General features: G+C 66.3%; 54 protein-coding genes and 1 tRNA gene (1 of these 55 cut by a window edge). 23 read left to right on the forward strand and 32 right to left on the reverse strand.

Features of this window, described 5'->3' with window-relative positions:
- Positions 1 to 212 precede the first annotated feature (212 nt).
- The 5 genes from BLR21_RS37495 to BLR21_RS37515 form a co-directional block, all read right to left on the reverse strand.
- Complete coding sequence (locus BLR21_RS37495) at positions 213 to 659, reverse strand: DUF6319 family protein (protein WP_256335189.1); 447 nt, start codon at positions 657 to 659, stop codon at positions 213 to 215.
- 93 nt (positions 660 to 752) lie between these two features.
- Positions 753 to 974 (reverse strand): hypothetical protein, encoded by a 222-nt coding sequence (locus BLR21_RS37500; RefSeq protein WP_245983648.1) that lies wholly within the window; start codon positions 972 to 974, stop codon positions 753 to 755.
- On the reverse strand, positions 971 to 2,128 hold the full coding sequence (locus tag BLR21_RS37505; RefSeq protein ID WP_090014222.1) for a S8 family peptidase: 1,158 nt from the start codon (positions 2,126 to 2,128) through the stop codon (positions 971 to 973). Before BLR21_RS37505 ends, BLR21_RS37500 begins: the two co-directional genes overlap by 4 nt.
- 63 nt (positions 2,129 to 2,191) lie before the next feature.
- A complete protein-coding gene (locus BLR21_RS37510) occupies positions 2,192 to 3,343 on the reverse strand; it encodes a cation:proton antiporter (RefSeq protein WP_030480027.1) in 1,152 nt (383 codons plus the stop codon).
- 27 nt (positions 3,344 to 3,370) lie between these two features.
- Positions 3,371 to 3,844: a cation:proton antiporter regulatory subunit gene (locus BLR21_RS37515; protein WP_176929968.1), complete on the reverse strand. Its 474-nt coding sequence runs from the start codon at positions 3,842 to 3,844 to the stop codon at positions 3,371 to 3,373.
- A gap of 18 nt (positions 3,845 to 3,862) precedes the next feature.
- On the opposite strand from BLR21_RS37515, the gene BLR21_RS37520 reads away from it, so the two are divergent.
- The 3 genes from BLR21_RS37520 (at position 3,863) to aroH (ending at position 5,773) form a co-directional block, all read left to right on the forward strand.
- A complete protein-coding gene (locus BLR21_RS37520; RefSeq protein WP_090014227.1) occupies positions 3,863 to 4,963 on the forward strand; it encodes a DUF1015 family protein in 1,101 nt (366 codons plus the stop codon).
- A gap of 126 nt (positions 4,964 to 5,089) precedes the next feature.
- Positions 5,090 to 5,377, forward strand: coding sequence for an STAS domain-containing protein (locus tag BLR21_RS37525; protein WP_176929969.1), 288 nt, complete (start codon positions 5,090 to 5,092; stop codon positions 5,375 to 5,377).
- A gap of 33 nt (positions 5,378 to 5,410) precedes the next feature.
- A complete protein-coding gene (aroH, locus tag BLR21_RS37530) occupies positions 5,411 to 5,773 on the forward strand; it encodes a chorismate mutase (protein WP_090014231.1) in 363 nt (120 codons plus the stop codon).
- Here the strand turns inward: aroH and BLR21_RS37535 are convergent.
- Complete coding sequence (locus BLR21_RS37535; RefSeq protein WP_090014233.1) at positions 5,763 to 6,683, reverse strand: homocysteine S-methyltransferase family protein; 921 nt, start codon at positions 6,681 to 6,683, stop codon at positions 5,763 to 5,765. The two genes, aroH and BLR21_RS37535, sit on opposite strands and share 11 nt — an antisense overlap.
- An 86-nt stretch (positions 6,684 to 6,769) precedes the next feature.
- On the opposite strand from BLR21_RS37535, the gene BLR21_RS37540 reads away from it, so the two are divergent.
- Positions 6,770 to 7,918: a hypothetical protein gene (locus tag BLR21_RS37540; RefSeq protein WP_090014235.1), complete on the forward strand. Its 1,149-nt coding sequence runs from the start codon at positions 6,770 to 6,772 to the stop codon at positions 7,916 to 7,918.
- On the opposite strand, the gene BLR21_RS44240 is transcribed toward BLR21_RS37540, so the two are convergent.
- Complete coding sequence (locus BLR21_RS44240; protein WP_090014237.1) at positions 7,908 to 8,162, reverse strand: hypothetical protein; 255 nt, start codon at positions 8,160 to 8,162, stop codon at positions 7,908 to 7,910. The two genes, BLR21_RS37540 and BLR21_RS44240, sit on opposite strands and share 11 nt — an antisense overlap.
- 218 nt (positions 8,163 to 8,380) lie before the next feature.
- Between BLR21_RS44240 and cmk the strand changes: the two genes are divergently transcribed.
- From cmk to BLR21_RS37575, 6 genes are all read left to right on the forward strand, one after another.
- The gene (gene cmk / locus BLR21_RS37550; protein WP_090014357.1) at positions 8,381 to 9,067 is read left to right on the forward strand and encodes a (d)CMP kinase; all 687 of its coding nucleotides are present in this window, start codon (positions 8,381 to 8,383) and stop codon (positions 9,065 to 9,067) included.
- The gene (locus BLR21_RS37555) at positions 9,064 to 9,696 is read left to right on the forward strand and encodes a lysophospholipid acyltransferase family protein (RefSeq protein ID WP_090014239.1); all 633 of its coding nucleotides are present in this window, start codon (positions 9,064 to 9,066) and stop codon (positions 9,694 to 9,696) included. The genes cmk and BLR21_RS37555 overlap by 4 nt, the downstream gene beginning before the upstream one ends.
- Complete coding sequence (gene der / locus BLR21_RS37560) at positions 9,693 to 11,114, forward strand: ribosome biogenesis GTPase Der (RefSeq protein WP_090014242.1); 1,422 nt, start codon at positions 9,693 to 9,695, stop codon at positions 11,112 to 11,114. Before BLR21_RS37555 ends, der begins: the two co-directional genes overlap by 4 nt.
- A 64-nt stretch (positions 11,115 to 11,178) precedes the next feature.
- Entirely contained in the window at positions 11,179 to 11,811 is a 633-nt protein-coding gene (locus BLR21_RS37565; RefSeq protein ID WP_036016238.1) for a response regulator, read from the forward strand.
- Positions 11,808 to 12,920: a sensor histidine kinase gene (locus BLR21_RS37570; protein WP_090014365.1), complete on the forward strand. Its 1,113-nt coding sequence runs from the start codon at positions 11,808 to 11,810 to the stop codon at positions 12,918 to 12,920. Before BLR21_RS37565 ends, BLR21_RS37570 begins: the two co-directional genes overlap by 4 nt.
- A 172-nt stretch (positions 12,921 to 13,092) precedes the next feature.
- Positions 13,093 to 13,166: transfer RNA gene (locus BLR21_RS37575), tRNA-Pro, on the forward strand.
- Positions 13,167 to 13,298: 132 nt separating this feature from the next.
- Here the strand turns inward: BLR21_RS37575 and BLR21_RS37580 are convergent.
- The 12 genes from BLR21_RS37580 to BLR21_RS37635 form a co-directional block, all read right to left on the reverse strand.
- Positions 13,299 to 14,483 (reverse strand): site-specific integrase, encoded by a 1,185-nt coding sequence (locus tag BLR21_RS37580; protein ID WP_090014244.1) that lies wholly within the window; start codon positions 14,481 to 14,483, stop codon positions 13,299 to 13,301.
- Positions 14,467 to 14,694, reverse strand: a complete 228-nt coding sequence (locus BLR21_RS37585) for a helix-turn-helix domain-containing protein (protein ID WP_090014246.1) — start codon at positions 14,692 to 14,694, stop codon at positions 14,467 to 14,469. The genes BLR21_RS37580 and BLR21_RS37585 overlap by 17 nt, the downstream gene beginning before the upstream one ends.
- On the reverse strand, positions 14,691 to 15,788 hold the full coding sequence (locus tag BLR21_RS37590; protein WP_256335190.1) for a DUF3631 domain-containing protein: 1,098 nt from the start codon (positions 15,786 to 15,788) through the stop codon (positions 14,691 to 14,693). Before BLR21_RS37590 ends, BLR21_RS37585 begins: the two co-directional genes overlap by 4 nt.
- A 74-nt stretch (positions 15,789 to 15,862) precedes the next feature.
- Complete coding sequence (locus BLR21_RS37595; protein ID WP_256335194.1) at positions 15,863 to 16,537, reverse strand: DNA cytosine methyltransferase; 675 nt, start codon at positions 16,535 to 16,537, stop codon at positions 15,863 to 15,865.
- Positions 16,538 to 16,596: 59 nt separating this feature from the next.
- Entirely contained in the window at positions 16,597 to 17,148 is a 552-nt protein-coding gene (locus tag BLR21_RS37600; protein ID WP_090014253.1) for a DUF2742 domain-containing protein, read from the reverse strand.
- A 285-nt stretch (positions 17,149 to 17,433) separates the two neighbouring features.
- Positions 17,434 to 19,632 carry an FtsK/SpoIIIE domain-containing protein gene (locus BLR21_RS37605; RefSeq protein ID WP_090014256.1) on the reverse strand — a complete coding sequence of 733 codons (2,199 nt, stop codon included), beginning with the start codon at positions 19,630 to 19,632 and terminating at the stop codon, positions 17,434 to 17,436.
- Positions 19,629 to 20,471, reverse strand: coding sequence for a DUF2637 domain-containing protein (locus BLR21_RS37610; protein WP_090014258.1), 843 nt, complete (start codon positions 20,469 to 20,471; stop codon positions 19,629 to 19,631). Before BLR21_RS37610 ends, BLR21_RS37605 begins: the two co-directional genes overlap by 4 nt.
- Positions 20,468 to 20,791, reverse strand: a complete 324-nt coding sequence (locus BLR21_RS37615) for a hypothetical protein (RefSeq protein ID WP_090014260.1) — start codon at positions 20,789 to 20,791, stop codon at positions 20,468 to 20,470. The genes BLR21_RS37610 and BLR21_RS37615 overlap by 4 nt, the downstream gene beginning before the upstream one ends.
- Positions 20,788 to 21,012, reverse strand: a complete 225-nt coding sequence (locus tag BLR21_RS37620) for a hypothetical protein (RefSeq protein ID WP_090014261.1) — start codon at positions 21,010 to 21,012, stop codon at positions 20,788 to 20,790. Before BLR21_RS37620 ends, BLR21_RS37615 begins: the two co-directional genes overlap by 4 nt.
- Complete coding sequence (locus BLR21_RS37625) at positions 21,009 to 21,461, reverse strand: RapZ C-terminal domain-containing protein (RefSeq protein WP_218131084.1); 453 nt, start codon at positions 21,459 to 21,461, stop codon at positions 21,009 to 21,011. The genes BLR21_RS37620 and BLR21_RS37625 overlap by 4 nt, the downstream gene beginning before the upstream one ends.
- A gap of 88 nt (positions 21,462 to 21,549) precedes the next feature.
- On the reverse strand, positions 21,550 to 21,864 hold the full coding sequence (locus tag BLR21_RS37630) for a hypothetical protein (RefSeq protein ID WP_143028051.1): 315 nt from the start codon (positions 21,862 to 21,864) through the stop codon (positions 21,550 to 21,552).
- Positions 21,864 to 22,109, reverse strand: coding sequence for a hypothetical protein (locus tag BLR21_RS37635; protein ID WP_090014265.1), 246 nt, complete (start codon positions 22,107 to 22,109; stop codon positions 21,864 to 21,866). Before BLR21_RS37635 ends, BLR21_RS37630 begins: the two co-directional genes overlap by 1 nt.
- A gap of 137 nt (positions 22,110 to 22,246) precedes the next feature.
- On the opposite strand from BLR21_RS37635, the gene BLR21_RS37640 reads away from it, so the two are divergent.
- The 3 genes from BLR21_RS37640 to BLR21_RS37650 all read left to right on the forward strand — a co-directional run bounded on the left by BLR21_RS37640 (position 22,247) and on the right by BLR21_RS37650 (position 24,317).
- Complete coding sequence (locus tag BLR21_RS37640; RefSeq protein WP_090014372.1) at positions 22,247 to 23,119, forward strand: GntR family transcriptional regulator; 873 nt, start codon at positions 22,247 to 22,249, stop codon at positions 23,117 to 23,119.
- Positions 23,112 to 23,783 (forward strand): HAD-IA family hydrolase, encoded by a 672-nt coding sequence (locus tag BLR21_RS37645; protein WP_176929970.1) that lies wholly within the window; start codon positions 23,112 to 23,114, stop codon positions 23,781 to 23,783. Before BLR21_RS37640 ends, BLR21_RS37645 begins: the two co-directional genes overlap by 8 nt.
- A gap of 300 nt (positions 23,784 to 24,083) precedes the next feature.
- Entirely contained in the window at positions 24,084 to 24,317 is a 234-nt protein-coding gene (locus BLR21_RS37650; RefSeq protein ID WP_256335191.1) for a hypothetical protein, read from the forward strand.
- A gap of 386 nt (positions 24,318 to 24,703) precedes the next feature.
- On the opposite strand, the gene BLR21_RS37655 is transcribed toward BLR21_RS37650, so the two are convergent.
- From BLR21_RS37655 to BLR21_RS37670, 4 genes are all read right to left on the reverse strand, one after another.
- Positions 24,704 to 25,876 (reverse strand): site-specific integrase, encoded by a 1,173-nt coding sequence (locus BLR21_RS37655; RefSeq protein WP_090014271.1) that lies wholly within the window; start codon positions 25,874 to 25,876, stop codon positions 24,704 to 24,706.
- A gap of 133 nt (positions 25,877 to 26,009) precedes the next feature.
- A complete protein-coding gene (locus tag BLR21_RS37660) occupies positions 26,010 to 28,235 on the reverse strand; it encodes a UvrD-helicase domain-containing protein (RefSeq protein ID WP_090014273.1) in 2,226 nt (741 codons plus the stop codon).
- Complete coding sequence (locus tag BLR21_RS37665; RefSeq protein ID WP_090014275.1) at positions 28,232 to 28,822, reverse strand: hypothetical protein; 591 nt, start codon at positions 28,820 to 28,822, stop codon at positions 28,232 to 28,234. The genes BLR21_RS37660 and BLR21_RS37665 overlap by 4 nt, the downstream gene beginning before the upstream one ends.
- Positions 28,819 to 29,058, reverse strand: coding sequence for a hypothetical protein (locus BLR21_RS37670; RefSeq protein WP_090014278.1), 240 nt, complete (start codon positions 29,056 to 29,058; stop codon positions 28,819 to 28,821). The genes BLR21_RS37665 and BLR21_RS37670 overlap by 4 nt, the downstream gene beginning before the upstream one ends.
- Before the next feature lie 1,193 nt (positions 29,059 to 30,251).
- Here BLR21_RS37670 and BLR21_RS37675 point away from each other — a divergent pair.
- The 4 genes from BLR21_RS37675 (at position 30,252) to BLR21_RS37690 (ending at position 36,191) form a co-directional block, all read left to right on the forward strand.
- Positions 30,252 to 31,958, forward strand: a complete 1,707-nt coding sequence (locus BLR21_RS37675) for an ATP-dependent nuclease (RefSeq protein ID WP_218131085.1) — start codon at positions 30,252 to 30,254, stop codon at positions 31,956 to 31,958.
- Positions 31,958 to 33,724, forward strand: a complete 1,767-nt coding sequence (locus BLR21_RS37680) for an ATP-dependent helicase (protein ID WP_176929971.1) — start codon at positions 31,958 to 31,960, stop codon at positions 33,722 to 33,724. The genes BLR21_RS37675 and BLR21_RS37680 overlap by 1 nt, the downstream gene beginning before the upstream one ends.
- A gap of 207 nt (positions 33,725 to 33,931) precedes the next feature.
- Complete coding sequence (locus BLR21_RS37685) at positions 33,932 to 35,011, forward strand: XRE family transcriptional regulator (RefSeq protein WP_176929972.1); 1,080 nt, start codon at positions 33,932 to 33,934, stop codon at positions 35,009 to 35,011.
- Positions 35,004 to 36,191 (forward strand): hypothetical protein, encoded by a 1,188-nt coding sequence (locus BLR21_RS37690; RefSeq protein WP_090014284.1) that lies wholly within the window; start codon positions 35,004 to 35,006, stop codon positions 36,189 to 36,191. The genes BLR21_RS37685 and BLR21_RS37690 overlap by 8 nt, the downstream gene beginning before the upstream one ends.
- Here the strand turns inward: BLR21_RS37690 and BLR21_RS37695 are convergent.
- On the reverse strand, positions 36,182 to 36,796 hold the full coding sequence (locus BLR21_RS37695; protein ID WP_090014286.1) for a hypothetical protein: 615 nt from the start codon (positions 36,794 to 36,796) through the stop codon (positions 36,182 to 36,184). The genes BLR21_RS37690 and BLR21_RS37695 overlap by 10 nt on opposite strands.
- A 281-nt stretch (positions 36,797 to 37,077) precedes the next feature.
- Positions 37,078 to 37,287 carry a hypothetical protein gene (locus BLR21_RS42040; protein ID WP_143028052.1) on the reverse strand — a complete coding sequence of 70 codons (210 nt, stop codon included), beginning with the start codon at positions 37,285 to 37,287 and terminating at the stop codon, positions 37,078 to 37,080.
- 545 nt (positions 37,288 to 37,832) lie between these two features.
- Between BLR21_RS42040 and BLR21_RS37700 the strand changes: the two genes are divergently transcribed.
- Both BLR21_RS37700 and BLR21_RS37705 read left to right on the forward strand, forming a co-directional pair.
- On the forward strand, positions 37,833 to 39,002 hold the full coding sequence (locus tag BLR21_RS37700) for a hypothetical protein (protein ID WP_143028053.1): 1,170 nt from the start codon (positions 37,833 to 37,835) through the stop codon (positions 39,000 to 39,002).
- The gene (locus tag BLR21_RS37705; RefSeq protein ID WP_090014290.1) at positions 38,999 to 41,599 is read left to right on the forward strand and encodes a phospholipase D-like domain-containing protein; all 2,601 of its coding nucleotides are present in this window, start codon (positions 38,999 to 39,001) and stop codon (positions 41,597 to 41,599) included. Before BLR21_RS37700 ends, BLR21_RS37705 begins: the two co-directional genes overlap by 4 nt.
- 107 nt (positions 41,600 to 41,706) lie before the next feature.
- On the opposite strand, the gene BLR21_RS37710 is transcribed toward BLR21_RS37705, so the two are convergent.
- The gene (locus BLR21_RS37710; protein WP_143028054.1) at positions 41,707 to 43,770 is read right to left on the reverse strand and encodes a hypothetical protein; all 2,064 of its coding nucleotides are present in this window, start codon (positions 43,768 to 43,770) and stop codon (positions 41,707 to 41,709) included.
- Positions 43,767 to 45,323 carry an AAA family ATPase gene (locus tag BLR21_RS37715; RefSeq protein ID WP_176929973.1) on the reverse strand — a complete coding sequence of 519 codons (1,557 nt, stop codon included), beginning with the start codon at positions 45,321 to 45,323 and terminating at the stop codon, positions 43,767 to 43,769. Before BLR21_RS37715 ends, BLR21_RS37710 begins: the two co-directional genes overlap by 4 nt.
- Between BLR21_RS37715 and BLR21_RS42920 the strand changes: the two genes are divergently transcribed.
- Positions 45,285 to 46,046: a hypothetical protein gene (locus tag BLR21_RS42920; RefSeq protein WP_176929974.1), complete on the forward strand. Its 762-nt coding sequence runs from the start codon at positions 45,285 to 45,287 to the stop codon at positions 46,044 to 46,046. The genes BLR21_RS37715 and BLR21_RS42920 overlap by 39 nt on opposite strands.
- Here the strand turns inward: BLR21_RS42920 and BLR21_RS42045 are convergent.
- The 5 genes from BLR21_RS42045 to BLR21_RS37740 are packed head-to-tail and all read right to left on the reverse strand — an operon-like array spanning position 46,023 to position 53,440.
- The gene (locus BLR21_RS42045) at positions 46,023 to 47,237 is read right to left on the reverse strand and encodes a hypothetical protein (protein ID WP_143028055.1); all 1,215 of its coding nucleotides are present in this window, start codon (positions 47,235 to 47,237) and stop codon (positions 46,023 to 46,025) included. The two genes, BLR21_RS42920 and BLR21_RS42045, sit on opposite strands and share 24 nt — an antisense overlap.
- On the reverse strand, positions 47,215 to 50,409 hold the full coding sequence (locus tag BLR21_RS37725; protein ID WP_176929975.1) for a DEAD/DEAH box helicase: 3,195 nt from the start codon (positions 50,407 to 50,409) through the stop codon (positions 47,215 to 47,217). Before BLR21_RS37725 ends, BLR21_RS42045 begins: the two co-directional genes overlap by 23 nt.
- Positions 50,406 to 51,728: a protein kinase domain-containing protein gene (locus tag BLR21_RS37730; protein ID WP_090014304.1), complete on the reverse strand. Its 1,323-nt coding sequence runs from the start codon at positions 51,726 to 51,728 to the stop codon at positions 50,406 to 50,408. Before BLR21_RS37730 ends, BLR21_RS37725 begins: the two co-directional genes overlap by 4 nt.
- Positions 51,712 to 52,386, reverse strand: a complete 675-nt coding sequence (locus BLR21_RS37735) for a vWA domain-containing protein (RefSeq protein ID WP_090014306.1) — start codon at positions 52,384 to 52,386, stop codon at positions 51,712 to 51,714. Before BLR21_RS37735 ends, BLR21_RS37730 begins: the two co-directional genes overlap by 17 nt.
- Positions 52,387 to 52,408: 22 nt before the next feature.
- Complete coding sequence (locus tag BLR21_RS37740) at positions 52,409 to 53,440, reverse strand: FHA domain-containing protein (RefSeq protein WP_143028056.1); 1,032 nt, start codon at positions 53,438 to 53,440, stop codon at positions 52,409 to 52,411.
- 1,639 nt (positions 53,441 to 55,079) lie between these two features.
- Between BLR21_RS37740 and BLR21_RS37745 the strand changes: the two genes are divergently transcribed.
- The 3 genes in view from BLR21_RS37745 to BLR21_RS37755 are tightly spaced (each overlapping or abutting the next) and all read left to right on the forward strand, a layout consistent with a single transcriptional unit that may run on beyond the window.
- Positions 55,080 to 55,604, forward strand: coding sequence for a YbaB/EbfC family nucleoid-associated protein (locus BLR21_RS37745; RefSeq protein WP_090014310.1), 525 nt, complete (start codon positions 55,080 to 55,082; stop codon positions 55,602 to 55,604).
- A complete protein-coding gene (locus BLR21_RS37750) occupies positions 55,601 to 55,900 on the forward strand; it encodes a hypothetical protein (protein ID WP_090014312.1) in 300 nt (99 codons plus the stop codon). The genes BLR21_RS37745 and BLR21_RS37750 overlap by 4 nt, the downstream gene beginning before the upstream one ends.
- Positions 55,897 to 56,020, forward strand: partial view of a hypothetical protein gene (locus tag BLR21_RS37755; protein WP_143028057.1) — the start only. 935 nt of this gene lie beyond the right edge of the window; 124 of the gene's 1,059 nt are visible here — the first part of the coding sequence; its start codon is at positions 55,897 to 55,899; the stop codon falls past the right edge of the window. Before BLR21_RS37750 ends, BLR21_RS37755 begins: the two co-directional genes overlap by 4 nt.

Genomic DNA, 56,020 nt, shown 5'->3' on the forward strand with positions numbered 1-56,020 from the left:
GCGTGTCGAGTTGACACCCCTACCTGCATGCAGCAAGAGCTATGGCGCGACTCGTGATGGGACCCCACCGCCTGGCCCGCGCGGTAAGGACGGCTTGCCTGCGGCGTCGCGTTTGATCTGGCTGAACCAGTAAACCTGCGATTAACAGTCGTGTCTGTATGCGAAAGGGCGGCTCGCGCTTGTGTGCGGGCCGCCCTTTCGCGCTTGCTGACTTACTCGGAGAGCTCTGCCAGCTGGGCCTTCACCCTGGCCAGCTCGGCTTCCAACTCCTCCATGCGGGTGCGGTGCTGGTCGCGCGCCGCCTCTAGCACCGACTCGATGCCCTCGGCGATGTCCTCGTGCAGCTCCTTGGCCGCCTTCGCGACGGCGATGGCCGGGATGACCAGGCCCGACACGACGCGCTGCGTGCCGTGGACCAGGTCGGCCTGCCATTCGCCTTCGGCGGTGCCGGTCACCGTGAGCGTGAGCTCTACGGTGCGCGTCTTCTTCGCCGTGCTCTTGGGACGGCCGGCCTTCGGCTTCTCGGGCTTGGGGGCCTCGGCCTTCGGAGCCTCGGCGGGCTTGGCAGCCTCGGCGGGCTTCGGGGCCTCGGCCTCGGGGGCCGCCGTTTCCACGACGGTCTCCTCGACTGCCTGCACCTCGGTGAGCGTGTCCGACACGATCAGGTTTCCTCTCTCCGCAACGACGTGACCCCGCGCACAGCATAGAACACGTGTTCGATCAGCCGCCGATGGGGTCAGCGCGAAGCCTAGTCAGTACGGAGGGAGCTGCACGCGCCACTGCCGTTCGACATCTATGACGCCGGGTACCGCCTGCAGGGCCGGGATGGCCCTGACCTCGGCGGTGCCGGTGACCACGCCCAGGGCTTCCAGGACCGTGTCGACCACCAGGCCCGCCTCCCGCAGGTCGTCGAGGACCTGCGGGAGGCTGCCCTCCGTCACGGAGACCATCACCTGGTCCACCGAAGCGGTCATGGCGCCTGGACGAGTCCGCTGCCGATGTCGGTGGACGGCAGGGGCAGGCGCAGTGCGGTGCCGACTAGGCGAGCCCACAGCTCGTAGCCGCGGGCGCCGGTCTTCTCCGCGATCAGGACTGCCACGCCGGCCACGTGCGGGGTCGCCATCGAGGTGCCGCGCAGGCGGCGGTGCTTCTCCGGGAGCTTGAACGACGAGTAGACGTCGACTCCCGGCGCGCACACGTCGATCTGGCCGATCTTGTCCGCCGAGCCCGAGGAGAACGACGCGATCGCGCGGTTCACGTCGATCGCCGCCACCGCGATGATGCTGGGGCAGCGGGCGGGGTGGCCCACCGGCGCGATGCGGGCCGGGCGTGAGGACGCGTTGCCCGACGCCGCGATGATCAGCGTGCCCTTGGCCATCGCGCGCTGGGCGACGGTCTCGTAGATCTGCGAGTACGGCGTGTTCACCGGGACGTCGGCGCCCAGCGACATCGAGATGATCGCGCAGCCGTTCGCGACCGCCCAGTCGATGCCCGCGAGGATGCCGCCGTCGGAGCCGGAGCCCGCGTTCGACAGGACCTTGCCCGCGAAGATCTCGGCCTCGTGCGCGACGCCGTAACCGGGCAGCGTGGCGGGCTTGCGCGGGCCCGCCGACGTGCCGATGCAGTGCGTGCCGTGGCCGTGGCCGTCCTGCACGTCCTCGCCGGTGATGAACGACTTCGTGGTGATGGCGCGGCCCGCGAAGTCCGGGTGGTTCTTCTCCCAGCCGGTGTCCAGGACCGCGATCTTGATGCCCTTGCCGGTGGCCGTGCTGACGTCCGCGCCGACCGCCTGCAGCCCCCAGGTCAGCACGGATTCGTCGGCCGCGGCCTCCGGCGCCTCTTCCTCGACCGGTGCCGCGAACACGTGCACGACGCGTTCCGGCTCGACGATCTGCACCGGGCCCGGGCGCTCGGCGGCGCCGTTCAGCTCGGCCAGCAGGTTCGGGTCGGCGGTCACGACCGCGACACCGAGCTCGGGGAAGACCTGCACGGCCTCCGTGTCCAGATCGCCGCTGTTCGGGTCGAACCCGGCGATGCCGCCGAGCTCGGCCAGTCCCTCTTCGATGGCGTCTTCCTGCAGCAGCACCAGGAACCGGCCGGTGGTCTCCACTTCCGCGGGTTCGGTCATGACTGTTCGCCCCTACTCTCCGTCTAGCCCTCACTAGAGAGTCGTCACATCGGGGCAGTTGTTTCAGGCCATTTGCCGTCTGCGCTGAAAGAATTCACCGATTGGCTCAACGTACTTGGCCGCGATGGGCCCCAGGATGGCCATCAGCAGCACGTACGCGGTGGCCAGCGCCGCCAGGTCGTTGTGCACCTGGCCGGACGCCACGGCCAGTCCGGCGATGACGATCGAGAACTCGCCGCGCGCCACCAGCGCCACGCCCGCACGCATGCGGCCCATCTTGCCGATGCCCTGACGTTTCGCCGCCCACCAGCCCGTGAAGACCTTCGTCGCGGTCGTGACGGCGGCCAGCGCCACCGCGATGCCGAGCACCGGCGGGATCGAACGGGGGTCGGTGTTGAGTCCGAACACGACGAAGAACATCGCCGCGAACAGGTCCCGGAGCGGCTCGAGCAGGCGCGTCGCGTTCTCGGCCGTCGATCCGGAGATCGCGATGCCGAGCAGGAACGCGCCGACCGCGGCGGACACCTGTAGCTGCGAGGCGATGCCCGCGACGAGCAACGCGGAGCCGAGCAGCTTGAGCAGGAACACCTCGTGGTCGGGACTGTCCACAATGGCCGAGATGAACCGGCCGTACTTCAACGCCACCACCAGGACCACGGTGATCGCGAGCAACGAGATGCCGACCGACGTGAGCCCGCCGAGGAAGCTCACGCCCGCGAGAACGGCCGTCAGCACCGGCAGGTACACGGCCATCGCGAGGTCCTCGAACACGAGCACGGACAGCACGACCGGCGTCTCGCGGTTGCCCAGCCGGCCCAGGTCGCCGAGCACCTTCGCGACGATGCCCGACGACGAGATGTACGTGACGCCGGCCATCGCCAGCGCCCCGACCGTGCCCCAGCCGAGCAGGTACGCCGCGATCGCGCCCGGTGCCGCGTTCAGCACCAGGTCGAGGACACCGGCCATCCAGGACTTCTTCAGCCCAGTGGTGAGCTCGGACGCCGAGTACTCGAGGCCGAGCAGCAAAAGCAGCAGCACGACGCCGATCTCGCTGGCGAGGTGGGTGAACTCCTCGATGCCATGTAACGGGATCAACCCGCCCTCGCCGAACGCGAGCCCGCCGATCAGGTAGAGCGGGATCGGGGAGATCCCGGCACGGCGAGCCACACGACCCAGCAGGCCGAGGCCGAAGAACACCGCGCCGAGCTGGATCATGGCAACAGTTGTCTCATGCACTGTGTCTTAACCGCCGTGGAAGATCTGAGCGGCGGCGTCGAGGCCCTCCGCGGTGCCGACGACGACCGCGAGGTCACCGTTTTCGAAGATGAAGTCGGGGCCGGGCGACGGATGGGCGTTGCCCGAGCGCACCACGGCCACGATGGACGCACCGGTCCTCGTGCGCAGAGCGGTCTCGCCGAGAGTGTGGTTCGCGAACGCGGTCACGGGCAGCTGACGGGTCGTGATGCCCGTGATGTCGCGGTGCTCCTCGCGCAGGTGGGCGACGAGCTGCGGCGCGCCGAGCAGGCCCGCGAGCGTGTTCGCCTCTTCCGGCGAGAGGGGTATCGAGGCGGCGCAGGAGTCGGGATCCGTCGCTTTCGACAGGATCAGCTCGAACCGGCCGTCCCGGTAGGTGATCACGCCTACGCGACGTCCGGCGCGGATCGTGAAGTCCTGACGCGTCCCGATGCCCGGAAGGGGCGTGATCTCTACGTTCACACAGATCATGATACGTGCATGTCACTGCGTGTACGTCCCGTGCGTCGCGGCTGGGTGGTGCGTGAAAGCGTGCCCGGTCCCGACGTCGACGAGTTCGCCGAACCCGGCCAGGTGATCGGGGCGCTCGCGAGAGCCCCGCACGGCACGTTGCTGGCCGTCCAGCACCCCCACCGCACGCCTGCCGCGCTGGCGGCGGGCACCGGGCTGCTCGCCGCGCTGCCCCACGCCAGAGCAGAGCTCGCGGTGCTGATCCGGCGGGCGTACACCGAGGTCACCGACGTCGTGGCGCCGTACCGGGTGGACGGGCCGGACGGGACGGCGTGCGGTCTGCTGTGCCTGGTCGACCCGGACGGGATCGAGCACACCGAGGACGTCTACCCGGACGTGGTCGCCGAACGCGGGCAGGTGCTGGCGTCGCTGGGCATCGCGACGAGCGCGGCCATGCTCATCCCGATCACCCCGCACGACGGCCTGACGGACCTGGTGCTCGGCATGACCGAGGAGCCGGCCGTGTCGCTGGTGGACTCGGGTGGACGGCGGCACTGGGTGTGGCTGGTCGGGCCGGGGGAGTCGCAGGAGCGGTTCCTCGAAGCGGCGGGCGCGCATCCGCTGCTCGTCGCGGACGGCAACCACCGGGTCGCGGCGGCGCGGGAGGCGGGCCTCGAAGGCCTGCTCGCGCTCGTCACGTCCGGACCTGGCCTGCGGGTCGGGCCGATCCACCGCGCGATCAGCGGCAGCGGGCTGACCACGTCCGATCTGGTGACCGCGTGGGAACGGGCCGGGCTGGTGGTGTCGTCGTTGCCGTACGTCGTCGATCCGGAACCGGGGGTGGTCGTGGTGCGCTGCCCGGACGCGGTGCTGCGGGTCGAACTGCCGGTGGGACAAGGGATCGACCACGCCGTCGTGGAGTCGTTGCTGCTGGACCAGGCGCTCGGGCTCGATCCGGAGAGCCCGTGCGTGCGGGCGGTCGTGGACCCGTCCGTGGAGGCCGAGGCGGTGTTGCTGATCGCGCCGGTGCCGTTGCGGGAGGTGCTGGCCGGTACCAAGATGCCGCGCAAGAGCACCTACTTCACCCCGAAGCCGCGTAGCGGACTTCTGCTGGCCGACCTGTCACCGTAGGGCCCTGTCCGGCGGGTTCGTTCGGCACTGTTCGTGTGCCGGGCACGCGTTGAAAATCTTCCCATCGCCTGCTGTCTCCCGACTCGTGAGGCACCCACGATGGAACCCCGGCCAGACTTGTTGGAGGTGCGTCGCCACGGCGCGTTGGTGACGCTCACTGGCGAGGTCGACCTGAGCACCAGCGACCTGCTGCGCGCCGAACTCGCGCTGGCCTGCTCGTCCGGGGACGGTGACGTGGTGGTCGACTTCACCGCCCTGACGTTCATCGGGTCGAGCGGCCTGCACGTGCTGATCGAGACGGCGTCGGCACTGGGCCAGCGGCGGCTGGTGCTGCTCGGCGGCGGCTGGGGCGCCTACGTCGTGAACCTGCTCGACCTCACCCTCAAGTTCCCCAACATCGTCGTCGACCGCTGAAGTCCACTGAGGACCGCTGCTAGGGTCGATCGCATGGCGGTACGAGCGATCAGGGGAGCCACGCAGATCGCCGCGGACTCGCGGGACCTGCTGCTGGAGGCCACGGCCGAGCTGGTGCGAGAGGTGTTGGCGTGCAACGCGTTGACGTCCGACGACCTGATCAGCGTCGTGCTCACCGCGACACCCGATCTCGTGTCCGAGTTCCCCGCCTACGCCGCGCGCCTGGCCGGTCTCTCGGACGTGCCGCTGCTGTCCGCGACCGAGATCGCGGTGCCGGGCTCGATGCCGCGCGTGGTCAGGTTGCTGGCGCACGTCGAGACCGATCTGCCGCGGTCGTCGGTGAAGCACGTCTACCTGCGCGGTGCGGCGGCGTTGCGGACCGACCTCAACCACTGAAGGCGGCGCTGACCGCGTCGACGTGCCGATGGTCGGTGCCGCAACAGCCACCCAGCACGGTCAGCTGCGGGAAGCGCGCCTTGAGCTTCCGGTAGTCGTCCGCGAACTCCGCGGGATCACCCCGGTCCAGCACCTCGGCCTCGTCGAGCTCGGCGTGGCTGAGCTTCGACGCGTTGGCCCTGATGCCGCGCAAACGTTTGGTCCACGCGGCTTCGGGGTCGAGCGCCGGTGCGATGTGCGTGGGATGCGCGCAGTTGACCATGTAGTAGGCCGGGTGGCCGTCCGTGTCGCGGTCGACGGCCTGGATCGCGTCGCCCAGCGCGTCCCCGCTCGGCAGCCTGCCGTCCGTCTCGACCGTGAACGAGATGACGACCGGGACCTCCGCTTCTCTGGCGGCGTCGATGATGCCGGTCGCCTCGGGGATGTTCGTCAGCGTCATGGCGGTGACGAGGTCGGCCTGGGTGTCGGCGAACGTCCGGATCTGCGTCGAGTGGTAGTCGCGTGCCTCGTCGCGGCTCATGATCGTCTTGGGCCGGTAGGCGTCGCCGCGCGGTCCGACGCAGCCGCTGATGACGACCGGGATCGCGAACCGCTGCCGCACGTCGAGAAGCAGGTCGACAGCCTTGCGGTTGGCTGCTTCGAGACGTTTCCCGTCGTAACCCCTGCGCGTGGCCCAGTCGGGGTTGGCGCGCCAGGTCGCCGTCTCCAGCACGATGCCGGCGCCGTCGCGTTCGGCGATGCTCGCGTAGCGCTCGAAGTAGCGGGTGAGCGCCGCGTGGCCGTCGGCATCGTCGAGCAACGGAAACGCGGCGAAGTCGGGCAGGTCGATGCCGTCGTCGAACACGAGGGTGGTCTCGGCGCCGCCGTCGGTGAGGAAGAGCGGGGCATCTAGCTGGGGCAGCTGCATCATCGGGTGCCTTCAGGCCGGAGGGCTCAGTGTGCGACCGGGACGACGGTTCTGCCCGCTAAGATGAACCGATCACTGGGGGTGATCGCATGGTTCAGCCATATCTGGCCGAGTACCGCTACTACGCGTTGTTCGAAGACGGGCACGGCATGTCCGATGTCGGCAACGCCCAGGGTCTCTACCGCAGCCTCGGCGTCTACGACGAGCAGAAGTACGACGGCCACGGTGTGTGGAGAGACAGCGACGGCCTGTCGAGAGCCGGCGACCGGGACTCCTATGACGACTACCGCGAGGTGAGCGTCGCAGAGTCGGAGAGGCTCCGGCAGCTGGCCGACGACCGGGGGCCCGCGCGGGCGGAGCGGCGGGACGGCTTCCAAGGTGGTGGCTTCGCGGTGTTCCGGCGCGAGGCCGACCTGGCCGACCTGCGCTCCGCGTACGCCGTGGTCGACGAGTTGCTGCCGGAGCACCGTTTCTCGTTGCCGCTGCTGCCATCCGAGCGTGCCAAGCTGGCGGCGATCATCGTCCTCCTCGCGGCCAGGCGGCAAGCCGAAGTGGTGGACGGCCACCACTACTTCGCGGTGTTCGACCGCCTCAACGACTTCGTGGCCCTCGACCGAGCGCACTCGCTGATCCGTTGTCCCGCCAACGGTGACGGGCAGTGGGAGACGTTCCTGCACGAGAACCAGTGGGTGCGAGGGGAAGAGCCGCGGCGCGAGCACGTCCTGCCGGTCAGCCGCGAGGAGGCCCGGCGGATCAGTCGGCTCAGGGAGACCGCGGGGATCAGGTACTTCGATGTCCAGCTCGACTCCAGGAGGCAACGGGAGATCGTCCGTCGCACCGGAACGAGCGACGAGGCCGTGGCCGATCTCGGCTGGCGGCCCACCGACGTGCTCGGGCGGTTGCAGCCGCACTGGGTGGTCGAAGAGCTCGGTGAGCGCGGCTTCGGCAGCGCGCGCTACGTCTGTGTTCTTTCGGCGAGGTCGGAAAGGTTTCGCGGCCGGCCCCACGACTACCAGGCGATCTTCGGCGGGGACGATGTCTACGACTTCGGCAAGGTCCACTACCTGGCCAGGAAACTGCCGACGTACGAGCTCGAGTACGAGCTGTGGACGCCGGACGGCTGGGAGTGGACCGCCGGTGGGCCCGGCGGGAGGTCGCTGCCGATCTCCGAGGAGGAGTTCCAGCGGCTCGCGGCGCCCCGCCCGGACGAGCGGGGCCCCGGCGACGTCAGGCGCTGAACTCCTTGCCGGGCAGCCACCCGTTGGGGATGTCCGTGACGCGCCACGTCGGCACGGACACGTTCACCGTGCGGATCGGCGTGGCGAGGAACGGCCCCACCTCGGGCACCTTCGCGACGAGCCGCTGCCGCACAGCCTCGTCCTCGGCCCCGTCGACCACCACGGCCGTACCGCGGGCCTTGTGCGCGGCGAGCGTGCGATGCAGCAACGCCTCGACATCGGCGTGCTGTTCAGCGGTGGTCACTCAGTCCTCCAAGAATTCGGTGGTGCGCACACCAGATCGGCCGGGAGGGTTGGCGCCTGTTGCCGATTCCACCGATCGGTACCGCCGTGCCGTGCCGATCAAGCGGGGCTGGAACCGTCGTGGACTGTCCCGCCTGCGGTGTGAGCGTCCGCACCAGGCACAATGTGGCCGTGGGTGTCTCGGAGGGAGCTGCTGTGGGCCAGGGTCAGTTGCGCGGTGTGGTCGCTCTCGACGGACCGGCCGGCACCGGCAAGTCCACCGTGGCCAAGCGCCTCGCGACGGCGCTGGACGCGCGCTACCTCGACACCGGCTCGATGTACCGGGCGATCGCGCTGGCGGTGCTGCGCGCGGGCGTCGATCCGACGGACGAGGTCAAGGTCGCCGCGGTCGTGGACAACGCGGTGCTCGTGGTCGGCACCGACCCGCGCAGGCCGGGCATCACGCTCGACGGCGACGACGTGTCGGCCGAGATCCGCGGGCCCGAGGTGTCGCTGGCGGTGTCACCCGTCTCCGCGACCGGGCACGTGCGCGAGCTGCTGGTCGCCCAGCAGCGGGCGATCATCGCGGACGCCGTCGACCACGTCGGCGGGATCGTCGTCGAGGGCCGTGACATCGGCACCGTCGTGTCGCCCGACGCCCCGTTGAAGGTCTACCTGACGGCGTCGGCGGACGCGCGAGCCGCACGCAGGACCAAGCAGGACAACGCCGCCGGGCGTCAGTCCACTGTGGACGCCGCGCTGGCCGACGTGCAGCGCCGCGACAAGTACGACTCGTCGCGCGCGGTGTCGCCGTTGAAGGCGGCCGACGACGCGGTGGAGCTCGACAACACCGACCTCGACCTCGTGGGCACCGTGCACGCGTTGCTGGAACTCGTGGACCGGCGCGGACTGCGGGTGACCGGGTGAGCGTTCCCCAGGGGACGGTGCCCTGGCTGTTCGACCTCGGCCGCTGGATCGGGCGGGTCCCTTATGCCTGGCAGTTCCGGATTCGGGTGCACGGGCGCGACCGCGTACCCTTGAGCGGCGGCGTGGTCGTCGTCGCGAACCACAGCTCGATGGCCGACGGGCCGATCCTGTTCGGGGTGCTGCCCCGGCGCGTGACGTTCCTGATCAAGCAGGAGATGTTCAAGGGCGCCGCCGGCTACCTCCTGGCCAAGATCGGGCAGATCCCCGTCAAGCGCGGAGAAGCCGACCGCACTGCGCTGACCAGCGCGTTGTCCGTGCTCAAGGCCGGTGGCGTGATCGGGATCTTTCCCGAGGGAACGCGCGGCGAGGGCGACGTGGCGAGCGCGCAGAACGGCGCCGCGTGGCTCGCCAAGACCTCCGCCGCGATGGTGCTGCCGATCGCCTGCCGCGGGACGTACCAGGCCAAGGGCTGGCGGCCCGAGGTCGACGTGCTGATCGGTGAGCCGTTCCACCTCCCCGAGGGGAAGGGTCGAGCGGCTCTGGGCGTTGCCACCGAGCAGGTGCGCGATCGCCTGGCGACACTGGTCGCCGAACTAGATGGACATCGCAAGAGTGAGGGAAGACGATGACGGACCTGGACGGCACCTGGGAGGACGAGGCCGACTGGTCAGCCTTCGACGACCTCGACGGCTCTGGCGGCGAGGAAGCCGCGCCGCCGCAGCCGGTGCTCGCGGTGGTGGGACGGCCGAACGTCGGCAAGTCCACACTGGTCAACCGCATCATCGGCCGGCGAGAGGCCGTGGTGCAGGACGTGCCGGGCGTGACGCGTGACCGCGTCGCGTACGACGCGCTGTGGAACGGTCGCAAGTTCACCGTGGTCGACACGGGTGGCTGGGAGCCGGACGCGGTCGGGCTGCAGGCCTCCGTGGCCGCGCAGGCCGAGCTCGCGATGGCGACCGCCGACGTGATCCTGCTGGTCGTGGACGGGTCGGTGGGCGCGACGTCCACCGAGGAGGCCGTCGCGAAGGTCCTGCGCCGGTCGAAGAAGCCCGTGATCCTCTGCGCGTCCAAGGTGGACGACGACCGGCTGATGGCCGACATCGCATCGCTGTGGTCGCTGGGCCTCGGCGAGCCGTTCCCGGTGTCCGGACTGCACGGCCGCGGCTCCGGTGACCTGCTCGACGTGATCCTCGAGAGGCTGCCCGAGAGCCCGCGCGACGACTTCGGCGGCGGCCACGGCGGTCCCCGCCGCGTGGCGCTGGTCGGCAAGCCGAACGTCGGCAAGTCGTCGCTGCTGAACCGGCTGACGGGCGAGGACCGCTCGGTGGTCGACTCCGTCGCGGGCACCACCGTCGACCCGGTCGACTCGCTGGTGGAGCTCGACGGCGAGATCTGGCGTTTCGTGGACACCGCCGGCCTGCGCAAGCGGGTGAAGTTCTCCGGCGGCGCCGAGTACTACGCGTCGCTGCGCACCAAGTCCGCGATCGAGACCGCCGAGGTCGCGGTCGTGCTGCTGGACGCGCACGAGCCGTTGGCGGAGCAGGACCTCCGGGTGCTGACGATGGTGGTCGAGTCGGGCCGCGCGTGCGTGCTGGCGTTCAACAAGTGGGACCTGGTCGACGAGGACCGCCGCAACGAGATGGTGCGCGAACTCGAGCGCGGCCTCGTGCGCGTGCCGTGGGCGGACAAGGTCAACATCTCGGCCCTGACCGGCCGCGCCGTGCACAAGCTCGCCCCGGCCCTGCGCATCGCGCTGAACTCGTGGGACACCCGCGTGCCGACCGGCCGCCTCAACCAGTGGCTGACCGAACTGATCTCCGCGACCCCGCCGCCCGTGCGCAGCGGCAAGCAGCCCAAGGTCCTGTTCGCGACCCAGGCCTCGACCCGCCCGCCGACGTTCGTGCTGTTCACGACCGGGTTCCTCGAGGCGGGCTACCGCCGGTTCATCGAGCGCAGGCTGCGTGAGGAGTTCGGCTTCCAGGGCAGCCCGGTCCGCATCTCCGTGCGCGTGCGCGAGAAGAAGAAGGCCGGTTCCTCCAAGAAGTAGTTCTCCGGGGGCCGACCCGGCCGATCTGGTTGCCCTTTGCCATGGGGTGCGGTTGGTTGGGTTGGTGGCCGTACGCGTGGTGCTAGCCGACGACGAGGCCCTGCTGCGGCGGGGCCTCAAAGTTCTCCTCGAAGCAGACGGACGAGTGGAGGTCGTCGGCGAAGCAGCCGACGGCGCCGAACTGGTAGAGCAAGTCCTCGCCCACCTGCCGGACGTGGCGCTGGTCGACGTCCAGATGCCGGGAGTGGACGGCCTGGAGGCGGTCCGCCGCCTGCGAACCTGGGCCACCCCGCCCGCGATCGCGGTGCTGACCACGTTCGACCTGGACGACTACGTGGCAACAGCCCTGGACCTGGGCGCCCAGGGCTTCCTGCTGAAGGACGCCGAACCGGAAGCCCTGGTCCGAGCCGTGGTAGACCTCGCAGCCGGCGGAGCCGTCCTGGACCCGAGAATCACCGCCCGCTTGCTGCCTCGCCTACGGGGCTTCCGCGCGAACCGGCAGCTGGATTCGTTGTCCGCCCGCGAACGCCAGGTCCTGGAACTGGTCGCGGCCGGCCGCTCGAACCACTCGATCGCCGAGGAACTCTGCCTCTCCGAAGCGACGGTGAAGAGCTACGTCTCCACCGTCCTCACCAAGCTGGGCGTGGAAAACCGGGTGCAGGCGGCTCTGGTCGCCCACCAGGTCGGTGTGTGGTGAAACCCGCCCTGCGCGAAACGCTCACCGTAGGCATCACCACAGGCGTCGTCCTCCTGACCGAGGACCGCCCGTTCACCTGGTCCCTCTGGACCGCGGTAGGCGCCTCCCTGCTCCTCTCCCTCCGCCTGCGCTGGCCGTGGCTGGCGTCCCTCCTGTGCGTCCCCGCGGTAGCCGGCGGCCTCGGCTGGGCCCCCGCCCTCGTCGCCCAATACCGCCTGGGCAGCAAGGAGAAGTCGATCCCGGTCCAGGCCTTCTGGGTCCTGCTGATGACAGTCGCCTCGATCGCCCCGGTCCTGCTGACCGAGACCATCCCGATCGGCCCGTTACTCCTGGCCACCGCCTTCGCCTTCGGCCTGGCAGCAGCCCCCACAGCGCTGGGCGCCCTCCTGACCACCCGCAAGGAACTGACCCAGTCGCTCTACGAAACCCGCAGAGCAAGAGCAGCAGAACTAGAAGCCCAGGAAACCTCGGCCCGAGCCGCGGAACGAGCCCGAATAGCCCGCGAAATCCACGACGCGGTAGGCCACCACGCCACCCTCATCGCCGTGGAATCCGCAGCCCTGGCCGCCACCGCACCAGACCCGGCAGTCCGCGAGACAGCACTACGCCTACGAGCGCTGGCAAAGGAATCGCTGTCCGAGATGCGAGCAGCCCTAGGGCTCCTGAACTCCGACACGACCTACCCGTCCCTGCAAGAACTCGTGGACCGAGCCCGAGTCGCAGGCGTCTCCGTAACGCTGTCGGAAACAGGCGACACCCCCCTCTCCCCAGCGGTCTCCAGAGCCCTCTTCCGAGTAGTCCAAGAATCCCTGACCAACGTGACAAAACACTCCCCGGGCGCCACGGTGACAGTGACGGTGGACCGATCCTCCCCGGTCCGAGTAACAGTCGTGAACGGCCCAGGCGACCTACCGTCCCCCGCAGACGGAGGAGGCGCCGGCCTGCACGGCCTCTCCGAACGGGTACGCCTGGCAGGCGGCACCCTGACCACCTCGTACCGAGCAGACGGCGGCTTCAGCGTCAGCGCCGTCCTACCACCCGGTAAGTCGAAGGTTGACGGACAAGACTCGACTTTCGGAGGTGGCGCCCGAGACGCCGCCACCGCATAGTTCTGGTGTCGGTCGAGGATCGGGGGATCGGTCGGACCGAGGGACGCGGGGACCCGAACTTCGGGTCCCCGCCGTATTTCCGCAGCTCGTGGCCTGTTGCGGGGGCCGTTTTTGATCTCTGTCCGCGGTGTTGTAGGATTTCCCATGCACGCCGGGGAACCGGAAGTGTGGCCGGGACGTGGCGCAGTTTGGTAGCGCACTTGACTGGGGGTCAAGGGGTCGCAGGTTCAAATCCTGTCGTCCCGACGGTCGAAAAGACCCGCTGACTTAGGCATAAAGCCTGGTCAGCGGGTCTTTTTCATTGTCGCCGTCGATCATGCGATTGATCTTCTGTCGTCTCACAGAGGCGTGTGAGTGACTAACTGAGTGACAACAGTTCTAGCTAGCCCTCGGGAACAGCCGGTCCATCGTCGTTGCACCCTCCTGCATCACGGGCACGATCTGGTGTCGATAGACCGTTTCCGTCACTGTGGTGCTGCTGTGGCCGACCAGCCTCGCGATGTCTTCGAGCTTCACACCCGAGGCGGACAGCACCGACACGAAGCTGTGCCGCATCTCCCGAGGCGTCCAGTCCTTCGCGGCGAGGCCAGCAGCCTTGACCACCCGGCGGAACGCACGGCGGACGTTGTGCGAGTCGAGTTCGGTACCGACTTCCGACGCGAACACCAGGCCGTGTTCCTTCCACCGCTTGCCTGCGAGCTTGCGCCTGGCGTCCTGGTGGACGCGGTGCGCCTCCAGCGCCTCGACACACCGCGTTGGCATGGCGAGCGTTCGCCGCGACTTCTTGGTTTTCGTGTCGCCACCCTCACGGACTGACCGCCACACCGAGATCGACGGCAGTACGACCGGGACGGCGTCCGGCTTGCCGAGCAGGTCGACATGGTCCCACGTCAAGGCGCGCAGTTCCTCAGTGCGAGCGCCGATCAACAGCGACAGCACGACGTACGCGTACAGCGGGGAGTCCTCCGCTGCCTTGAGCACCGCTTCGAACTGGCCGAACGTGAGCGACTTCGACGGGCGTCCGTCCTGACCATTCGGCACTTCGCACAACTGGACCACGTTGCGCTTGACCTTGTCGCGCTTCTGCGCCATGCGCACCGAGCGGTTCAGAATGGAGTGCACCAACCGCAGGGTGCGCGTGGAGAGCGTGAGCGAGAGTTCTTCCAACCAGTCGTCCACCTCGTCAGCGGACAACTCGCGAAGGTTGCGCTCACCCAAGCTGGGGATGATGTGGCCGGCCGCGAGGTAGGTGTAGTTCTTCACCGTTTCCTTGCTGCACCTACGCAATCCGTACTTCAGGAATGCCGTGACCGCTTCCTTGACCTTGTACATGTGAGGCGTGGCGGGCAGGCCGTCGTCCAACTCGCGTTGGATCTCCTTGAGCTTCTCCTTGGCCCCGGTGAAGGTCTCGGCGCTCCGCCTGATGGTGTCGCGCTTTCCGTTGGCTTTGAAGCCAATGTGCACCGTGGCAATCCACCTCTGGCGCGACTCGTCCCAGTGAATGCCGCCGTCCCCCCGGCTACGCCGCTTCTTCTTGTCCTCGTCGTCACGCGGTTTCGCCATAGTGCACCCCCGCTTCCCGCTCCAACAGCGCCACGTAGTCCCGAATGGCCGACGCCGGAACGAGCGTCGCCCTGCCCTGCTTCACGAACCGGAGTCGCCCGGCGCGAATCTGCTCGTAGATGACCGACCGGCTCAGGGAAAGCAGCAACATCGCTTCCGGGATCTTGTAAAGGAACTTCGTCAGTTCGATGACGTCGTCGGTGGTGCTCATTTCTCCCCCTCAGCGTCCACATCAGACGGCGTGGTCGGCGCGGGCAGGTAACGCGCCCACGCGTCGGCGAGACCGCTTTGCTCCACCTGGCGAACGGTGGGATAGGTGACGTAGCCCTTCGCGTTGCTGCCGTTGTTGTGCTTCACGGTCAGCGGTGCCACCTGGTAGAGGCTGAGTTCCTTTGCGAGTCGTCGTGAGTCGAGCGGCTTTCCCCATGCGTCCTGCCATGGAGCGTCTTCCAAGGACAGCAGGCGCGTCAGGATCTCCGTCGTGTGCATGCGATCCGTGCCCGTTTCCATGAAGAGCGTTCGCAGGTCGGCCAGCAGCCGCACACCGAGTGACGAGGCACCTTTCTTGCTCGCGTTCACGAAGTGCGTGCACGCGGCTCGCGCGGTGGCGGGCCAATGACCACCCGCCAGGTCGGCGATTGCAAGCAGCGGTTCCCAGACCTCGGCCGGCCGGTCGTCGACACCGTGCGGCATCTCGGGTTCAGCTTCTACCAGCCTTTCCCCGATGCTGGTTGCCCACGTGCTCAGCGCATCCCGGACCGGCTCAGCTTGCCGAACGACCTTCGATTCCCTGTAGGGCTCCACACGCTCGTCGTGACGGCGCTTGCGAAGGTGGATGGTGATGGCGCGGGTCGTGATGGTGTCGGGCATCCTGCCGACGAGTCCAGCCAGCGCGGCGGGCGCGAAGATGGGCAGGCGGTCCACAGTGAACCCGGTCGCCGGGTCGCCCTTGGCCTTCGGGATCTTGGCGCTGCGCTTGTAGCCAAGGTTCAGCATCTGGCGGACGTCCTCATTGCCCGTTCCGCCAACACCGAACACGGCGTCAACCTCGTCCATCAGGATGGTGATCGGTCCGGCCGCGACCATGCGGACGAGCGCGGCGGCGGAACCGCCCGCCGTCATCTCCGCTTCCCTGGTGAGGTGCTGAGCGATCTCCAGTACCCGCGTCTTGCCCGATCCCGGTTCCGGGGACGACAGGATCAGGCGCGGCGTGGTGTAGAAGGCATCGGCGACCCACGTGTGGGCATACCAGAGCGCGAGCATCGGCGCGCAGTGCTCGTGAGGGAACACGGAGAACCGCGCCACGAAGTCACGGACCTGGTCCAGCACTTCGTGTCCGGGCAGGGCGGTCGGGGTCGGGAGGACCCTCAGTGCGGCGGTCATGCTGCGTTCCTCTCGGCGATGGCTCCGGCGGTGATCAGTCGGCCGATGTGCTCTGCGACGGCGGGGACGACGGCGTTTCCGAGTGCGCGACGTCGGTCCACCCCGTCGGGAACCCCATGAGCCACTCGATCCACGTCGGGTTCGGCGGGCCACCCACCGCGTCCCCCAGGTCCACCGCTGTGCGGCTGGTGGCCATGCTGCGGTAGATCGCTTCCTCGGTCATGCCGCCACGGACAGCGTCCTTCGCTTTCGGCGTGGGCCAGAACGAACATGCGCTCACGTGCGTGTGGCGCACCCACCGCACAAGCTGAGACCAGTCCGGCACGGGCTCGGTACCCGGCTCGTCGGAGGTCACGGAGAACATCGGCAAGGCCTCGCCGGTGCAGACCGGGCACGTTCTCGGCGACGACCCAGGTCGGTCGGAGCGCGGCGATGACGTCGAACATGGCCGGCCAGAGCCAGCGTTCGTCTTGCTGCGCCAGTTTGAGACCCGAGTCCGATACGGGCTGACAGGGGAAACCTCCAGCGACAACATCAACGGCTGGTCGTCGCTGGGAGCGCCACCACTGGACTGCGGTGCGGACGTCGTCATGACGGGGAACCTCCGGCCAGTGCTTGGCCAACACCTGTTGGCAGAACGGGTTGATCTCCACCTGGCCGACGACGGCCATTCCGGCGCGTTCCAAACCGAGCGACAAGCCGCCGATGCCCTCGAACAGTCCGAGCACGTTCACGCCGCCACCCCCAACCGCGTCACCGCAGGCGTGGAACCGTGCAGCGCCAACGGCTTTGGCACGGCGGGGTGCAGGTGCTCGGGGCAGCGCACCGACGAGAGGTCCGGCAGACGCGCGGCCAACTCGTCGGGCAACGGGTGGACGAACTCCACCAGCACCCGGCAACCGGTGTGTCCACACGGGATCGAGCTTCGGAGCAGCCGGCGACGCGCCAACTCCCGATAGGTGGGGCCGATCGCGCTGCCCCAGGCCTGCGCGGCGGACATGTCGTGCGAGGCGCTGCGAGTGCGTTCCCGGCAGACGCGTTCGGTCTCGTCGTGTTGTGCGGCCAGGCGGGCGCTGATCGCGTTCGGGGTGTTCTCCTGCAACCTGGTGAGCGCGGCGAGCACCACGGCGGCGGCCTTGCGCGGGTCGGTGTCGGGCAGCGCGCACCACGTCCGGCTTCCGGCGGGCGGGATGATCCCGGTGGCGTTGGCGCGGGTGAGCAGCGGAGCGGCCCAGAGTCGGACGGCGTTCGGGTCGCAGAGCGGGCGACGGTCGGTGGTCATGACCTGTCTCCTGTCACGTTCTGTAGTCGAACACGGGCGTGCGGAGGGAAGGCGACCAGCGGGAGGCCGGTCGGCCGGTGGCAAGCGGAGGGGTGATCGAGCCGGGTTAGGTCCGTCAAACCGGGTTAGCTTCCTAACCGGGCGGTGAGGTCCGGCCGATCATGATGTTGAGCTGCGAAGAGTTAGCAGGTGAGGTGAGTTAGGCGGTGTCGCGTGACCTCGTCAGAGCGTCGTTTCGCGTGGCCGGCCGGGTAGCGCATCGGCCTAACTCACCCCGTCGTGAGGCTAGTTCTCGTCGTCCAGGTCGGCCGTGGCGCGCTTGGCCAAAGCCTCACGGATCGTGACCGGGTCGACGGGGTAGCGGTTGCCCGTGGACGGCACCTTGACCCCCAGGCCGGCCAGCTCAGCGCGCAGTTGCTTGCCGGTGAGCTTGCGGTACGGCGCCCAGTCGGGTGCGTGCTTGGCCAGCAGCGCGGGCACGTCGGCGACGTTGACCGTGTCGTAGCCGAGCACCTCGGCCAAGTCCTCCAACAGGTCCCGCATCACGGGCTCGCTCACCTCGCGCTTCGGGCTGCCGACCGGCACCGCCGGGTGCACCTTCTGCATGGCACGCGCGATGACCTCGGCCGCCGCGTCGTAGCCGCTGTCGTCAGCCTCGATGTAGAACCACTTCAGCAACTCGAACGTCTCGTCCGTGGTGCCTGTCGTGACCGCCGTGCCCCGGTCCACCTTGTACCGAAGCTCCGTGGCGCGGACGCCGGACGCGAACGAGCCGTCACCGAGGAACCCGTCGTTGTTGCGCCAGGTCTTGACGTAGAAGCACACGTTGACCGCCACGTTCTCCACCAGCGCGGGCGGGATCGCCGCAGCACGCGAGGACTGCGTGTCGAACGCCAGGATCACGCCGGTCTTGCGGCCACGCTTGACCACGTTGACCGCCACCTCACCGGCCTCCTTGCCGAACTCCGGGTGGCCGAACAGCTCGTGGCACTCACTGAACCCGGCGACGACCGGCCGCAGGTCGGGGTACTTCTCGGCCAGCGCCCGCGTGACCTTCTTGACGCCCAGCTCCGCGAGCCGCGCCTCACGACGGTCCACCTCGGCGTACAGCTCCCGCAGCGCGTCCAACGCCGCTTCGGCCACCTCGGGGCCGGTGCCGCGCTCGTACTGCGCCAGGCGCGGCTGGTAGGCGTCGAAGTCGCCGTTGTTGGCGAACACGAACACCCGCAACTCGGCCAGCGGATCGAGCGCGGCACCGAGCATGACCACGCGCACCGCGTTGGACTTGCCTTGACCGGGCAGGCCACCGAACACCATGTTGGCCTCGACCAGCGGCGGCGCGATCACGTCGCCGCGCTGCGAGACACCGAACGGCACGGCCTCGAACACGTCCACCACACCGGAGTCCAGCAGCGGGTAGGCGGGCGCGGGCTTGCGACCCGAACCGGGGTCCGACACCCACAGGTCCACGTAGCCGGCGCGCTCGGCACCGGTCGGCCACACCTCGATCGTGTCGCGGTGCAGGTTGCGCGCCAACACTTCCCGCTTGTCGGCGAGCATCTCCGTGGTGACACCGAGCGGCAGGGAGAACACCGCCTGGTAGCCGCGATTGTTGACCCGCACCGGCGGGGTGGCGAACTCCACCGTCCACCCGTCCTTGATGGCCCGGTTCAGCGCGGGGATGCCGAGGTGTGCCAGTGCCGCGCCGATCCCTGCCGGGGTGACGACCACGTTGGTCTCCTGCCGCTGTGCCGCCGTCATCGCCCACCCCGGCATGGTCGCGGCGTTGGAACCGGCACGGTATGCCGCGACCAGCCACGCCACCGGCACCGCGAACACCGACACCTGCAACGCCACCATGAACGCGATGCCGAGCACGTTGCCGGTACCGGCAACGAAGCTCCACCACTCGTCCCACGTCCAGCCGCCGTCCCACAGCCACACCGTCACGCCGATGAGGAACAGCAGTGCCGCCAGGATCACCACGACCAGCAGAGCGGCAACGACACCGGCAACGATGGTGCGCGGCGCCTCCATGATGCGCTGCCGCCGTGTGGCCTTGGCGTCCTTGAGCCGGTCCTGCCACTCCGCCAGTGCCGCGACGTCGCCCTGAGCGCGGGCGGCATTGATGCGCTCCTTGTAGTGGGCGAACGTTGCCGCCTGCAACAGGCGAGCGAACCAGGTGCCGTGTCCACGCCACACCTTGTATGCGGCGCGTGCCGCCGTCATCCCTGCCGTTGCCGCGACTGCCGTCACCTGGCGTCCGTGCGGCATCAGCTCTCCGGCGCGCTGCCGCAGTGCCGGAAGGTTGCCGGTGCCGTCCTCGTCGACGAGTTCGCCGTCGATGACCGTGCCGACCGGTTCCACTGCCGTGCCGGGCGTGTCGGTCGCTGTCGTGTTGGCGGCACTGGGGAAGGGAAGGACGGTGGCGTGCCGCTCGTCGCCGTTGTCCGGCGTGGGGCCGGTTGCCGTGGTGGTGCTCATGCCGCCGCTCCCTTCGTGCGCATGCTCATGGCGAGCAGAGCGAAACCGGAGATGACCATCAGGCCGTCCAGGACGAGCGGGCCGACGTGTGCCGCCAGAACCCCGTAGCCCCACGCGGCAAGCAGGTCCCGCAGGTGCCCATAGGAGATGACGGCAGACCCGAGCGCGACCGTTCCGGCACCGCCGTAGCGCGCCAGGTTCCACCAGAAACCGGACTGCCACGCGACACGGGACAGCACCTCGACCGACAACAGCAACCCGATCGGCCACACCGCCGCACCGATCTGAGAAGCGATGCCAGGCGTCCAGCCCTCCGGCATCGTCGCGGCCGGAAGCCACGTGTGGAGCACGTTCGCAGCGACGGACATGATGCTGCCGAACACGAACCCCACCCACGACACCAGCCGACCACCGGACGGCGTGACCACGGGCGCGGGAGCCGCCACGTCCGGCGTGCGGGGAGCGGGCTTGCGCTCCGCGACGGGCGCCGCGGCTTCCGTCTTCACGCTCGGGACGGCGGTCGCCTTCACGGTCGGTGCCTTGGGCTTGCGGGCCGTGGCCGGCCGCGCCGTGACGGTGTTACCCGTGCCCTTCTTGGCCTCCGCGATGCGGTCGCGTCCCCACCGCTCGCCACGCTCGAACATCTCCCCGAGCGCTTTGCCGCTCAGCGGCTGGTCGGCGGCCACGCTGTCCCGGTAGGCCTGCCGGGCCTGCTCCTGGACGTCCGCCGGTTCGGTCACCTCGGCGGCCTGCACGCCCATGTCGGCGGCCGGCTGGTCGAACTCGTCCAACGTGATGGTGGGCAGCGTGGTCACGGTGCCGTTCGTGCTCGTGGTCATCGCCGACCGCCCTTCGACTTCGAGTGGACGTGGTGGGTGCTGGTGAACATCTGCACGAACTGCGCGGCGGAGAACAGCGCGGGCACACCGAGGACGGCGGCCCACATGCGCGGGTCGCTGTTGTGGGTCAACAGGAACCACTGGAGTCCGCCGATGACGAGCGTGGCCACCAGTGCCCGACCGGCGTTACCGCCCATGCGGGTCACCACCTTCGTGGCCTTGGCAGCGCGGCGACGAGCGCCACGGACGACCATCCAGAGGACGAGCAGGGCGACGAGGCCGCCCGCGACGAGCCACGGCGTCAGCTGATCGACGTTCATGCCGCACCTCCGGCGCGGCCGGCCGTGGTGACGAGCACCGGGCCACGGGCAACGGCGCACGCGGTGGACCCGGCGTCGGCCAGGCGCTCCGCGACCTCGGCGACCAGCGCGGCGACCAGGCAGACCACACGGGCCAGCAGGGTCAACACGGTCAGCAGCACGTAGGCGATCGCGGCCGGGACGGTCATCTCCCGCAACGTCCGGCGGGTCTGGTGGCTCATCGCACACCGCCCGTCGACTCGTCGCCGATCACGCGGGGGAGGTGGACGTGCAGGTGCCGCACGGTCACGCGGTACTCCATCGTCCGCAGGTCAGCAGCGGCGATCTCGGCCAGCGCGACGGAGCGGTGACGACCACCCGCGCAACCGAACGCGATGACGCACCGGTGCTCGGCAGGGAAGGCGAGAACGAAGTCGAGCGCGGTGTCGATCGTCTCCGGCGCTCCCCAGGTGTCGAGCACGACACGGCGAACCTCGTCGTCGCGGCCGTCGCAGTCGAGCAACCCGGTGTCCCGCACGGCGGCGGGGTCACTGAGGTAGCGGCGCACGTCGAACGTGGCGTCTGCCTCTGGGGTGGGGCCACCGTCCAGGTGCAGGTAGCCGAACGTGATGATCTCGACGTCGCCCACGGCCGACAGGCCGGTTTGAGGGGGCGTGGTCTTGTCGGACATGCTGATGGTCTCCTGACTCATCTGATGGGTGCTGGAGACCCGGACCTGCGGTGTCTTCTTGCCGGAATCGGCCGCAGGTTCGGGGCAATCAGAAACGCGAGTGGATCGGACCCTTCGGGCACGGCGTGCCCTGGTCGTAGTCGTAGGCGTGCTCGGCAGGGATCAAGATCTCGATGTGCTCACCGCGCTCGCTGTCGTGGCGAGCGAGATCGCTCGCCGCGACGCACACGACGGCGTGCTGCCCCTTGCCACCGGGCTGGTTCTCGCCGCGCGGACCGGAGTAGGTCACCGAGAGCACCACCCACGGCTCAGCCGACTCGGTCGGCGCGGTCTGCACGGGCTTGCACGCTGAGAGCGCGGCGGTGACTGCGATCACGCACGCGGTCAGAGTTCGAGTGAGCATCACGCGGCCTCCGTCCTGGCGGTCGCGGACATGTGGCCGTAGACGTGCAGCACGCGCACCGTGCTGCCCAACGTCCGCTCGATCACGCGGCGGTTGCGGCGCTTCCGCGCGGTGCCGTCGAGCAGCGCGGACGTGGCCGGCGGCAACTCCGCCAACTCGTCCGCAACTTCGCTGATCAGGGCGTCAATCGACGCTTCGTCCAGCCCGTCCGGGCTGAACTCCCTGAGGTCATGGGGGTTGAGCATTGAGACTCCTCCAGCTTGGCTCACCTGGCTAGTCAGGCGGTGCGATGTGGATGAGCTTGGCCTACCTGGCTAGTCATGTCAAGCGGTTGGCTGGAGAAAGACTGTCTTGGCTAGTCAGGGGCTGTATGCTGGGCCGCATGACCGACGCGTTGCAGCATCTGACGGACCTAGACCCGGACGATCCGCGCACAGAGTCGCAGCAGATTGCGAACAAGCTGCGCGCCGCGATCCTTACGCGGAAGCTCCAGCCGGGGGAGAAGCTCCCCTCTCAGCCGGAGCTTGCGAGCCGGTACGGAGTAGCGCGAGAGACGGTAAAGGCGGCGCTACGCGTGCTGACGAACGAGCGCCTAATTATCAGCAGGCAGGGGAGCGGGACGTTTGTTCGTGCTCAGACGGAGCGGCCTGTTGGTCTTCGGCCACATGTAGAGGCGGCGTTCGAGAGCGCTCACGTCGCGATTGATTTCGCGGGCTTCGGCGCCGAGACGCTACGGAATACTCTGTCCGAAGTGCTCGACAAGGTTCGGGCGGGGCGACTGACTCCCGAATCGATTGCCGTGCGGATCATGGTTTCCGACATGGCCGTACCAATGGCTTTGCCGTGCCGAGCTGATACGGCATCTGATGACCCTGCCATCCGGAAGCGTCAAGGTAGAATCACGAGGCGCGCAATTGAAAGCATCGTGGATGACGTAGAGGAACTTGCTGATCTGGGATTGGTTAAGTCGGCCACTGCTCAGGTCCGTATTCACGGAGCGGCTCCGCTGTTCAAGCTGTATATCTTGAACAATGAGGAAGCGTTCTTTGGGTTCTATCCGGTAGTGCAGCACGATGTGACTATTGATGGTGAGGCTGTTTCCATCTTTGACCCGATGGGGAAAGATGCGACCCTGTTTCAATACTCGATCAGCGCGGAGGATGACACATCTACTGCGGCTGAGTATGTGATGCAGGCTCGTACCTGGTTTGATTCTCTCTGGAACACCATCTCTCGGGAGTATGCACGTGACTAGTCTCGATGGCTTGCTACGCGCCGTCGAGGCAGTCTTCTTTGACTTCGATGGTCCGATTTGCAGTGTCTTCTCTGGCTATCCAGCTCCGAATGTGGCAGCGGACATGCTCAAGGTGCTCAGTGCTGAGGTGGGCGTCCTGCCATCGGAGATTGCGGAAGAAACGGATCCGATGGAGGTGCTTCGGTGGACCGATTGGAACTGTCCTCACCTGGTGTCGCCCATCGATGATGTGCTGTGTGCAGCGGAAAATGTCGCGGTTGAGAGCGCCGCACCAGCACCATTCGCACATGCCGCGATTGAGGCGGCGCAGCGGCGTGGTCAATGCACGGCGATCGTGAGCAACAACTCTGCTCCGGCGATCGAGAAGTATCTCAGAACCCACCGTCTGACTTCGTTCGTCGACTTCGTCGCGGGGCGGCCCTACGCTGACCCAAAGCGCATGAAGCCAAACCCGGACTCCCTGATTCGGGCCGCTAATGCCCTGGGTATCAAGCCTGAGGCGGCTTTGCTTGTCGGCGACACGGTCACAGACATAGAGGCGTGTCTTGTCGCGGACGTGCGGCCGATCGGATATGCCACGACGGCTAGGCGACGTACCGACCTAGAAAACGCGGGTGCCGCAGTAGTGATTGGCAGCATGGACGCTCTGCTGGTCACACGCTGAGATTGGTCTGGGAGTGCGTGCGGTCGGCGCTCTTGGAGAGGGTTCCTCTTAAGTCCGTAACGTCCGTAACTGCCGTAACCGCGCTGGTCAGGCGGTTACGGCTGACTCATGGGTTACGGATAGCTTGCGTAGACCCGTGGATGCGGTTGCGGCAGACGTCCGTAACCGGCGACCTAGCCGTAACCGTCTGACCTGCATGGTTACGGCAGTTACGGAAGTTACGGACTTCTGGAAACAGGGAGCGGCGGGGGAGTCCGGCGCTGCTCAGTCGAGCGCTGGTTGCCGGCTAGCGTGCTGCCCTTGCTGACCGTCGAACCGGTAGGCTCTGCCCTCATGGCGAGTCCGGTGGAGATCGAGCGCAAGGTTCGGCAGCTCGACAACGACGTCCAGTCGATCTATGAGCTGCTGGCGACGATCGACGCCACGCAGAAGCGGCAGGGCAACCGGCTGAACGAGATCGCGGCGACCCAGGCGGAGCATGGAGACAAGCTGGACGCCATCTTGGAACTGTTGCGCGGCAACCAGCCCGGATAGGTCTGAGCTCGGGAGATTGGCGCACAACACGCCCTGAGACGGCCGTAGGCGCGCTGTCGCGCAACGGCCCGTGTGGTTGGTACCCACGAAGTCCGCTCAGTGCCGCTCAGGGGCTGTCCATAGTGGACAATGCGGGTGAGTGACTGAGTGACTATCTGAGTGACAATCGCCCCGTATTGCGGTGGACGTCTACGGACGTTGGCGCACAAGCGATGCAGGTCAGCGGATCTGTCCATGCTGGACGATCAACGCTGCAAAGTGCCTGGGGGTCAAGGGGTCGCAGGTTCAAATCCTGTCGTCCCGACGGCCAATGACCAGCGGGTTTACCTTTTGAGGTAAGCCCGCTGGTGTCGTTTTTGCCCGATTGTGATCGCAAAGTGGTCGCGCTACGCCGCTTCAGCCTCTTTCAGGGCCGTCTCAATCGCCTTCACCGCATCGAGAGCGACATGCCGAAGCAGGTGACCGTAGATCTCTGTCGTCGTCGACAAGGTCGAATGGCGCAGCGTCTTGGACGCCATGGCCAGCGGAACCTGCGAGCTGAGCATCGTGGTCGCGGCGAAGTGACGCAGGTCGTGGACGCGGATCCTGGGCAGTCCTGCCTGCTCAGTGAGCCGATGGAACCGATGTAGGACGTATTCCGGGCGTAGTGGTTGTCCTCCGCGTCGGGTGAACACCAGCGCGCGGTCGGGTTGGCGCTCCGCTTGGTTCTGAAGCGCGGCGGCCACCCTGTCGGAGAGCCCGACCCAAGCGAGGCTGCTCTTGGTCTTAGGGGTCGTGAAAACCGGCGTGGAGTTGTTGACGTTGGACAACGTCTGGCGGACGAAGAGCACGTGCTCATCGAAGTGGACGTCGGCCCAATGCAGAGCGAGCGCCTCGCCTTTGCGCATGCCGGTGCCGATGATCAATTCGAAGAGGTTGGTCAACGGGTCGTTGTGGTCAGCGCAGTACTTGAGGAATTTCGCAGCCTCGGCGGGCGACCAGCACACCGGCTCGTACTTTGTAGGTCGGGTGACAGACACGTACTTGGCCGCGTTGTATGGCAGGCGGTGCTGCCGTACGGCGTCGCCCAGCGCGCTGGACAGTGTAGCGAGGCAGCGGCGCAGGGTGGTATGTCCGCGGCCGGCTTCCAGTTGGTTGCGGACATAGAGCACGACGTGCTGGTGGGATAGATCTTCAAGTCTGATCAATCCGATGTGCGGGATCAGGTCTTTGTGGACGTACGCGTGGTAGTTCGCCATCGTGGTCGGCTTCAGCGTCAATGCCTTGGCACGCAACCAACTCGCAAGATAGTCGGCGACCGTCTGCCGATCGTCGATGACGATGCCGGTCCGTTCGTACTCCAGGACCCTGCTCAGCGCCGCCTGAGCATCCGCCTTGGACACGAATCCGCTGCGGCGTCGTGTCCGCCGCTTGCCGTCGAGCGTAGGTAGGTCGACTGCGTAGGTCCAGGTTCCGTGCTTGCGGTTGGTCAGCTTCGGGCAGCGGGCGCCGAACTGCCGACCGTCGGCGCCGCGGCAGGCACAACGGCGGTAGACGCGGCCACGGTTCGGGTTCTTCATGACGGGTTCCTCCGGTCTCGTTGCTTGTCTGCTCCTGGTGAGCAGCGCAGGACCGGAGCATGGGCCGGATGCGACCACCATGCGACCACAGGCCGCATCGTTGCTGGTCTGCCCGATGTCACTTGTGACCATGTCAAGCCAGGCTGCCGCGCTCCTGCTTCATGAGACCATTGGTGACCGCTCTGCTCAGCACCTCGGCGATTCCGCCGTCGTCCTCGTTTACATAGACGCGCGCCTCCAGTTCGGCACGGCTGAGTGCGAGGTACAACAGGGAGAGGAGCCGAGTGCGCTCGCTCGGGGTGGTTCTGGTGGGCTCCATGTCCGGGACGCCCGCGACCAGGACGGCGTCGAACTGAAGGCCCGCCAGGTACTCGGCGGGGCCGACGACGAGGCCCCGTTTGCGATAGCGGAACCCTTCGACGTCAGACCTCCCGGTGATCGTCGAGACGTGGAACCTCCCCGACGTGCTGAGACGGGACGCGAGCTCGCTGAAGCGGTTCCACTGCCGGTTGTCCACGACGGCGAGTGCGATGCGGCCGCGGGAGTACAGGCTATGCATCGCCTTGACGATGTCGTTCTCCTCGGCGGCACGTGTGGCGCCGACGTTGAGGAGAGGGAGAGGTCCTGGTTCCCGCGCGGACTCCACCCCGTTGATGTTGATCTGCCAGTCTTTGCCGAGGTCTAGCGTAGGGAACTCGTGGTGGACGTGCTTGATTAATTCCAGGATCTGGGGCGTGAACCGGTGCACCGTGGTCAATTCGAGGTTGGTGACGTCGCCGATCTCTTCCTCGAACGAGGACGAGGAAGATCGGGTGTCATCGGCCGCGAAGCCAATGAACGCCTCGGACGGAGACTGGCGAGGATCGACCGCCATGAACACCCGCGGGTAGACGCTGACGTCTCGCGATAGGTAGTGGAGCACCTGCCGTTCCAGTGGGCTGAACATGTGGAACTCGTCCACGAAGATCAGGTCGTAGCCCTGGGTCTTGCGGGCTCGGTTCCACGCGTGTGTCTCCAGGTGGCTCAGCAGGTCGGCCAGCACCTGGTCTGACGTCAGCGTCGACCGTGCTTCGAGGCTCTCCATGTACTTGGTGTAGACGGCGAAGACGACTCGCATATCGTTCCGGCTCTGCAACGGCAGCATCCACGTCGCCCTCGCCTGCTGGAAGTACTTCGACTCCGCGCCGGCGCCGGGGAAGATCGCGGCGGCGCCGATGACGGATCCGAACTCCACAAGAAGATCCCAGGCCAACGCGTTGCGATCGTCCTCGTCCGAGGAGTCGAACCTGGCGCGCAGGCTTTCAGTGACGCCTGCGCGGTAGGTGATCCAGTCACCGGCGACGAAGTCGCTCAACACCTCCAGGATCTCGTCCAGCTGAGCCCTCTTGCCGCTGAAGCTGTCGTCGCCAGCCAGGCTGAACCCGGAGTCGTCCTTGGCATATTGCGGCGAGATGGTGGTCGCGATCTCGAGCAATGGGAAGACGTCGATCTCCTGCAGTAGCCCCATGCCCATGGAGTCGAGCGAGTCGGCGATCTCTGTGGCCAGCGACCAGCTGTGGGTCACCATCAGAACACGCGGTTCGCCACCCGCTTCCCTTGCGCTCAGGACTTCTCTCATCGCCTTGAGTGTGAGAGCCAGCGTCTTGCCGGAACCCGCCGGTCCACGTAGCCGGATGGACTTGGTAGCCGGAGCTTCCACGAAGGAGCGTTGATCGTCGGAGATCTTCCCCATCCACTGGTCGTACGACCAGCCTTTCGTCGTTGACTGCTCCAGGGGCGTCAGCTCGATCTCGACATCGGCCGGCCGAATGCGCTTAGCTTGCTCGACCCGTTCGGCGCAAGCTGTGACAGCCGCGTCCCAGTCCTTTTCCCAGCCAAGCGGAAGGGCGGGCTTGCCCGACTCGAACTGCTCTAGCGTCGTTGTCCGGTCGGACGACGTCATGCCCCAGAGGACGATATCGGGGGGCTCGCCCGGCAGCAGTTCCGCGATCCACCGCCGTGCTTCGGGGTTGTCACGCGGGGTTGTGAAGAAGGCGACCAGGTTGTTGTGCTTGTACTGGTGCCAACTGCGGGGCAGTGTCAGCGACCCTGTGGTGCGAGCGCGCTCGGCGAACGACGCCGCTCGGCTGAGCACGTCGGTCGTCAGATCCGTGATCCTGTCAGGCGTGATGCGGTCTCTTGTGTCCGAACTCCGCAGCACGATGATCCGCTGCTCGTCGGACTTGTCGTCCACGCTCAGCAGGACATCGGCAGCGTCCCCGGAATGCTCGAATATCCGCGGAGACGAAGGGATGGCCTCAGGTGACAACCCCGTGGCCAGTTCTTTGAGCGCTTCCACCGTTGTGACGAGCGGCTTCACTTGTACATCGCCCCCAGGTACTCGGAGTGGAGGTCTCGCACGTCCTCGTACGCCGAGGGGAGACCGATCGCCATGAACACGTGCGCGAACCGCTCCGCCAACGCGTGGGTGTACCGGTCCTGGAGGCGGGAGATGCGCCGATACCGTGACGCGCTCCTGTCCGGGCCGAGCGCGATCTCGGTCTCCGGAACCTGTTCCAGGTGACGTAGATAGGCGAAGTATCCGAGGCTGTTGCGGGGAGCGATCGACGAGAGGAACAACGCGTCCCCCGGAGGGTTCGAGTAGGCGTTTCTGAACTTGTTGACGATCCCGTCAACGATCTTGTCCCGCTTCTGCGGGTTGGGGGCACCGACTTGCGAATCGATCAGGAGCTTGACCGCGTCGTCCAGCGTCTCCGCCTTCCGGCTAAGCAGGCGGATGGACTCGCAAGCAGCCTTGACGTTGTCTGCGCGCCGGCCGCTCAGCCCGAGCGCCGTGACGATCTCATCGGGTTCTTCTTCGCAGGGCCATGCTCTGAGCCGCTCATCGGTTATCTTCGGGGCCGCGGGCGGAAGCGCCTTGCGCAGTTCGTCGACAAACTTGTTCATGGCCTTGTCGCGAAGGCCGGGATCTGCATTTCCAGCAGGTACTCATGCTCGGTGAGCACCGGAACGCACGTCACGCGCCCGTGATGCTTCGCCCGCGCCAGGTCACAGTCGGCTGTGAGCACGACGAGGTGCCTTTGCCAGAGCGATGCTGCGGGATCGGCGGCTTCGAGCACGTCACCCTGCCTGAGCGGGTCGACGACGCTGGTGTCCTGGTACTCCGCGAACGAGACGGTCATCTGGTCCTCCGGCGGTCGGAGATGCCGGCCGCTGATCGTGGTGTCAGCTTGGGCGGCACGGCGTCACTTGCTGGTCCGTGTTCCGCACATCGCCCATTTCGTTTGAGGGTGGCCGACCGTTACGCAGGGCTACAGCGCGAGCGACGAGCCTCCCAGGACATCGCTGAGAAGCTGACGGGTCGTTCATGCGTTGTTGTTCATGGCGTTTCGCTGCACCAGCTCGCAGCGCTGAGCATCCGTACCCCCAGCGCAAACCACAGCTGGACGAGTGGCGACGGCTCGGTCAGCATCACGGCGGCGCTGGGCGTCCGCGCTCGCTGAGGACTGCAACACGAGCCTCGGGCTACCTCTGGTCCGCGGCATTCGCGTACAGCGTTGATCGGGGAAGTCCTCGAGTTCAGCCGGGGCCTCGTCTTCGGCGCGCACTACATCGGTTCCGGCGTGGACGCAGCTCGGCGAGGTACTCCGCGCGCGAGCCGAACTTCCTGACCATCGCGGACCATCGGCGCATCGGCTGGTCGAGCACCCAGGCGGGGTCTCTTGTGGACATTCCGTCTGGTGGGGCGAAGAGCGAGGTCCTCGCGGTCGTGTGCACGTCGGCCTGCGAGGTCCGGGTCCGTCGCCGGGTGTCTCGGGGTACGTGGGTTTCGCCTTGCCTCCGCACTGGAACGGTGACGACGGCCAGTCCCTCGGGAACACCGTTGAGGGCGAGCGGGGTCCTCCCGCCATGCAGTCGAGTAAGGGGAGGTAGTTCTCGTACACGGATTGCTTCTTGTTTCTCGAGGTCAATTGAGGCCGCTGGGGATCTTCACCCAAGGGGATTGAAAGATAACAGGGAGAGGCGGCTAAAAACATGTCAATAACTGGACAATGGACTGACTATGGGGCTGCGAGGGCGTCGAGCGAGATCGGCTTCAGATTGAGCTAGGTGATCTGACCTGGGGTAACAGGTAGGATGCTCCTCCCCTGGTGGGTTGAGGTTGTTCGATGTCGAAGGGGCAGCGTCGTTGTTCGGCGTGAGATCGGGGTGGCTTGATTGTCTGGACCAATTTCGTCGTGAGGAGCGGAGTTCAGCCTCGGTTGCTTGTAACACTGGCTGGCCGAACGGCGAGAAATTCCACGGGGCGCGGCGTGAAAGCGCCACGAACATGCGGTGCTGTCTCTTCGCAGCTCATAGTGTTTGGAGAAAGTCGGTGCGTATCGAGTGCATCCGGGTGACCAACTTCCGGAACCTCGCGGACCTGTGCGTGGCGATCCAGCCGGGCACTGTCATCGTTGGTGAGAACCGCGCGGGCAAGAGCAATCTGTTGTACGCGTTGCGGCTCGTTCTGGATCCCACACTGTCACCGTCCGACCGACACCTTGGGCGAGAGGACTTCTGGGACGGTCTGTCGGACGGCAGCGACAACTGGGATCCCATGGATGCGCGCGAGGTCATCGAGATCTCCGTGGATCTGGCCGACTTCGAGGACGACAACACCGTGTTGAGCACATTGAGCGATGCGTTGGTGCAGTCGGATCCGCTCCGTGCGCGACTGACCTACCGGTTCGCACCGCTGGACACCGGTGTCGCCGGGCCGGGAGCGAAGGTCAAATACAGGTGGACCATCTTCGGAGGCGAGGACGAAGAGAACCAGATCGACGCCGATCTGCGGGGCTACCTGTACTTCGTGTTTCTCCGTGCGCTGCGCGACGTGGACGCGGACCTCTCCACGTGGCGGCGCTCCCCGTTGCGAGTTCTGCTGACGGCTGCGGCCAAGGCCATCGGCGACGACGATCTCAGCCGCGTACGCTCGGCGATGAGAGAGGCGAACGCGCAGCTCAACGACCTGGCGGAGATCAAACGGGTCGGCACGAGCATCAGCGACCGCATGATGGAGATCCTCGGTGCGAATCAGGCGCTGGAGACCGAACTAGCTGTGGCGGCAGAAGATCCGCTGAGACTGATCCGCACCATGAAGCTGTTCGTCGACGGCGCCGCGCACCGGCATCTGAGCACGACGAGCCTCGGCACTCTGAACGTGCTGTACCTCGCGCTGCTCGAGCTCGGGCTGGAGGAACGCCTTGCGGAGCAAGACATTGCGCACGTGGTGATGGCGATCGAGGAGCCGGAAGCGCATCTGCATCCCCACATGCAGCGGCTCGCGTTCCGGCGGCTGCTGGCTGATCACCGCACGAACCGTTCGATTCTCGTGACTACGCATTCACCCCACATTGCCAGCGTCGCTTCCCCTCGCAGCCTGGTGGTGCTTCGTGATGCGGGCGGGAGAACGGAAGCGGCCGCAGCCAGCGACGCGGCGCTGACCAACGCCGAGTGGGACGACATCGCCCGATACCTAGACGCCACCAGGGCGGAACTGGTGTTCGCGCGTCGTGTTCTGCTCGTTGAGGGGTATGCCGAGCAGGCCTTGCTGCCATCGATGGCCGCGGCCGTGGGGATGGACCTCGACAAGCTCGGCATTACCGTTTGTGTCGTGCACGGCACGCACTTCACGTCGTACGCCCGGTTCTGCGAGGCACTCGGCATCCGGTGGGCCGTGATTACGGATGGCGACGGCGACGCGGGACCGGCACGTGCCGGTCGCCTGCTCGCCGCGTTGTCCTTGAATGGAGATCCGGGGGAGCACGGCATCTTTGTCGGAATGTCCACTTTCGAATACGACCTACTGAACGCGCACCCCAGCAATGCCAACCCTTGTTTCAGCACACTCTGGGAGCTGAGCGCAGATCGGGTGCGGACCACCATGGAGACATGGGTTTCGCAGTGGCCCGAGATCGGCACCTATCTGACCACGATCGACAAGGCGGGTGGCAAGGGACGGTTCGCTCAGCGTCTTGCGTCACAACAGATCTGGCCGCCGGACTATGTCCACAGTGCCTTGAGATACCTGGCGGGATGATGGGCCCGCTGACCCAGTCGATCAGGGAGCTGTCGGCGAACGAACGCCAGTGGCAAGTGCTGAACCGGCAAGGCCATTGCATCGTCCATGCCCCGCCGGGCAGCGGCAAGACCAAGCTGTTGGTCACCTGTCTTGCCTACGACCTGTTCAACAGGATTCCCGAACCTCATGGCGCGGCATGCATCACCTACACCACGGCCGCGGCCGAGGAGCTGCGCAGGCGCTTGGCGTCGTTGGGGGTCTCCGCGCGGCCGTCGCTCTTCGTGGGAACGGTGCACAGCTTCGCCATCAACCGGATCATCGGCCCTTTTGCGGCCCTGCTCGGCAACCCCGAGCTGGTCAAGGCGTCGATCGCGAGCGACGAGCAGCAGGAGGAGATCTACCGGATTGCAATCGGCTCGCGGTTCGGATCGTCGTGCAACTGGAAGGAGAAGCGCAAGCAGATCGAGTTCCACAGGCGTCGTCTGTCCACTGTGGAGGAGTGGAACCGTGGTGGAGAAGGACTTCTGGAGGCCTGCTCGAGCTACGAGTCGTTGCTGCGCGGTGACGGTCTGATTGACTTCGAGGGGGCGGTGGCTGTCGCCGTGGATCTCGTCGAACAGCACGAGGTTGTGCGGCGGGTGCTCTCGGCGCGATATCGTCGCCTGTACGTTGACGAGTACCAGGACCTCGCGCCGGGGCTCGATCGGCTGGTGCGAGCCCTCTGTCTTCGACCCGACTCGGACGTCGAGCTACTAGCCGTCGGGGACCCAGGGCAGGCGATCTTCAGCTGGAACGGCGCGCGGCCGGAGCTGATCAGCGAACTGAGCTCGCTTCCCGGTGTGAGCACCGTGCACCTGGAGCACAACTACCGGTGCGGCGAGGAGATCATCCGAGCGTCGACGCGGGTCGAGCGCGTCGGGCGGAAGGTTACGGCCGTCCGCGGTGGCGGCGAGGTGCTGGCTGTCTTCTGCCCTGCGGGCTTCACCGAGCAGTGCCGCCAAGCTGCTGCTGCGGTCGGACTGGCGCACAGGCGCGGGGTGCCGCTACACGAGATCGCGGTGATCTGTTCGCTGAACGCTCAGTGCCGCGAGGTCGCGGAGGTGCTCCGCGGTGCCGGCCTGGCCGTTGCCGTGCCAGGAGTCGAGTACCCGCGTGCTCCGGTCACGTTGTTCGTCGAGTCGTGTGCGGCGTGGGCCATGCTCGGGCGTGAGCATAGTGGCCACCGGCTCGGCGCCATCCACCGGCGATGGCGGAGGTTGCTCGGTCCGACGTGGACACGCGACACGGACGTGCGGTTGACCGAGCTGTTGGTCGGTTACCGCGACAAACCCGTCACCTACGCCCGCAGGATGCTCGCGGACCTCCTCGGCATGGGGCTGCGTCGAGCCATGGCACGCCCGGCCCAGTCCGACAACGCCAATGCGCTGGACCGGATGCAGCACGCGGTGGAACTCGGAGCGTTGGCGGACGCGACTGTCGTGGATCTGGCCAGCCGGGCTATGAGGCGCGACCGGGTGAACGTCACGACCATGTCGTCCAGCAAGGGGCTGGAGTTCGAGGTCGTATTGCTCCTCGGCGCGGACGAGGGGCTGATGCCCTACTGGAATTCGGCCAACGATCCGGCCAAGCTTGAAGAGGATCGCAGGAAGTTCTACGTCTCGGTCACGCGTGCGCGCAGCACCGTGAAGATTTTCTACTCGCGTTCGGTGGCCACCTCCGCCGGGCGGGCAAAGCCCGCTGAGCCGAGTCGGTTCCTCTACGAGATCGGCCTGCTGCACCGCTAACGGCATGGTCGTGAAACGCGGCGTCGTTCGAGCGGGCGGCAGGTGTCGTTTGTGATGTGCAGCGCCGCTACACGGGGGGTGAGGTGCCGCCATGCTCAGCCACCGCGTGTTCGATGCTTCGGCGTGCCGTGGCCTCCATCCGCTCGTAACAGCCTGTGGACAGACGGAATATTTCTACGTATCTTTCCTGGAATGACGGCTCACCTTGTGGCCGGAGACGGCAACCCCGAGCTCCTGGTCGCCGCGCGTGAAGCACTCGGATGGACCCAGAGACAGCTCGCCGAAGAGCTGACCCGCCTGTCCAAGGCTGATCCCGAGATCAGCCAAGGCTACGTCTCCAGGGTGGAAAAAGGCTCCCTGTCGGTCTCCGCCGACCGTCTTGAGCTGTTCAGTGCGGTGCTGGAGGTGACCCCGGACTTCCTGGCCGGCGAGGGGAAGCTGTGGTCACTCGGCGACGGGTGCGTCTACCACCGCAACCGCAAGTCGACGAAGGCCTCGACGCTGCGCACGCTGCACGCGCAGGTCAACCTGCTACGTCTTTTCCTGCGCAGGCTTGCGGCTGGCTCTACCGTGACCTTGCGGGAGTTCAATCTTGTGCCGATGCAGGTTGGGGGTCTGGATGGCCCTGAGGATGTGGCTCGAGCGCTCCGTCGTGAGCTCGAACTCCCGGAGGGGCCGATCGAATCCGTGACCGAGGTGGCGGAACGGGTCGGCGCGCTGGTGGTGCCGATGTCGCTGGGAGGGCGAGAGGTGGATGCGACCAGCCTGCACCCGCCCGGCGAGGCCCCGGTGTTCGTGATCAACACCGATGCTCCGGCGGACCGCCAGCGGTTCACGCAGGCGCACGAGCTGGGACACATCGCGTGTGCGCCCGCGCTCGATCTCGGCGCCGAGGAGATGGCGCAGGCCTTCGCGAGCGAGTTCCTCGCTCCAGCCGCACAGGTGCGACCCGACCTCCAGGCTGCTCCGATCACCCCGGCACGGCTCCTGCAGCTCAAGGCACGGTGGCGGATCTCCGCTGCGGCACTGCTGCGGCGAGCTCTCGACCTCGGCGTGGTCACGGACTCGCGCTACCGCACGCTCAACACGCAGATGTCCGCCCTGGGCTGGAAGACGGCAGAACCCGAGCCTCTGCCGCCCGAGGTCGCGACGGCTGTACCCACCTTGCTGAGGGCTGCGGTCGACGCCGCAGGTGGAGTCGAGGCCGCTGCGGCCCTGGCCGGTACGACAGCCGCCAAGTTGCGCGCGATGCTGGGCGATCAGCTTCTGGGGGTTCTCGATGACTGATCTGGAAGGCGTCAGCACCTCGCCGAGCGATGACGCACGGGGAGCACTGGCGCAACTCGCTGACCGCCCCTCGCCACAACGTCCCGCCGGCAGCGTCGGCGTTCTGCACAACCGCATGTTGGTCTACGCGCGCCCGAACCAGGTGCCGAACATCGAGCCGCACGTGAGCTTGGCCCGCAGCGGATTCGTCCTCGCGGGCGCAAACACAAACGGCCGCATGAGGTTGCTCGAAGACTCGGGCTACAACGGCATTGTGCTCGTGGACCCGGCCGCCTACGAGAAGCACCTCGCCACTCCCGACGCGCCGTTCTGGTCACCTGAGGACCAGCTGCTGCCTATGACGCTGGAAGACATGCTCAACCAGCAGCTGATGGCCGGGGCCAGCGCGGCGATCACGCCGACCAAGTTCGTGCAGGCGGGTGACACCGACTCACTGAGGGCGGCGGCCCGCCAGGTGAAGGAACTGGGGCGCAACGACGTCATTTTCGCGGCACCGCTTGATGTCTCGTTACTCGACCGCAGGCACATCCGCCAGGTGACGACGATTCTCGCCGACGTGGGGTGCCCGATCGGTCTGGTGCTGGGCAAGCAGCTGGACCCGCTGAAGCAGGCGGCGAACCGGATCATCCAGAACCTGCGGATGCTCGCGGCCTCGGTCGAGCTCTTTCCCATGCGGACCGACTTCAACGCGTTCGATCTTGTGGCGCACGGGGCGTTCGCGGGGGCGATCGGCACTGGCGGCGCGGTTCGCCACACTGTCGAGCCGCCGAATCCGTCGAAGGCGATCGTGCTCGATCCCTCGCCGAGCGTGCTGATCCCGGAGCTGATGTGCTGGTGGAAGGGCAGCAAGCTCATGAAGATCTTCGGTGCCCGGCAGAACCTGGTGCCGATGTGTCCCTGTGCGGTGTGCGGTGGGCGACGGTTGTCCCGCTTCCAGCGGAGGACCGACTCGAACGAGGCGATGGCGCATGCGGTGGCCACGTGGTCGCAGTACGCCGCCGACATGCTCGCCGCGCCAACAATGCGCCTGCGCGCGCAGTACTGGCAGAACATCTGCCGCAACGCGGTCGGCTACCACGAGATGTTCACCAAGCAGCTCCGGCGCGCGAAGCCGATCAAACCTCAGGAGCCGCTCAAGGTGTGGGCGAACCTGCCGTTGTGGCTGACCGATCAGACCTGATCGACCGTGTGCCGGTAGACCTGCTCGCAGAACCACCACCACCCGGTCGTGGGTTGCCAGTCAGCCAGCGGCTCCGGTTCGAGCACCATCGTCGGTGCCGCCTGCGGACCAACCGCCACGCCGACGCCGTACCAGGACGCCTCGGCCAGCGCTTCCTCCGAGTTCGAGGGCGCTTCCGGCACGACGAACATCCGCGGGAGGTAGGACGCGAACTCTGAAGCGCGTTCCAGACCGTCACGCCATTTCGACGCGTACACCACCGCGAGAACCGGTGTGACGGCTGGCGACGCCAGGCGGGTGACCGAGGCACTGTCGATCTGCACGATGCCAGCGGGGGCGCGGAGAAGTACGCGAAGAACTGCTGGGCTCAGCGACGGCCTAGGTACCGCGATCTCGTGGGGGAGGTCCAGCAGTACGTCGAGCAGCTCCGTCGAGTTGATGTCCGCCAAGCCGGCGCGCCGCCGCCGCTCGTGCTCGGCCTCGTCACGGCGATGGACGATTGTCGCGGTAGTCCCGAAGATCCGCACCCGCGCCGAATGCGCGTCCTGCAGGTTGAGTGCCGTGCCCGATTTCACCTGCACCGTGTTCGCCAGCGGAGATGTCATCGCGACCGGCTCGATGCGGCGTAAGGGAGGTGGGGGGCGGTTCGCACGGCGTGATCCTTCCCTACCGGCTCTGGCCTCGCCCGCTCAGGGGACGGAATACTCGATGACCTGGGCCGCACGCTGCAATCGAACACCCGTTCGGCGAGAGTTGCAATACGTCGTCAGGCGCACTCGCCGGATGCCAGTCGCGATCGGATCGTCCGGACACTCCCCACAGCGCCGCTCGGAGCCTGGGCTCGGCTTGGGTGACCGCGCTCAGCGCGACGATCTGCCGGACATAGCTAATTGATGAGGCTGTAGGTGCCATCTTCATGGCGTTCGAAGTACGCGGTGTACCCACCGGGATTGCCTCGACGGTGCTTCGGCAGGAACACCCCGTAGGTCTGCTCGGCCCAGCCGGGGCACGCTGCGCGGACGTCTGCGGGCCGGAATCGTGCGGGCAGGTCGCCGCGTCGTGCAGCGCTGCGGATGTCGTTCATGAGGCGGCTCATGATTCCTACCCTGCTGCTTCGTGCACGGAGATCGCTGTCGCGTTCGCGTGACTTAGTCATATGGCCGTGCGCCGTCACGCTTCTGCAGACGTTTGATCGCGTCGATGACGGCAAGACGTTACTGGTGGCCTGAAACGAACAGGCGCTCACGCACGAGATCATGGTGTGGCCATGTTTGAACACTGCCAAGGAATGAACCGGTGACGGCACTCCGAGTCGAAGTCGCCGAACCCGCGTGGTGCGAACCAGGACTCGAGTCGCGGAGTGGCCGGTACCCGCTCGCGGTCGAAGCTCCGGTGATGGCGATGGTGGACACGCTAGTACCTGGTGTTTCGACCCTGACCCGGCTGGTGCGGTTCTACTCGCTGTACTGGGCGCTGGCGGCACATGCTGATGAGCGTGGGCTCGATGCCACCGAATGCCGAACAGTGCTGCGCCGGGCCGAGGTCGGGCTGGCGTGGGTGTCGCTGGTGCATGACGACCCGCCTCTCGCTCACGGTGCGGATCGGGTCAAGTCGTTGTGGGACAAGGGCAGAGTTGAGGCGATGGCGGAGGTCGGCAGGGGTTCGTACTCGCCGCGGCCGTGGGGATTCTGGTCGCAGTACGGTGGGCCGAGCATCACGATCGGAACGGTCCGGCTCAACGGCGGAGTGTTGAGTGCCGGCAGGCACATCTGTCCCGAACCGGTGCGGCGGATGTACCAGCCGTTGTTCGACCTCGTCTCTCGGCGACCGTTTACTGCGAGCGATATCGCGGAGTTCAGGGCGCTGGCGCTGGACGCACCTGCCACGGCGGATCTTGGGCCATTGAGCGAGCTGTTCACGGCGATGCGCCCTGGTGTCGGGGAGCAGGACGAGTGGAATGGGGATGATCGCACCCGCCGGTCCACGCTGCGGGTGCTGGCGAGATCTGTTCAACTCCACCCCGATGCCCCGGACTGGGTGAGTGCGATGAGGACGTGCGTCGCTTACGGGGCCACTATCGAAACGGATCCGTTGCTGCGCAACGAGGAGCGTGCGCATGCATGGCGTGGAGTGCTGCTCAGACGCCTGTCTGTCGGTGCGTGGCGCCGCTTGTGGGCTGAGCTGGTCGACGTCGTGATAGCTGCGGCGGGTTCGGCAACACGCGCTGACCTGCACGAGTGGGTCAGTGGTGAGGTGCCGTCGATGACGGTGCGCGACTTCCTGCGTGAATGTCCATCCACAACAGATGAAGACGGCCATCCGTTGCCCGCGGAGGAACAGGTCGAACAGGAGCGGACGAGCGCGGTCGAGATCGATCTGGCGGTGTTGCTGCTCGGAGCGCGACGGCTGGACCAGTTGACCGGCAAGAGCCTGTCGGCGTTCCTGGGTCGCCGCTCACACGGACGCGGGCAGTTTCTCGACCCCAGCTGGGTCGGGCATCGCCAGCGCGAACACGAGGATCGCCCGCTGGGAGAGCTAGCCCGTGCGCTCGTCGACGACATGCTCGCGCAGTCTCGCCGCGTCTCACTGCGCAAGCTCCAGGTCGACGAGCGCGGGAGCATGACGCTGTTCACGAAGCTGCACGAACGGAACGGCCACTACTTCGCTGATGTGCCCGAGGGCGCGGGGAACGTGGGCCTGCGGCTCGCGCAGCTGGGGACCATGTCGCACCAGCTGGGCTTGTTCGGCGGTAGCACTCCGAGTTCCGGCGTCACAGCACTGGGCACTGCGTTACTGGAGCTGCCGATATGAGCGACGTGACGTATGCTTTCCACTCCCCGCTAACTCTGCTGTACGAATGGCGTGATCGCGGCGACGGTGCGCGCCTGCGCGAGTTCCTCGTCACCGGCTACACGCTGGACCTAGTGTTCTTCGAGCGGCACTGCGTGTCGACGGCGCGTGCGTTAGGTGCGCGGATCACCGTTCTCGGTGATGCGGATCAAAGCACGCACGAGCCGGTCGACGTACGGCACGCGGGTCGCGCCTACCAGCACGGCCACGTCGTCTGTGCGGGCGCATTCCACCCGAAACTGGTGATTCTGGTGGGAGACGAGGACGTCTGGGTCGCGGTTGGCTCCGGCAATCCGACGATGTCGGGGTGGGGGCACAACCGCGAACTGTGGCTGGTGGTCCGGTCGACTCGCCAGGTCGGTCCGGCAGCGCTGAGCGACCTCGCCGCGTGGCTGGTCGACCTGCCGGCCGTGGTGGCGATGCCGTCGTGGATCGCCGAGACAACTGCCCACATCGCTGCTTCGATCACTCCTGCCCAGATCGACCACTCGTTCGCGAACTTGCGGATCTTCGGCAATCTTCGGCAACCGATCCTGGGGCAGCTCACCGCGGGGCCGGTAGAGGTGCTGGGGCTCACGGCACCGTTCTTCGACGCCAAGTCGCGAGCAGTGCGAAACCTGATCGCCAGGCTCATTCCCGACCGGGTCGACATCGCCGTGCAGCCAACGCTGTCGCAATACGACGGCAAGTCGTTGACCGAGGTTACGTCGACTGTGCCGCACGTGGAGTTCTGGCATCTCGGCGAGGAACGTACGAGCCACGGAAAGCTCGTCGAGTGGACTCTCGACGGCAGCACCACGGCGTTGGTCGGAAGTGCGAACCTCAGCGCCGCGGCTCTGCTCAACTCCACCACGGGCGGCGGGAACTGCGAGCTGGTCGCCTCTTATCCCGTGGCCAACAGCCTGTTACCCAGGGAAGAGTCGGCCGCGCGCCATGTGATCCAGGCTCAGAACACCATCCCGAAGGACGACGGATCGCGGCGCCAGAAATCCTTGGACCTGCTGGGCGCACGTCGCCGCGACGACGTGATCGTGGTCGAGCTGGTCACCGACATCCGCGTGCCGATCGCCATCGAGACTTCACCCGACGGCACGCCAGGAACTTGGACGACCGGCCTGATGTGGACCGCCGACACCGATCTGCGCTCAACGCTCCAGTTCCGGGTTCCCGAACAGGTCGGCGGCGCCGTCCGTGCGCGCGTTGAGATCGACGGCGAGCCGATCATTTCGCGGGAGGTGTTCCTCACCGACACGGTCCGTTGCCTCCCCAGGAACGATGAAGCGGCGGATCGCCCTCGTCTGGTGCGCGACTACGAGCTGGACGACGTGTTCACCGATGCCACGTTGGCCGCACGGTTCCACGCCGACTTCCTCCGGCTGCTGAGCGAGGTTCGCGAACATCAAGCTGCGCATGCAACGCCGCTGCGCATCAGCAATTCCACAGTGGACGCCGTGTCGTCGGACGATCGCTGGGGTGCATGGCAGCGGGAGGTGGAAAGCACCCTCGGGCCATCCTTGACCGGCCTGACCTTCCCCGGTGCACTGGCCATGCCTGGGAGTGGCCCGAGCGGCTGGTCGGTGAGCGGCGAGATAGACGAGTCGGCGCTCACCGACGACGAGGACGATGACGTCGCCGAGTCGCTGCCCACCGCTACCGCCCGCGTGCCCATGTCCCCGACGCAACGGCAAAGGTGTCGAACGTGGGCACGGCGCTGGGTCAATGCCATGTCCGCACCCCCGCGGTTGTGGCCGGCACTGCGCATGGCCGTGGCACGCGTCCATCTGACGATGCTCGCCGCGGGCGTGTGGGGCACCGACGAGAGCTGGCGCGCTGAACTGCGAGATCTGGTGCGTGCCCTGGTTCCCAGCGACGACGAGGAACGTGAATCGCCTGGCCAGCTGCTCGGCTACCAATCCTCGATGATCGCGGTGTGTCTGGCGTTATTGTTGCAGGACGCAAGTCTGCACGGCGGCAGCGAACACGACGTGGTGGCCAGATCCGCTTGGGACGCCGCAGGAGACTGGGCGGCTTATGCGGAACCGGAACTCGTCGAGGAATACCTCTATGTGCCTGATCAGCCTTACGCACGGGTGGCGAGCGCGGTCGAGGTGGCCGCGGTGATCGATCTAGCCACGGCTGTGGTCGATGATCCTGACGCCGAACTCCGCGACGCTTTCGAGCGCGAAGGTCTGCCGGCGCGGAAGATTCGCGGTGTGTGGGTCGTCGACGGTGAGTTTCGAAATCCTCGTCGTGTCGCGGCTCAGGTGGCGACCATGGCGGGTGCCCGGTGTGTGGTACTCGCCCGCAACGTCACCAAGGCCACCGTGGTTGTCCGCCACGGTGCAACCTTGGCGATCACGGAGTCGGCCGCGCCGCGCTGGCGAATCTATCAACTACCGACGCTGAGTACGCCGCTTTCCCTGCTCGGTGGTACGGAAGGACTTCCCAGCAGCGCAATGCAATACTCGCTTGAACCGGTGCCGCCCAAGGTTCGTGAGCTGGCAGAGGATGCTGAGGTCGATCTGGCCGAGCTCATCGCCGCTGTTCAAGCTCGGTGATCGACGACGTTGGTGTCGGTGCAGCCTCGGTGTTGAGCGCGGCACTGGCTGATTGCCCTCAGTACTACGTGGCCGCCAGATCAGTCCACCTTGGGTGCCGGTCATTGTCAGTCTTGGTCGGTACAACGGATGCAGTTGGATCCGTCCGAAGTACCGGTAACTGAACACGTTCGGCATGTTGGGCAGACATAGCGACTTGGGACTGTGCGCACCCAGCATGGTGAGGCGAGGGCGTCTTGACCCAGGATCCGTTCAATCCAGCCAGGTCCGGTTACATCCGGGTTGCGGATCTCACGCTCAGGCTCGATGAATGGGATTCGGCCCCGGCACTGCCCACATCGCTCGTGTCCCCAACGGGCGTTGCATGACTGGCAGGTCACCAGGAGGATGTCGCCCTCTCGTTGCACCCGCATCGGACTGGCCTCGGTCCCGCACGCTGGGCAGGCTAGGAGCGGTCGCACAGCGGTGTCGGCAGCGGTGACCGCGTTGCTGAGGTTTGCGATCTCACGCGCGAGGTCGCGCTCCCAGCCGGGAGAGTTCGTGCGGGCAGTCAACTGTCGGACAACCTGGCCGAGCTGCTTGAACTCGTCAGAAGTCAAAGGTCGGCGGAGCTGGAGCTGGTCTGGGGCAGGGCGGTGGAAAAGTTGCCCCAGACCTTGTTGTGTGATGTTGGCGTCCATGATGTAGTCGATCAGGCGTCTTGGGATTTTTCCCGTGGGCAGCGTGATCGTGACGGGATAGGCCGTCAGTGCTGACGCCTGGACAGCGATGGCAACCGCTCGGGCCAACCGCTCGAGACTGGTCGTCTCGAGCGGGGACACCGGCACCGCCGTAGTCGACTTGTGGGTGTTAGGCATGTCGAGCCCGGCGGAAGTCAATGGTATGGCCAGCGTGCTCGGCAGGCGACGAACTGAGTCGAACGCGGCGAGGTACACCACAACGGTGGGGCACGTTGCCGCTTCTCGGACCGACTGCCAGCGTTCGGCGACGGTTTCGGGCCCGTCGTCGGGGCCGATGAGGTCCAGCAATGGCACGAATCTCGTGTCCACGCCGTGACTGTGCACAGTGAGCACGCCGGTGCTGTCTCGATCGAGGGTGACTTGCCCCCATGGGCCGAGTACGGCGGCAGGGAGGCCGTCGCCGGGCAGGTGATCGGCGACTGGCTGGTAGCCGAGTCCCCGGAGGGCACGCACTACGAGGCCGAACACGTAGTTGTCAAAAGACCTGTGTCGACGCAGGATGCGGTGGCGACGATCTTCTGGCGTCTCGTGGACCTGCGGGTCCGTTTCGAAGGCGGCCCAGATGAGCCCAGCGGCACGATAGTGCTGATCGTTGTCGATGACGTTGGTTCGCCGGAGGGCCCGTTGACCAGTGCGGCGGCCCCGTATGAGCCGGGCGAGCGTGCTTCCGCGCAGGCTGCTGATCCACGCGGCCAGAGCTTCCAGGGTGCGCAGAGTCTCACCGACCTGGTTCGACGACGTCACAGCGCGTTCCGCGTCGGCGCCCCAGAACGTGTAGAGCCGAGTCCGTCGGAGGTAGGTGCCCTCGTCCTTGGCCCTAGTGAGATCCGCGAGGTCAGCCTGCACTCGGCGCAGGTGATGGATCCGCTGGGCCAGCGCCGTGCTGAGGATCGGGTGGACGAGCTCAGTGACCATGCGGTTCTCGTAGAGGTCGGCGTCGCTTTCGCGGGTGATCGCCATGGCTCGCCGGGGGACTGGTCCGGCGAGCGTCCGGCCGGCCCAGTCCTCGGTGTGTGAGCCGAGACGTTCCAGCGCCCGTCGTGCCGGCCGGCGCACCCTGGAAACCGGCAGCAGCTCGGCTCTTTCGCCGAGACGTGTGACAAAGCGTTCACAGATGCGTGCGATGGACGCGATGTGGGTCTTCAGGTCGCGTTCGCGTTGGTGGAGATCCAGAGTCGCCGGGTTGTGGCCCGCGAGCAGCGCTGTGGCCTCGAGCTCTTGCCAGGACCCCGAACCGACGGCGGCACCGAGTGCCTCAGCCAGCTTGCTCAGGGCGTTGAGGTCGTCGGACTCCGTTTCGTCCCGGGACACAGGTGTGCCGGCGGCCGAGCTGGTGTCGAGCTGGTGGTCGACGCCGACCATCCAGCGCCCGGTCCAGCCGGGTGGTGGTTCACCTGGCGCACCGGAAATGCGGTCGAAGGGTCCGGTCACGAGCCGTAGCCCCTGAGCAGCCGCGACGCCTCGCGACGGATCCGGGTCAGCGTCCTGGCGGGCGGACCGCCGTCCAGGTCCCAACTGAGTTCGATCTCCTCCGCGAGCCGGTTGAGCTCCTCGGGACGAACGCCGAAGCGGTCCTCGAGCTTGCGCACCAGCTTCGTCGCGACCAAGTGGTCGACGGCCTCGGTTGTTGTACCGCCGGCACCGAGTACAACGGGCACGAACGACTCCAACTGGCGTTCCAGCCGGTTTCCCCAGCCCACACCGAGTTTGGCGAAGTTGTCGTGGAGGTTCTCGTCCAGGAACGACTTGACCTCGTCGACGACGCCCCTGAACTCCCTCGCCGCCGCGTCGAACGAACGTTGCAAGGCGCTGAAGGAGACAGGGCGGACGCTACCGGAGTGCTGGGCCGGGAACTCCTTGTGCCGAGCGGGAAGCTCCTGCACGTGTGCTCGGTCGTAGGTCTTGTCAGCGAACGCCACCGTGGTCTCGTCATGGTTCGCGGTGCCGACGAACCAGACGTTGCGCGGCAGAGGAAGCCGGGCCCCTTCGAATTTCGCCGGGAGACCAGGTAGTGCGCTGGTGAGCAGGTCCAGGTAGCCCTTCTCGACGACCGCGTTCTCCAGGATCGACAGCATGGACCCGAAGTACTGCTCGGGATGCGCGAGGTTCATCTCGTCCAGCACGATCACCATCGGTCGATCCGCGTTCGCGGGCAGCAGCGCCCGGTAGAGCGCCTTGGTGAACTCGCTTTCCGCGAAGCGCTTCTCGAAGGCGTTGTAGTAGCCGAAGAGGTCGTCCTTGTCCCGCCATCCTGCCTGGACCTCGACTATCTGGGCGGCGCCCGCTCCGCTCAGAGCCTTGAAGAACTCACGGGGCAGGCTCGTCTTCCCGGTTCCGGAAATTCCCTGCAGGAGGTGGAGCCGGCTTGACGCCAACCCCGCCAGAAACAACCTGACGTCGGTCTCTTCGTAGTAGAAGGCGGGGTCACCGGAAGCCATTCGGCTACGTACTTCTGTCACGAGATCAGCCAGCGAATCGACTGGGTGCGTGGCTGTGGGACGGTTGAGCGCGCTGTCGCGGTCGTAGGCGGAACAAGCGGGGAACGGTTCCTTGGTGGCTTCCTTGGCCTGCAGCTCTGCCCATTGAGCGCGCTGTTGTTCGATTGCCTGGCGCAGGGTCTCCCGTTGAGCGGCGAGTGTGTCGCGTTCGTCGCGCAGCACTTCCAGCTCACCGACACTCATGAGCTGGTAACGCAGGCGCTGGTCGATCGCGTCGTGTTGTTGCCGCCAGTACGCCGCCTGACTCTCCGCCTCTGTCACCTGCGTGGCCCTGGCTCGGAGCTCGGCGATCTCGGCCTCCGGTGGACGGCGGGACATCTCATCCCGCAGCTTTGTCACCTGCGCGACCAACTCGTCCCTCTGGCGGATGAGCGCGTCGGGGTCGTCGCCGTAATGCGCGAGCTCTGCCTGCAGCTCGCGGATCCGTTCGTCCCGCGCCCTCCGGCGTTGGCGTTCGGCTTCGAGATCGTCGCGGAGGTCCGCCACCTGTTCGCGCTCATCGGCGATCTGGACTTCCAGCTGCCTAACCTGCTGCCCGGTCAGCATCGCGTTCTTGACCTCGGCGAACTCGAGATCCGCCTCGACCTTTGCCTCTCGCCGACGGAGATTCGTTTCGCGCGTCGCGAGTTCCTCCGTCAGCGCGACCAGACGTTCGCGTTCGGCGTGCGTCTCCTCGTGTGCGGCGGACAGAACCTCAGCGGCACGCTTCCGTGCTTCCTCGGCAATGTGCAGAGACTCGGCCAGCAGTTCATCGCGGTGTTGTACGGCCGCGCGAGTCAGCTCTTTCAGGTCATCGGCGAATCCTGCCCTTGCGGCAGACCGCTGGATCTCCAGATCGGCTTCGGCACGGGCTGTCGCCATCTCCCGCTCGGCGATCCGTTCAGCGCGCTCGACCAGGGCCTGCCGGTCCGCGGTCAGCGCGTCACGGTCTGCCTGAAGTGCCTTCTCCGTTGCTTCGGCCCGCTCCTTGGCCCTGATCCAGGCGGCTTCGCGAGTCTTCACCTGGATCCAGACGTTCTTCACCCGTGTCGCGGTGAGCTGCTTCTCTTCGGTGATCTTGAGGTCTGCTACTTCGGCCGCGATGTCGTCGGGCACCGAATTCGTGTCATCGAGTCCGGCTTCGACTTCATCGAGCCTCGCGGCATCCTGGTCAGAGCCACGATTCTTGGAACCCTTCGCGGCCATTCAGCTCTCTCCGACTTCGACTAGTTGATTGCACAAGGTGGTGGTCTCGGTGGCCAGTGCTTCGAGGAGGCGCGGCTGCATCGCGCCGTTGGACAGCGACGTCCAGCGGACCGCCAAACGCACCAGCATCACCAATGCGCCGGTATTGACGATGCCCTCGGCCGACGGAGGACTGGCTATCGCGAGCACACCGACGAGTGCGGTCAGACTGCCTGGTGTTGCAGACGCGAGCTGCTGGGCCGTGTTGGAGTCGAGTTCGAGTCGCTCGCTCAGCTCCCCCGCCGTGTCCTCCGACCAAGTGGGTGCGGCGGCGGGATCGATGCCCGCCACGTACCAGCACTGGTCACAGTAACGACGCAACGCGAGCTCGATCCTGCTTAGAACGATCAGAGCGGTCTCGGCGCGCCGGTCATGACGCCACTCCGCCAGGACGTCGTTGAGATCGTCGACCGCGCCCCGAAGCGGGAGACCGCTCCCGCTCTCACCGGAGAAGTGCGGCACCGATGTGAGCCAGCGGGCCACCCACTCCTGCTCAGCGGCTTTCTTGGCAAGGTAGCGACTGAGACTGGGGTGCGGTGTGCCGCGCGTGGTGGTCACCGCGACACCCGTCGGGGTGGCTGCGAGGGGACTCGCGACCAGGCACGGTTCGCCACTGCTCACGATGACCGTCCGGCGGTTCGGGTCGTTGGTGGCCCGGCTGAATCGGGCGAGTTCGAGCATCGACGGTTCGGCTGACTCGTGTGGATCAGGTTTGAGCAGCAGGCAGTTGACACGCACTGGCCGACCCGCTGTTCCGCTCTGGAAAGAGGCACGATTACGACCGATGAACCGAAGCGGGAGTGGTGTTGACTCCAAGCCGGGGTCAGGCCAGAGCTCGTCCGTCGCGACATCGCGGTAGACCCACGCCACCTCGGTGCGACCAGCATGGATCGTCCCGTCTGCGGACGCCCGAAGACGCTGGGTGGTGGCCTGGACGAGCAGATGACGCACCAGGTCGACCGGTAACTGCAGCAGGTCGCTAATGCGACCAGGGGACTCCTCTCCGGCCTGTCGCAGACGTAGTACTGCCTCCAGAAGCACGTCGTGGGCCAGCGTGGTGGTCCTTTCCATCACGACGCGCCATCGAACCGCAGGACTCAGCAGAACATGTTCATTCCTGGGCGACAGGTCAGCGAGCGCGTAGGCGGGCAGATCACGTGGACTTCCGGAGGCCATGCTCACCCCCCGTCAGGTCGTGGAGAGCCGCCAGGGCGGGAACGGCCTCACGTCCCTCGGGCGAGGTGAACATCGCGGCGTCCCCTACCGCCACCAACAGCCGTCGTTGACGGCTCATCGCTACGCACAGACGGTTGGACAGCACCAGGAAGCCGAAGTCGCGGTGGCCGCGTTCGCGCTTATTCGATCGGACGGTCGAAAGGAAGACCACGTCGAATTCCCGGCCCTGGAAAGCGTCGACTGAGCCGATGCGCACCCGCGGAAGCCCTCGATCGGTGTAAAGCCAACTCACGGAAGGGTTCAGCGTGTAGTCGAGCCCTTGGCGGACCGCGAGACCTGCGTCTCGCATTGCCTCCCACAACGCGTTGACCTGTCCTGAGTAGAACGTGATGACCCCGAAGGTGAAGTCGCTCCGGGACTCGCGCAGACCCTCGAAGAGCTGAGTGACGATGACCTGCGCCTCGGCCGGTCGGGCGATGCTCGTGCCCGATCGCTGATCACGGCCTTCGGTCGCCGGCACGTCGAACCAGGCGCAGACGGCGTTTTTGTAGCCAGTGAGGTGGTGGGCGAAGGCGCGTGGATCTTCGATTCCGTTGAAGAGACGTTCCTGGAAAGGAGCGTAGAACTGCTCGCTGATGAAGGTTCCCAGAACCGGATGCGTCCTGAACTGACGGTCGAGTGTGATGACTCGCGGAGTGCCGTCGCGCACCTGGAGCTCCTTGAGCTTGATGAACAGGCGCTCGAAGAGAGATCTGCTCAGCACGGTGTCGACGATCTTGCCGTCATGACGCTTCGACAGCTGGGGCACTAGACCCTCGTCCAACAGCTGCGGCAGTTGGCGGTGGTCACCGACGAGAATGATCCGGCCACTGGCAAGGCTCACCGGGATCATCAGGTCGAGCGGATTGGCCCTGGCGGCCTCGTCCACGATGACCGTGTCGAAGGGGACCGTCTGGGCATCACGCATCCGGCGGGAAGCCGACTGTTGGCACGTCGCGGCGAGCGCACGGGTGTGGTTGCTGATCGACCGGCGGATCGCGTCCGGCTGCGACGCCACGGCATCGCGGAAGTACTCGATCGCCAGGTCGACTGGACTCGTTGACGCGCGCACTTCGCGCTCGGCCGACTGCATTGCGCGGTAAAGCAGGGCTTCGACCTCCGGCATGGTGGCGACAACACTGCCGCGTGCGCGACCGTCCAGGATGCGGTCGAGGACATCGCGCTTGAGCACCGCAAGCTCTGCCGCCGCGACGTCCGGGGCCGAAACACTTCGGGCAGCTCGCTCCAGGCTTTCCCGTTGCGCATCGTTGAGCAGGTCGAAGAACTGCTGAGTGGTATACGCGCGGGCAGCGGTGTTGGGACCGTCGTCGGCATAGCCCTCCGAGCTGGCGCGCAGACGACGGGCGAGCACCATCAGTTCGTCGCTGCGGCGACTCGCGCCTCCTGCGAGGTCGTACTCCAGCTTCCTCGCCAGTCGCCGCGCTTCGCGCGCGACGTCAGCGCCCACCAGGTCGACCTGGTGGGTCAACCAGGTCAGCAGTTCTATCGTGCTCGCGACGTCGAACGGTTGATGCCGGTAAGCGGTGGCACGGTCCTGGAGTTCACGTTGACCGCGGACGAACTCGTTCGGGCGGACACGTTTGTAGCGGTGGTCCAGCCTTGCCGATAGGTCGGCCGTCCACGCCGCCAGGTATGCCTCGTCCTCTTGATCCTCTCCTCGCCCCAGCTTGACCGGAGGGAGAAGGCCGTCGTTCGCTGCGTTGATCAGATTGCCGACGGCGTCGTGCTGGTAGCTCGTCAGCAGCACGCGCTTGTCGAGTGCGGCCGACTTGTCGTGGATTTCGCTCAGACGAGCTTGGATCGCGGTGATGACCCGTGTTTTCCCGGTTCCCGGGGGGCCTTGGATGAGCAGGAGGTCGCGCGAGTTGACGGCCATGTCGATGGCCTGCAGCTGGGCGTTGGTGGGCGTGCCTCCCAGGATTTCGCGCACTCTGGCCGACATCGGTTCGTGGCGTTGCGCCCGGCCGACGTCATCAGGGCGTTGATCACCGAGGATGAGCGCCAGCTGCCGGACAGGGAAGGTTGCACCCGCCGCGACGGCGGCCTGGGCGAAATCCCGCCGGTCTATGCGGACCTTGTCGAGGGTGTACGCACCGGCCAGCCGGCCGCGCTGCGGCAGCGTGCCCCGTTCGTACGGCCGCGCCGGTGCCAAGACAATCGTTCCTTTCGGCGACACGATTGCTTCGCCGATCACGAACGCGCCGGCACTGTGGCCTCCGGTCTCCTGGAACGCGACACCTTCACCTGCCTCGATGCCTACCCGTTCGCGTCCGATGCGTTCGCGGAAGGCGTCTGAACGGTGGTGCTGGACGAGGTCGAACTCCAACCGGTTGTCGGACCGGACCGTGAACCGGTCGTAGTCGGCCCAGCCGATTTCACTGGCCGCCTGCTGTGCCGCCGCCCGCTCCAGCGAGTTGTACTCCTCCCAGATCGCCAGGTAGGCGTTGTCAGCCTTCGAGAGGCGTTCCACCTCTTCGCGTTCCGTTGTCGTGAGCTGGCCGAGACGGGTGGCGTCGACGAAGGAGATCTCGCCCCGCACGAGCATCAGACGGTCCTGGGCGCGGGGTCTCCGGCGAGTCAGTCGTTCGAGGAGGAGCCGGTCGCCGATCAGTCGGACGTCCGCGGTGATGGTGGCACCGACCAGCCGGAAGGCGGTTTGGTTCACAGTGGCGCCCGCGCCGACCGCAATGACCGCGAACGGCTCGCCCCCGTCCAGCCGGATCTGCTCGGTTAGCCATCGGATGACCTTTTCCGGCGTGTCCTTCGACTTCGCGTGCCGTCGAATGTCCTCGACCGCTTGGTCGTCAACGCCGATGCGCCGCCCATCGGGCCAGCGCTCGAACCGGTCATAGGTCAACACCCTCAGAGCCACGTTGGGCTCGGTCGCCACGATCTCGGCGATGTACGCATCTGACGCCACCACCGTCACGAGCCACTCGGCGTCGTCGGAGTCGGGCAGCGCGCAGCTGGCGACCACGTCGCCGGCGGTCAGGACGACACCGAACGGCGAGGACGTGACACGAACGGAACTGCTGGTTCCGAGGGGGAACGAACCGACCGGCCGCAACCACACGGTGCGTTCCTGCGCATGGGGTAGCTCTCTGATCTTCATGCTGTCGGCACCGATCGGAGTGCGATCGTGCGGTCCGGCCTGCCCGGGGTGCTGAGAAGAACTCGGGAGACCTGGTTGCCGACGGGTTTCGCCATCCTGGTCACCCGCTGGCCTGTGGCGTTGGTGATCACCGTTTCGCCGTGCGCTGTCAGTTCGTATCCATCGGTTACCGGGCGCACGGTGAGGATGGCGTCTGCCTCGTCGTAGCGGCCCCACAGATGCCGGGGCAGGACGCTGGTCACGGATTCCGCCACGACCAGCGAGTCCCGGGCGGACAGCATGGTCTCCGGCCTGCCGGGGTAGACGGTCAGCATGGTCGTGGGACCTGTCCTCCCGTTGCACTTGGGGCAGTTGGACATCAACCGGTAGTAGGTCCAGCCACATCCCCGTGGACACTCGATCACGTTGTCCAAAGCGGTGAACAGGACTTCGCGCCAACGACTCGATCCCGGTCGCGACAAGGGCGTGAGACGACCAGCGCCGAACGTCCGCTGACACAGCCGGCGAAGCCGGCCGCTAAGCGCCAACGACAACAGCCCCGCGGGCAAGGAACTCGGCAGGAGTCTGTTCGTGTCGTCGTCGGGATCATCGACGTAGGGGAACTGGCCCAGGTCGATCCCGAGATCGGCGGTCTTGCCCTCGGTTCCGAACGTGGCGGCTCCCATCAACGGATGGGAGAGCACCAGCATGCGGAACACGATGATGCCGAGGCTGTACGCGTCCGCGAGCGTCGTGGGTGGACTGCGCCGCTTGCGTTCGGGAGCGACATACCCTGGAAACCCGACGATGTCCCACGACGGTTCGGTCATCGAGGTGAGGTTGTCTGTGTCGATGAGCCAGGTCGCGTCTCGAGTCAGGTCTTCTGACACCATGACGTTGCCCGGATTCAGATCCACGTAGGCGAGACCTCTGGCGTGCAGTCCCGCCACGGTCGACGCCAAGTTCGCCGAGATGGCCAGACGCCGCCGCAGTCCGCCGGTCGCCAGGTACCAGTCGGCGTCCTCTCGGGGGCCGAACTCCCGGGGAAGGTACGGGTTGCGGAGCGGCTTCATCTCGTTGGCGAGCCGCATCACGTAGCCCGCTCCGCCGTTCCTCACCAGGGTGATGGGCGAGGCGACGGCCAGCCCGTCCAGCGGGAGCCTTCTGACCCGCTCGATGCGCTCCAGATCCTGTGGACGGGTCAGCAGCTTGATCGCGAAGTCCGGATAACTCGCCACCCGGTAGACAGTCCCCTGGGCGCCCTCGGCGATCTTCTTCCCGAGAAGGAACTCGACTCCCGCGTCGTCGGTGACTCGGGTTCCGTCAGAAGGCGTCGTCACTCTGCAGCCTGAGGATCGACTCTTCGCGGTCGCTGGTTGGGCTCACATCGGGAACGAACTCGCTCAAGGTGACCTGTGAGACGGTCGTTGTCACGAAACGGAGGAACTTGCGGATCTCCGTTGCCTCGCTCGCCTCGTGCGGCTTGTCACCGCTGAACTTCGCGAGTAGCTCAAGGTCGGCGTCGGCCCCGATCGCCAAGGCGAAACGGGTCGCCTTACCTCCCCGCTCGCTCGTGAGGAGGGCGTCGAGTTCCTGCTTCCAGTCCCGGTCGGTTGGAATTCCGTCCGAGACGAGCGCGATCGTTGGCCGGTACGCCCTCGAAGGGAGCGCTTCGCGATCCTCGATCAGTTCTCGCGTCAGCTTCAACGCCTCGCCGAGCGGTGTCCGGCCGTTGGCTCGCAATGAGCTGAACTCGACATCCGCTATGGGTTTGTGTGCGACAACGACGTTCGCTGACTCTCCACCGAAGGTGATGATACTGAGGGTGATGGATCCGTGGCCGGCGTCCACTTCGGTGAGTTCTTCGATCATCTCGGTGACGCTGTTGTTCAGGATTTCTATTTTATCGTCTTCGCGCATGCTGCCGCTGGTGTCCAAGAGGAGGACGACAGGAAGCGTGCGGGCTGGAATCGGTGCGAATGAATCAAGCAGTGACATTTTCCTGGTTTCTCTCGTCAGCCTACTCTGGAAGCCACGGCGGAGTGGTGAGGTCCGGAGCGTAGAGACCGCGCGCCCGTTTGCGTCCTGACGGCCGAATTCGCATCGTGTCGCGCGCGATGCTGAGCTGCTCGTCCCTCTGCAGCGTCTGGAGCACAGCGGGGATCAGACCGGCCATGTCGCCGGTGGAGCGAACGATCTTCGTGCCGTTTTTGGAACCGAGCTCCTCGGCCTGGAGCTTGCCCGCGTTGTTGGTCAGTCGCAGGTGGTCGCGGCTGACCAGGTTGGCGTGCTGCTCGTCGAGCAGACCTCGCACGTCGTACCTGTCGAGCCGTCTGCCACGTCCGATCGTGAGTGTCGTGTCCTCGGCGATCGGAATCCGATCGGTGATGTGGCCATCTAGGAGGACAACGACTTCGCGGGTGTTTGCGCGGAGGCCGACACGTTTGGCTGCTTCTCCGCACTCGGGGCAGCAGACCCGTCCATCCTGGTAGAGCGGGTCATCGCCGATGAGCGCGACCGCACCCCACTTGCATTTCTGATTGGCGCACGACCATTCGCTTAGCAGTGCGTTGCGGGCTTCGGGGCTGGTGATTCCCTTGGGTTTGAGGTTGGCTTCCTCGATGCGCCACGAGACCTCGTAGTCAGGAATGGGTGAGTAGTCGAGTTGTGTGAAGCGCACGTTACGGCCCTCGAAAGCCGGGGCGTGGAAGCGCTGACTTCCCTGGAGCCAGGGGTGTTCGCGGCGGTGGTCACGGTAAAGGTCGGTGGTGATGACGGCGGCCTGCGGGTACTTTTCAGCAAGTTCGATGATCTCGGGGTCTGCCCACGTCGTCGATCGCGCTTTCTGATCTCGCTGCCACCGTCGGAGACTGTTCTTTCCGTAGTCGTCCATGGCGTGCCAGAGGCTGTTGTCCGCTACTCCGTAGAAAACGGCGTGAGCGTCTCGTTGCTCACGCCATCCTTTTACCACGAGCTCGACATGACGCCAGTCATTCCCGCCGTTGAGGCGCACGACAGGAGAGAGATCGATGATGACTGTTGGTAATTTCATGCCCGCCCCAGGGTTCCTTGTGCCGCCAGATCGGAGGATAGCGTGTCTGGACGCTCGTTGTCCGGCATTGGTCGCAAGTCGAGGGCGCCTCTCAATTGCCTGTCCGTCTGGGGGCATGGGAAATCGTCATGTTGAGCAACACTCCAGCGTTGGCGAGCCCTGCTGCGGCTTTGGTCTGGTCGACATCGTGGTCTGCCTCCGCGAGTCACCAGATCGATCAACGGCCGGAACATGCGGCTGGCAGTCCCTAGGGGCGATGCTTGAACCGTGGTGCTGCGACCAAGGATGCTGAGAGTGAGACCAGTGCGACGAGCACCCTGGGTATACCAAGAGAGGAGGAGTGCTGATGCCGCAGTGACTTCATGGTGTCCGTGCCATCTTCTAACAGGGCGTCGTCGTGAGATGCCCAGGCCCGAGCCAGCTCGACTTCTGTGCAGTGCATCGACGTTCGACACGCCGTGGCGTCGAGATCGGGATCGCACCACAGCGGTCCGCTCACCTCAGCGGGGATCGGTGTTCCACCTGTCAGGGCTTCGATACCGTGCACCTCGTACTGATCGTTCAAGGCCGCGTATTCGTTTCAGCAGATGGCTGACGGCTTCGGCCAGGTACGTGCCGGGATACTGATTACCACCCGAGACCGCACCTCCCGGCTGCGGATCGTCTGATCGGTGTGGAGTCTGAAGTCGATCTGTGGGGAGTCATCCAGTCGCTCGTCGGACTGGATCGCTTGGGTCAGCGTCCTGGCGCATCTTGATTCGTTGCGGTCAAAGCCCTTGAAGTTGAGCGACCATGGCATGGTCACCCACCATTGGTTCTTTTCGGGCGAACGGCTGACGGTGGGAGTGGGAGTCAAATGGGAGGATCCATTGTGCGCCAACGGTGTTGGACTGTGTTGAACGGCAGTCAACGGCACCGGTGCCACCTGCAGTTTCAGTGTTTCGGCTGGCCGTGCACTTGATCGGGCGGCCCTGGGGGTCAAGGGGTCGCAGGTTCAAATCCTGTCGTCCCGACGGCCAAGAGGGCTTTCGCAGGTCAGACACTGCGGAAGCTCTCTTTTTATGATCTTGCCGAGTTCTGCCATGGCGAGCACGACGCTCATCGACCCCTTTACTCCGGTAGTTGTGCCTGTATTTCGTTGTCTTTCGCGCGGGCTCGGCGGGCAGGACGAGGCATCTTCATCCGATAAGAAAAGCCATGGACCCCTTTACCGGCCACGTGGCAGCAGTCAAGGGGGCACGCCCTGCAGCCGCATGACGTTCATAGGGAGAGTCAGGCGGTGGCTGACCTGTGCCGTTCGGTGGGTTGGGATTAGGGCCGACAGTTTCTTGGACCGGACCGGACCGGACCGGATGATCATGATGGCCCGCTTCGCGGCGACTCGCATGCATGTCGTACTGAGCCGTGTCGCCGATCCGAAAGGTGGACACGAACTTCGGAACCTCCTTGAGGCGCATGGCCTGTTCAGTCGCGATTCCGGTTCCTGTCGACCAGTCGTTGCCGTGGACTCAAGCGGTTCGCGATGCTCATTGGTTTGGTCGTGAACCCGCCATATCAGGATTACGTGATTGAGCTGCATGGCGCAGCACGGTCCGTTACTCTCTGCTCGCGTTGAGTAAGAGGTGACCCTGGGGGACACATGATCGATCCTGAGCAGCTGCTCAGCCAGTACGAAGGCAAGCTCGCGCAGGCGCAGGCCAAGAGTGATGCCATCCGCGAGAACCTCGCCCACCTGCAGGTTACGGAGCGCAGTCCTGACGGGCAGATCACGGTGACGGTGAATGACGCAGGCAACCTGGTCGCATTGCAGCTTGGCCAGGCGTTGCAGCGCAAGGACGGTGCAGCCGTCGCACAGGACGTCATGCGCACCCTGCAGGCGGCGCAGAGCCGTATTGCGAGCGTTGTCCAGGAGTCGATGGCACCGCTGCTGGGTGCCGACTCCGAGACCATGCACTTGATGATGGACAAGCTGCGCAGCGCGCAGCCACCGCCTCCTCCGCAGCAGTACGTGCCGGGAAACGGAGGTTGGGGTCCGACAGAGCCCCGCTTGGGCTCCATTGAGGACGACACGCCACCACCGCCGCGGCCGCAGCAGGCTCCTCGTCCGTCGCAGCATCGTCCGATCGATGACGACGACTTTGGCAACGGGAGCATCCTGCGATGAATTACCGCATCGATCTCGCCGAGATGGACGCTCACGCCAAGCGTGTGGACGAGATCGGCGGGCGCATCGGCACCGCCATCGGAGCGGGCAACGCGGCCTCGAACCCCGAGGCGTTCGGCCTGCTCGGAATTCCGCTCGCAGCCCTCTGCTCGGCCGCGCAGCACATGGCGATGAACACCCTCAACGACGCCGCCGAGGCCGCGCTCGACCACCACAAGCGGGTCAAGGCATGGCGTGAGGACGTCAAGAACAACGAGGAAGAGCAGACCAGCCGCTTCAAGACGGGCGATTCATGAGCACTCCGAGCATTGGGCCTGCTCCGGCCCCCGCCGAGAACCCGTTGATCCGCAAAGGCCAGGACACCCCGAAGACCGAGGGTGCCGGGCTGTTCCACGATGTGACCGAGGCCGTGAGCG

The sequence above is a fragment of the Lentzea albidocapillata subsp. violacea genome (genome assembly GCF_900100275.1).
GTDB classification, from domain to species: Bacteria; Actinomycetota; Actinomycetes; order Mycobacteriales; family Pseudonocardiaceae; genus Lentzea; species Lentzea violacea.

What these genes read in the sequence shown, in the direction of transcription:
- BLR21_RS37670 (WP_090014278.1), bottom strand. Translation starts at nt 29,058, where the DNA reads ATGACCGTCTCGTTCGCGGAGTACCAGGACACCAGCGTCGTCGACCCG.
- BLR21_RS37640 (WP_090014372.1), top strand. Translation starts at nt 22,247, where the DNA reads ATGACCGACGCGTTGCAGCATCTGACGGACCTAGACCCGGACGATCCG.
- BLR21_RS37690 (WP_090014284.1), top strand. Translation starts at nt 35,004, where the DNA reads ATGACTGATCTGGAAGGCGTCAGCACCTCGCCGAGCGATGACGCACGG.
- BLR21_RS37520 (WP_090014227.1), top strand. Translation starts at nt 3,863, where the DNA reads ATGTCACTGCGTGTACGTCCCGTGCGTCGCGGCTGGGTGGTGCGTGAA.
- BLR21_RS37600 (WP_090014253.1), bottom strand. Translation starts at nt 17,148, where the DNA reads ATGACCACCGACCGTCGCCCGCTCTGCGACCCGAACGCCGTCCGACTC.
- BLR21_RS37655 (WP_090014271.1), bottom strand. Translation starts at nt 25,876, where the DNA reads ATGAAGAACCCGAACCGTGGCCGCGTCTACCGCCGTTGTGCCTGCCGC.
- aroH (WP_090014231.1), top strand. Translation starts at nt 5,411, where the DNA reads ATGGCGGTACGAGCGATCAGGGGAGCCACGCAGATCGCCGCGGACTCG.
- BLR21_RS37705 (WP_090014290.1), top strand. Translation starts at nt 38,999, where the DNA reads ATGAGCGACGTGACGTATGCTTTCCACTCCCCGCTAACTCTGCTGTAC.
- BLR21_RS37580 (WP_090014244.1), bottom strand. Translation starts at nt 14,483, where the DNA reads ATGGCGAAACCGCGTGACGACGAGGACAAGAAGAAGCGGCGTAGCCGG.
- der (WP_090014242.1), top strand. Translation starts at nt 9,693, where the DNA reads ATGACGGACCTGGACGGCACCTGGGAGGACGAGGCCGACTGGTCAGCC.
- BLR21_RS37615 (WP_090014260.1), bottom strand. Translation starts at nt 20,791, where the DNA reads ATGAACGTCGATCAGCTGACGCCGTGGCTCGTCGCGGGCGGCCTCGTC.
- BLR21_RS37535 (WP_090014233.1), bottom strand. Translation starts at nt 6,683, where the DNA reads ATGATGCAGCTGCCCCAGCTAGATGCCCCGCTCTTCCTCACCGACGGC.
- BLR21_RS37680 (WP_176929971.1), top strand. Translation starts at nt 31,958, where the DNA reads ATGGGCCCGCTGACCCAGTCGATCAGGGAGCTGTCGGCGAACGAACGC.
- BLR21_RS37510 (WP_030480027.1), bottom strand. Translation starts at nt 3,343, where the DNA reads ATGATCCAGCTCGGCGCGGTGTTCTTCGGCCTCGGCCTGCTGGGTCGT.
- BLR21_RS37585 (WP_090014246.1), bottom strand. Translation starts at nt 14,694, where the DNA reads ATGAGCACCACCGACGACGTCATCGAACTGACGAAGTTCCTTTACAAG.
- BLR21_RS37635 (WP_090014265.1), bottom strand. Translation starts at nt 22,109, where the DNA reads ATGCTCAACCCCCATGACCTCAGGGAGTTCAGCCCGGACGGGCTGGAC.
- BLR21_RS37540 (WP_090014235.1), top strand. Translation starts at nt 6,770, where the DNA reads ATGGTTCAGCCATATCTGGCCGAGTACCGCTACTACGCGTTGTTCGAA.
- BLR21_RS37740 (WP_143028056.1), bottom strand. Translation starts at nt 53,440, where the DNA reads ATGAAATTACCAACAGTCATCATCGATCTCTCTCCTGTCGTGCGCCTC.
- BLR21_RS37610 (WP_090014258.1), bottom strand. Translation starts at nt 20,471, where the DNA reads ATGACCACGAGCACGAACGGCACCGTGACCACGCTGCCCACCATCACG.
- BLR21_RS37725 (WP_176929975.1), bottom strand. Translation starts at nt 50,409, where the DNA reads ATGAAGATCAGAGAGCTACCCCATGCGCAGGAACGCACCGTGTGGTTG.
- BLR21_RS37665 (WP_090014275.1), bottom strand. Translation starts at nt 28,822, where the DNA reads ATGAACAAGTTTGTCGACGAACTGCGCAAGGCGCTTCCGCCCGCGGCC.
- BLR21_RS37505 (WP_090014222.1), bottom strand. Translation starts at nt 2,128, where the DNA reads ATGACCGAACCCGCGGAAGTGGAGACCACCGGCCGGTTCCTGGTGCTG.
- BLR21_RS37745 (WP_090014310.1), top strand. Translation starts at nt 55,080, where the DNA reads ATGATCGATCCTGAGCAGCTGCTCAGCCAGTACGAAGGCAAGCTCGCG.
- BLR21_RS37620 (WP_090014261.1), bottom strand. Translation starts at nt 21,012, where the DNA reads ATGAGCCACCAGACCCGCCGGACGTTGCGGGAGATGACCGTCCCGGCC.
- BLR21_RS37735 (WP_090014306.1), bottom strand. Translation starts at nt 52,386, where the DNA reads ATGTCACTGCTTGATTCATTCGCACCGATTCCAGCCCGCACGCTTCCT.
- BLR21_RS37605 (WP_090014256.1), bottom strand. Translation starts at nt 19,632, where the DNA reads ATGAGCACCACCACGGCAACCGGCCCCACGCCGGACAACGGCGACGAG.
- BLR21_RS42045 (WP_143028055.1), bottom strand. Translation starts at nt 47,237, where the DNA reads ATGGCCTCCGGAAGTCCACGTGATCTGCCCGCCTACGCGCTCGCTGAC.
- BLR21_RS37625 (WP_218131084.1), bottom strand. Translation starts at nt 21,461, where the DNA reads ATGTCCGACAAGACCACGCCCCCTCAAACCGGCCTGTCGGCCGTGGGC.
- BLR21_RS37695 (WP_090014286.1), bottom strand. Translation starts at nt 36,796, where the DNA reads ATGACATCTCCGCTGGCGAACACGGTGCAGGTGAAATCGGGCACGGCA.
- BLR21_RS42040 (WP_143028052.1), bottom strand. Translation starts at nt 37,287, where the DNA reads ATGAGCCGCCTCATGAACGACATCCGCAGCGCTGCACGACGCGGCGAC.
- BLR21_RS37750 (WP_090014312.1), top strand. Translation starts at nt 55,601, where the DNA reads ATGAATTACCGCATCGATCTCGCCGAGATGGACGCTCACGCCAAGCGT.
- BLR21_RS37500 (WP_245983648.1), bottom strand. Translation starts at nt 974, where the DNA reads ATGACCGCTTCGGTGGACCAGGTGATGGTCTCCGTGACGGAGGGCAGC.
- BLR21_RS37700 (WP_143028053.1), top strand. Translation starts at nt 37,833, where the DNA reads ATGGCGGAGGTCGGCAGGGGTTCGTACTCGCCGCGGCCGTGGGGATTC.
- BLR21_RS37630 (WP_143028051.1), bottom strand. Translation starts at nt 21,864, where the DNA reads ATGCTCACTCGAACTCTGACCGCGTGCGTGATCGCAGTCACCGCCGCG.
- BLR21_RS37595 (WP_256335194.1), bottom strand. Translation starts at nt 16,537, where the DNA reads ATGGCCGTCGTCGGCCAGGTGGAGATCAACCCGTTCTGCCAACAGGTG.